57 protein-coding genes (1 of these 57 cut by a window edge) are annotated in these 55,771 nt (G+C 60.7%); 23 read left to right on the top strand and 34 right to left on the bottom strand.

From position 1 onward, the window contains the following. The 4 genes from ASC83_RS07650 to ASC83_RS07635 all read right to left on the bottom strand — a co-directional run. On the bottom strand, nt 1-24 hold the 5' end (the start) of the coding sequence (locus tag ASC83_RS07650; RefSeq protein WP_056060224.1) for an ABC transporter permease. The gene continues 732 nt to the left of window position 1, outside the view; only the first 24 of its 756 coding nucleotides appear in the window; its start codon is at nt 22-24; its stop codon lies off the left edge, out of view. After that, nucleotides 21-959 carry an ABC transporter ATP-binding protein gene (locus ASC83_RS07645; protein ID WP_015012675.1) on the bottom strand — a complete coding sequence of 313 codons (939 nt, stop codon included), beginning with the start codon at nt 957-959 and terminating at the stop codon, nt 21-23. Before ASC83_RS07645 ends, ASC83_RS07650 begins: the two co-directional genes overlap by 4 nt. A gap of 133 nt (nt 960-1,092) precedes the next feature. Beyond that, entirely contained in the window at nt 1,093-1,365 is a 273-nt protein-coding gene (locus tag ASC83_RS07640) for an STAS domain-containing protein (RefSeq protein WP_056060221.1), read from the bottom strand. A gap of 13 nt (nt 1,366-1,378) precedes the next feature. Then, the gene (locus tag ASC83_RS07635) at nt 1,379-2,026 is read right to left on the bottom strand and encodes a phospholipid-binding protein MlaC (RefSeq protein ID WP_056062022.1); all 648 of its coding nucleotides are present in this window, start codon (nt 2,024-2,026) and stop codon (nt 1,379-1,381) included. A 27-nt stretch (nt 2,027-2,053) separates the two neighbouring features. Here ASC83_RS07635 and ASC83_RS24530 point away from each other — a divergent pair, with 27 nt between their 5' ends. Next, nucleotides 2,054-2,284, top strand: a complete 231-nt coding sequence (locus tag ASC83_RS24530; protein ID WP_369816958.1) for a twin-arginine translocation signal domain-containing protein — start codon at nt 2,054-2,056, stop codon at nt 2,282-2,284. On the opposite strand, the gene ASC83_RS07630 is transcribed toward ASC83_RS24530, so the two are convergent. From ASC83_RS07630 to ASC83_RS07565, 17 genes are all read right to left on the bottom strand, one after another. Further along, nucleotides 2,183-2,929, bottom strand: a complete 747-nt coding sequence (locus ASC83_RS07630; RefSeq protein ID WP_056060218.1) for a VacJ family lipoprotein — start codon at nt 2,927-2,929, stop codon at nt 2,183-2,185. The genes ASC83_RS24530 and ASC83_RS07630 overlap by 102 nt on opposite strands. 50 nt (nt 2,930-2,979) lie before the next feature. Continuing rightward, complete coding sequence (mlaD, locus tag ASC83_RS07625) at nt 2,980-3,468, bottom strand: outer membrane lipid asymmetry maintenance protein MlaD (RefSeq protein WP_056060215.1); 489 nt, start codon at nt 3,466-3,468, stop codon at nt 2,980-2,982. Between the two features lie 35 nt (nt 3,469-3,503). Then, complete coding sequence (mlaE, locus tag ASC83_RS07620) at nt 3,504-4,286, bottom strand: lipid asymmetry maintenance ABC transporter permease subunit MlaE (protein ID WP_056060212.1); 783 nt, start codon at nt 4,284-4,286, stop codon at nt 3,504-3,506. Next, a complete protein-coding gene (locus ASC83_RS07615) occupies nt 4,283-5,101 on the bottom strand; it encodes an ABC transporter ATP-binding protein (RefSeq protein ID WP_056060210.1) in 819 nt (272 codons plus the stop codon). The genes mlaE and ASC83_RS07615 overlap by 4 nt, the downstream gene beginning before the upstream one ends. Before the next feature lie 298 nt (nt 5,102-5,399). Continuing rightward, a complete protein-coding gene (locus ASC83_RS07610; protein WP_056060207.1) occupies nt 5,400-6,878 on the bottom strand; it encodes a glutamate synthase subunit beta in 1,479 nt (492 codons plus the stop codon). A 47-nt stretch (nt 6,879-6,925) separates the two neighbouring features. Beyond that, the gene (locus ASC83_RS07605; RefSeq protein WP_056060204.1) at nt 6,926-11,659 is read right to left on the bottom strand and encodes a glutamate synthase-related protein; all 4,734 of its coding nucleotides are present in this window, start codon (nt 11,657-11,659) and stop codon (nt 6,926-6,928) included. A 161-nt stretch (nt 11,660-11,820) separates the two neighbouring features. Next, the gene (locus ASC83_RS07600) at nt 11,821-12,537 is read right to left on the bottom strand and encodes a transposase (protein ID WP_056060201.1); all 717 of its coding nucleotides are present in this window, start codon (nt 12,535-12,537) and stop codon (nt 11,821-11,823) included. Nucleotides 12,538-12,685: 148 nt separating this feature from the next. After that, nucleotides 12,686-13,621, bottom strand: a complete 936-nt coding sequence (locus ASC83_RS07595; protein ID WP_056060199.1) for an SAM-dependent methyltransferase — start codon at nt 13,619-13,621, stop codon at nt 12,686-12,688. After that, nucleotides 13,618-14,280: a DUF1415 domain-containing protein gene (locus tag ASC83_RS07590; RefSeq protein ID WP_056060196.1), complete on the bottom strand. Its 663-nt coding sequence runs from the start codon at nt 14,278-14,280 to the stop codon at nt 13,618-13,620. Before ASC83_RS07590 ends, ASC83_RS07595 begins: the two co-directional genes overlap by 4 nt. Before the next feature lie 273 nt (nt 14,281-14,553). Beyond that, a complete protein-coding gene (locus tag ASC83_RS07585) occupies nt 14,554-15,711 on the bottom strand; it encodes a deoxyguanosinetriphosphate triphosphohydrolase (RefSeq protein WP_369816965.1) in 1,158 nt (385 codons plus the stop codon). A gap of 84 nt (nt 15,712-15,795) precedes the next feature. After that, the gene (gene aroB / locus ASC83_RS07580) at nt 15,796-16,887 is read right to left on the bottom strand and encodes a 3-dehydroquinate synthase (RefSeq protein ID WP_056060193.1); all 1,092 of its coding nucleotides are present in this window, start codon (nt 16,885-16,887) and stop codon (nt 15,796-15,798) included. An 83-nt stretch (nt 16,888-16,970) separates the two neighbouring features. Next, the gene (locus ASC83_RS23895) at nt 16,971-18,107 is read right to left on the bottom strand and encodes a hypothetical protein (RefSeq protein WP_156379455.1); all 1,137 of its coding nucleotides are present in this window, start codon (nt 18,105-18,107) and stop codon (nt 16,971-16,973) included. Between the two features lie 21 nt (nt 18,108-18,128). Next, nucleotides 18,129-20,264 carry a type IV pilus secretin PilQ gene (gene pilQ, locus ASC83_RS23475; protein ID WP_082522380.1) on the bottom strand — a complete coding sequence of 712 codons (2,136 nt, stop codon included), beginning with the start codon at nt 20,262-20,264 and terminating at the stop codon, nt 18,129-18,131. Continuing rightward, complete coding sequence (locus tag ASC83_RS23470) at nt 20,261-20,803, bottom strand: pilus assembly protein PilP (RefSeq protein ID WP_082522379.1); 543 nt, start codon at nt 20,801-20,803, stop codon at nt 20,261-20,263. The genes pilQ and ASC83_RS23470 overlap by 4 nt, the downstream gene beginning before the upstream one ends. Continuing rightward, on the bottom strand, nt 20,803-21,465 hold the full coding sequence (locus ASC83_RS07575; protein ID WP_056060190.1) for a type 4a pilus biogenesis protein PilO: 663 nt from the start codon (nt 21,463-21,465) through the stop codon (nt 20,803-20,805). Before ASC83_RS07575 ends, ASC83_RS23470 begins: the two co-directional genes overlap by 1 nt. Nucleotide 21,466: 1 nt before the next feature. After that, nucleotides 21,467-22,087, bottom strand: coding sequence for a PilN domain-containing protein (locus tag ASC83_RS07570; RefSeq protein ID WP_056060186.1), 621 nt, complete (start codon nt 22,085-22,087; stop codon nt 21,467-21,469). Continuing rightward, nucleotides 22,084-23,163, bottom strand: a complete 1,080-nt coding sequence (locus ASC83_RS07565) for a pilus assembly protein PilM (protein ID WP_015012658.1) — start codon at nt 23,161-23,163, stop codon at nt 22,084-22,086. Before ASC83_RS07565 ends, ASC83_RS07570 begins: the two co-directional genes overlap by 4 nt. Before the next feature lie 267 nt (nt 23,164-23,430). Here ASC83_RS07565 and ASC83_RS07560 point away from each other — a divergent pair, with 267 nt between their 5' ends. Further along, complete coding sequence (locus tag ASC83_RS07560) at nt 23,431-25,824, top strand: penicillin-binding protein 1A (protein ID WP_056060184.1); 2,394 nt, start codon at nt 23,431-23,433, stop codon at nt 25,822-25,824. A gap of 51 nt (nt 25,825-25,875) precedes the next feature. Here the strand turns inward: ASC83_RS07560 and cyaY are convergent, their stop codons facing one another. Together cyaY and ASC83_RS23465 are read right to left on the bottom strand one after the other, a co-directional pair. Beyond that, nucleotides 25,876-26,205 (bottom strand): iron donor protein CyaY, encoded by a 330-nt coding sequence (cyaY, locus tag ASC83_RS07555; protein WP_056060182.1) that lies wholly within the window; start codon nt 26,203-26,205, stop codon nt 25,876-25,878. Further along, nucleotides 26,205-26,489: a helix-turn-helix domain-containing protein gene (locus tag ASC83_RS23465; protein ID WP_082522378.1), complete on the bottom strand. Its 285-nt coding sequence runs from the start codon at nt 26,487-26,489 to the stop codon at nt 26,205-26,207. The genes cyaY and ASC83_RS23465 overlap by 1 nt, the downstream gene beginning before the upstream one ends. A 90-nt stretch (nt 26,490-26,579) precedes the next feature. Here ASC83_RS23465 and ASC83_RS07550 point away from each other — a divergent pair, with 90 nt between their 5' ends. The 9 genes from ASC83_RS07550 (at nt 26,580) to ASC83_RS07505 (ending at nt 32,944) form a co-directional block, all read left to right on the top strand. Continuing rightward, entirely contained in the window at nt 26,580-26,963 is a 384-nt protein-coding gene (locus tag ASC83_RS07550) for a hypothetical protein (protein ID WP_056060178.1), read from the top strand. Then, on the top strand, nt 26,960-27,175 hold the full coding sequence (locus ASC83_RS07545; protein ID WP_056060173.1) for a hypothetical protein: 216 nt from the start codon (nt 26,960-26,962) through the stop codon (nt 27,173-27,175). The genes ASC83_RS07550 and ASC83_RS07545 overlap by 4 nt, the downstream gene beginning before the upstream one ends. A 420-nt stretch (nt 27,176-27,595) precedes the next feature. Beyond that, a complete protein-coding gene (locus tag ASC83_RS07540) occupies nt 27,596-28,681 on the top strand; it encodes a replication initiation factor domain-containing protein (protein ID WP_056060170.1) in 1,086 nt (361 codons plus the stop codon). 30 nt (nt 28,682-28,711) lie between these two features. Continuing rightward, on the top strand, nt 28,712-29,020 hold the full coding sequence (locus ASC83_RS07535; protein ID WP_056060166.1) for a hypothetical protein: 309 nt from the start codon (nt 28,712-28,714) through the stop codon (nt 29,018-29,020). A 255-nt stretch (nt 29,021-29,275) separates the two neighbouring features. After that, nucleotides 29,276-29,482: a hypothetical protein gene (locus tag ASC83_RS07525; protein ID WP_056060161.1), complete on the top strand. Its 207-nt coding sequence runs from the start codon at nt 29,276-29,278 to the stop codon at nt 29,480-29,482. A gap of 206 nt (nt 29,483-29,688) precedes the next feature. After that, nucleotides 29,689-29,889: a major capsid protein gene (locus ASC83_RS07520; RefSeq protein WP_056060159.1), complete on the top strand. Its 201-nt coding sequence runs from the start codon at nt 29,689-29,691 to the stop codon at nt 29,887-29,889. 770 nt (nt 29,890-30,659) lie between these two features. Beyond that, nucleotides 30,660-31,463 (top strand): virulence factor TspB C-terminal domain-related protein, encoded by an 804-nt coding sequence (locus tag ASC83_RS23890; RefSeq protein WP_156379454.1) that lies wholly within the window; start codon nt 30,660-30,662, stop codon nt 31,461-31,463. A 3-nt stretch (nt 31,464-31,466) separates the two neighbouring features. Next, nucleotides 31,467-31,766 carry a DUF2523 domain-containing protein gene (locus ASC83_RS07510; RefSeq protein WP_056060153.1) on the top strand — a complete coding sequence of 100 codons (300 nt, stop codon included), beginning with the start codon at nt 31,467-31,469 and terminating at the stop codon, nt 31,764-31,766. Continuing rightward, nucleotides 31,763-32,944 carry a zonular occludens toxin domain-containing protein gene (locus ASC83_RS07505; protein ID WP_056060151.1) on the top strand — a complete coding sequence of 394 codons (1,182 nt, stop codon included), beginning with the start codon at nt 31,763-31,765 and terminating at the stop codon, nt 32,942-32,944. Before ASC83_RS07510 ends, ASC83_RS07505 begins: the two co-directional genes overlap by 4 nt. Before the next feature lies 1 nt (nt 32,945). Here the strand turns inward: ASC83_RS07505 and ASC83_RS07500 are convergent, their stop codons facing one another. Further along, nucleotides 32,946-33,158 (bottom strand): hypothetical protein, encoded by a 213-nt coding sequence (locus tag ASC83_RS07500; protein ID WP_056060148.1) that lies wholly within the window; start codon nt 33,156-33,158, stop codon nt 32,946-32,948. 104 nt (nt 33,159-33,262) lie between these two features. Between ASC83_RS07500 and ASC83_RS23460 the strand changes: the two genes are divergently transcribed. The 3 genes from ASC83_RS23460 (at nt 33,263) to ASC83_RS07495 (ending at nt 35,065) form a co-directional block, all read left to right on the top strand. After that, complete coding sequence (locus ASC83_RS23460; protein WP_082522377.1) at nt 33,263-33,874, top strand: recombinase family protein; 612 nt, start codon at nt 33,263-33,265, stop codon at nt 33,872-33,874. 41 nt (nt 33,875-33,915) lie between these two features. Then, nucleotides 33,916-34,122, top strand: a complete 207-nt coding sequence (locus ASC83_RS23455; protein ID WP_082522420.1) for a lipoprotein — start codon at nt 33,916-33,918, stop codon at nt 34,120-34,122. Nucleotides 34,123-34,237: 115 nt separating this feature from the next. Next, nucleotides 34,238-35,065 carry an MBL fold metallo-hydrolase gene (locus tag ASC83_RS07495; RefSeq protein WP_056062016.1) on the top strand — a complete coding sequence of 276 codons (828 nt, stop codon included), beginning with the start codon at nt 34,238-34,240 and terminating at the stop codon, nt 35,063-35,065. Between the two features lie 71 nt (nt 35,066-35,136). Here the strand turns inward: ASC83_RS07495 and ASC83_RS07490 are convergent, their stop codons facing one another. From ASC83_RS07490 to ASC83_RS07470, 5 genes are all read right to left on the bottom strand, one after another. Further along, nucleotides 35,137-35,787, bottom strand: coding sequence for a sulfite oxidase heme-binding subunit YedZ (locus ASC83_RS07490; protein WP_056060145.1), 651 nt, complete (start codon nt 35,785-35,787; stop codon nt 35,137-35,139). A 61-nt stretch (nt 35,788-35,848) separates the two neighbouring features. Continuing rightward, on the bottom strand, nt 35,849-36,853 hold the full coding sequence (gene msrP / locus ASC83_RS07485) for a protein-methionine-sulfoxide reductase catalytic subunit MsrP (protein ID WP_056062014.1): 1,005 nt from the start codon (nt 36,851-36,853) through the stop codon (nt 35,849-35,851). 182 nt (nt 36,854-37,035) lie between these two features. Next, nucleotides 37,036-38,385: a c-type cytochrome biogenesis protein CcsB gene (gene ccsB / locus ASC83_RS07480; RefSeq protein ID WP_056060142.1), complete on the bottom strand. Its 1,350-nt coding sequence runs from the start codon at nt 38,383-38,385 to the stop codon at nt 37,036-37,038. Next, nucleotides 38,382-40,535: a cytochrome c biogenesis protein ResB gene (locus ASC83_RS07475; RefSeq protein ID WP_056060139.1), complete on the bottom strand. Its 2,154-nt coding sequence runs from the start codon at nt 40,533-40,535 to the stop codon at nt 38,382-38,384. The genes ccsB and ASC83_RS07475 overlap by 4 nt, the downstream gene beginning before the upstream one ends. 146 nt (nt 40,536-40,681) lie before the next feature. Next, complete coding sequence (locus ASC83_RS07470) at nt 40,682-41,311, bottom strand: cytochrome c (RefSeq protein ID WP_015012649.1); 630 nt, start codon at nt 41,309-41,311, stop codon at nt 40,682-40,684. Nucleotides 41,312-41,383: 72 nt separating this feature from the next. Between ASC83_RS07470 and yihA the strand changes: the two genes are divergently transcribed. After that, nucleotides 41,384-42,145: a ribosome biogenesis GTP-binding protein YihA/YsxC gene (yihA, locus tag ASC83_RS07465; RefSeq protein WP_056060138.1), complete on the top strand. Its 762-nt coding sequence runs from the start codon at nt 41,384-41,386 to the stop codon at nt 42,143-42,145. Nucleotides 42,146-42,195: 50 nt separating this feature from the next. Further along, on the top strand, nt 42,196-43,104 hold the full coding sequence (locus tag ASC83_RS07460) for an alpha/beta fold hydrolase (protein WP_056060135.1): 909 nt from the start codon (nt 42,196-42,198) through the stop codon (nt 43,102-43,104). A gap of 48 nt (nt 43,105-43,152) precedes the next feature. On the opposite strand, the gene ASC83_RS07455 is transcribed toward ASC83_RS07460, so the two are convergent. Both ASC83_RS07455 and ASC83_RS07450 read right to left on the bottom strand, forming a co-directional pair. Beyond that, a complete protein-coding gene (locus ASC83_RS07455) occupies nt 43,153-44,034 on the bottom strand; it encodes a lysophospholipid acyltransferase family protein (RefSeq protein ID WP_056060133.1) in 882 nt (293 codons plus the stop codon). Continuing rightward, nucleotides 44,031-44,894: a lysophospholipid acyltransferase family protein gene (locus ASC83_RS07450; protein ID WP_056060129.1), complete on the bottom strand. Its 864-nt coding sequence runs from the start codon at nt 44,892-44,894 to the stop codon at nt 44,031-44,033. Before ASC83_RS07450 ends, ASC83_RS07455 begins: the two co-directional genes overlap by 4 nt. Before the next feature lie 132 nt (nt 44,895-45,026). Here ASC83_RS07450 and metK point away from each other — a divergent pair, with 132 nt between their 5' ends. The 3 genes from metK to ASC83_RS07435 all read left to right on the top strand — a co-directional run bounded on the left by metK (nt 45,027) and on the right by ASC83_RS07435 (nt 47,168). Continuing rightward, nucleotides 45,027-46,208 (top strand): methionine adenosyltransferase, encoded by a 1,182-nt coding sequence (gene metK, locus ASC83_RS07445; protein ID WP_056060126.1) that lies wholly within the window; start codon nt 45,027-45,029, stop codon nt 46,206-46,208. A 273-nt stretch (nt 46,209-46,481) separates the two neighbouring features. Further along, nucleotides 46,482-46,667 (top strand): DUF1328 family protein, encoded by a 186-nt coding sequence (locus ASC83_RS07440; RefSeq protein ID WP_056060124.1) that lies wholly within the window; start codon nt 46,482-46,484, stop codon nt 46,665-46,667. A 42-nt stretch (nt 46,668-46,709) separates the two neighbouring features. Beyond that, nucleotides 46,710-47,168 (top strand): hemerythrin domain-containing protein, encoded by a 459-nt coding sequence (locus ASC83_RS07435; protein WP_056060119.1) that lies wholly within the window; start codon nt 46,710-46,712, stop codon nt 47,166-47,168. 19 nt (nt 47,169-47,187) lie between these two features. On the opposite strand, the gene ASC83_RS07430 is transcribed toward ASC83_RS07435, so the two are convergent. Together ASC83_RS07430 and ASC83_RS07425 are read right to left on the bottom strand one after the other, a co-directional pair. Next, nucleotides 47,188-48,429, bottom strand: a complete 1,242-nt coding sequence (locus ASC83_RS07430; RefSeq protein ID WP_056060116.1) for a diguanylate cyclase — start codon at nt 48,427-48,429, stop codon at nt 47,188-47,190. A 162-nt stretch (nt 48,430-48,591) separates the two neighbouring features. Next, nucleotides 48,592-49,263, bottom strand: coding sequence for an NUDIX domain-containing protein (locus ASC83_RS07425; protein ID WP_056060115.1), 672 nt, complete (start codon nt 49,261-49,263; stop codon nt 48,592-48,594). A gap of 142 nt (nt 49,264-49,405) precedes the next feature. On the opposite strand from ASC83_RS07425, the gene ASC83_RS07420 reads away from it, so the two are divergent. The 4 genes from ASC83_RS07420 to ASC83_RS07405 all read left to right on the top strand — a co-directional run bounded on the left by ASC83_RS07420 (nt 49,406) and on the right by ASC83_RS07405 (nt 54,354). Then, entirely contained in the window at nt 49,406-50,263 is an 858-nt protein-coding gene (locus ASC83_RS07420) for a hypothetical protein (protein WP_056060112.1), read from the top strand. Between the two features lie 46 nt (nt 50,264-50,309). After that, nucleotides 50,310-51,503: a nicotinate phosphoribosyltransferase gene (gene pncB / locus ASC83_RS07415; protein ID WP_056060108.1), complete on the top strand. Its 1,194-nt coding sequence runs from the start codon at nt 50,310-50,312 to the stop codon at nt 51,501-51,503. A 4-nt stretch (nt 51,504-51,507) separates the two neighbouring features. Then, nucleotides 51,508-53,208, top strand: a complete 1,701-nt coding sequence (locus ASC83_RS07410) for an NAD+ synthase (RefSeq protein WP_056060105.1) — start codon at nt 51,508-51,510, stop codon at nt 53,206-53,208. 108 nt (nt 53,209-53,316) lie between these two features. Continuing rightward, entirely contained in the window at nt 53,317-54,354 is a 1,038-nt protein-coding gene (locus ASC83_RS07405) for a bifunctional nicotinamide-nucleotide adenylyltransferase/Nudix hydroxylase (RefSeq protein WP_056060102.1), read from the top strand. 207 nt (nt 54,355-54,561) lie between these two features. On the opposite strand, the gene ASC83_RS07400 is transcribed toward ASC83_RS07405, so the two are convergent. Then, nucleotides 54,562-55,771 (bottom strand): Zn-dependent hydrolase (locus ASC83_RS07400; RefSeq protein WP_369816964.1); only part of this gene is annotated, 1,210 nt, incomplete at both ends.

The following is a 55,771-nucleotide window of genomic DNA, read 5'->3' as shown; positions in this document are numbered from 1 at the left end:
GAACAGGGTCTGCCAGCCGGTCATAGCGCAACGCCCTCCAGCGGGATGTTGGAAGCCGACGTGCCGGACATCACCTGCAGGAACACATCCTCCAGATCGGGTCGGCGAATCTCCATGTCCTGCACCTCGACCCCGGCCACGCGCAACGCAGCCAGGTGGTTTTCGATCTCTGCCGCGTCATGCGCGGGTAATTGCACGATGCGACCGGTGACCCGCGCCACGGCGGCCAGTGCGGGCGGCAGGGCCGTGTCGGTCTTGAACTGCAGCACGCTGCCCGAGGCGGCCTTGAGCAACTCGCTGGTGCGGTTGAGCGCCACCACCTGCCCCGCCTTGAGCATGGCGATGCGGCCGCACAGGGCCTCGGCTTCTTCGAGGTAGTGGGTGGTGAGCAGCACGGTGTGCCCCTCCTTGTTCAGGCGGGCGATGAAGTGCCACAGGGTCTGGCGCAGTTCCACATCGACACCGGCCGTGGGCTCATCCAGAACGATGATGGGCGGCTTGTGCACCAGCGCCTGTGCGACCAGTACGCGGCGCTTCATGCCGCCCGAGAGCTGGCGCATGTTGGCGTTGGCCTTGTCGGCCAGGCCCAGGTTTTCGAGCAGCTCGTCGATCCAGGCATCGTTGTTCTTCACGCCGAAGTAGCCCGACTGGATGCGCAGCGCCTCGCGCACGTTGAAAAAGGGGTCGAACACCAGCTCTTGCGGCACGATGCCCAGCTTGCGGCGGGCATCGGCGTACTGGGCCTGCACATCGCTGCCCTGCACCAGCACGCGGCCGCTGGTGGCACGCGCCAGGCCTGCGAGGATGCTGATCAGGGTGGTCTTGCCGGCACCATTGGGGCCCAGGAGCCCGAAGAACTCGCCCTCCTCAATGTCCAGATTGACCTGGTTCAGTGCCTGAAAAGGGCCTTTGGGCGTGGCAAAGGTCTTGGAGATGGCTTGGAAGGAGACTGCGGGCATGAAGCCTTCGATTTTAAGGCCTCAGCCCTCGGCGGGCGGGGCGGCCGCTTCAATGGCCCCTGGCGGGCGCTGTGGGCCCTCAGCTTCATGGCTTGGGGGCAGAGCCACCCGGGACCGTGAAAGCTATTTCATATCAAGGTGCGGCGACCAGCAGCGCATCCACCCCATACAACCCTGCCATGCCCGCCAGACCAGCGGGCATGCTTTGCACGGCAAACTGCTTGCCTTCGGACAGGGCTTCACGCCGGCATTCGAGCAGCACGGCGAGGGCCGATGTGTCGAACACCGTCAGCCCATGGGCATCCACCACCACCGCGCTGTCGCGGTGCACCCGCAACCCCTGCTTGAGCATGTGCAGGCAGGCAGTAGCCTGGCGGTGGGTGAGTTCGGGGGGCAGCACCAGCATGGCGAGGGGGCTGTCAGCCCTTGGCAGTGCCCGCATTGGTCTTGTTGCGGGCGGCCAGTGTCTCGATCAGGCCGTCGATGCCCTTGGCATTGATCTCCTGCGCGAACTGGCCTCGGTAGGTTTCCACCAGCCAGACGCCCAGCACATTCAGGTTGTAGATCTTCCAGCCTGCGCCATCACCAGGAGTCTTTTCGAGGCGGTAGTCGAGCTGGATGGGGTCGCCCCGGCCCACGATTTCGGTGCGCACCAGCACGTCCTTGTCTTCGGCCGCCGCGCGCAGGGGCTTGACCTGGATGCTCTGGTCATTGACCTGGGCCAGCGCGCCGGCATAGGTGCGCACCAGCAGGATCTTGAACTCGTCCTGCAGGCGTTTTTGCTGCTCGGGCGTGGCCTGGCGCCAGCCGGGGCCGACGGCTGCGGCCGTCATGCGGCGGAAGTTGACGTTGGGCATCACCGTTTTATCGACCAGGGCGATCACCTTGCTCAGGTCCCCGGCCTGGATGGCCTTGTCGGACTTCACCGTGTTGAGCACATCGGCGGACAGCCGCTTGATCAGCGCGTCGGGCGCCTCGTCGGCTGCGAGGGCAGACAACGGCAGGCTCAGCACGGCACTGGCTGCAATGCAAAGGGCGGCACCGCCCAGGGAACGTCGGTTCATCATCTTCTCGGCTTTCATCGGTGCGGGCTTGTGCCCGTCAAATCATTGTGGAGGTGCGGGCCCACTGGCATGCGTCGCAGCGGTTGCGAATTGCAAGCGAGTGCAACAGGGCCAGACCCAGGGCGGCGAATCGGAACATGTGCCCCGCCCGGCATGCCATCAGCGCGCAGGAGGTTCCTCGGGCAGCACGCCATTGCTGGCGCCGCCGTCGTCCTTGCCGTCCGCATTCTGTACCTCACCTGCATGGCTGCGTACTTGTAGGTAGACATCACGCGTAAAGCTGTATTTGTCGAGCGCGGCGCTGTCGAGCACCGAGCTGGCGCGCAACAGGTTGGCCCGCGTGTCCACCACGCGCAGGGCATACAACGAGTTGCGGGCGGAGACCGGGTCCACGTAGCTCACCACGTTGCCCTTCATGTCCACCGGCAGCGCGAATGTGTCGCGCACGGTGGAAGGCCCCAGGATGGGCAGCACCAGATAGGGGCCAGTACCCACGCCCCAGCGCCCCAGGGTCAGGCCGAAGTCCTGCTTGTAGCGGTCGATGCCCAGCTCGCTGGCGATGTCCAGCAAACCGCCCAGGCCCATGAACGTGTTCACATTGACCCGCATGAAGCTGGACGCAGCGGCTTCACCGCGCAGCTGCAGCACGTTGTTCACAAACGACCAGACGTCGCCCAGGTTCCCGAAGAAATTGCTGACCCCCGTGCGTACCGGTGCGGGCGTGACCTCCTTGTAGGCCGTCGCCACGGGCTTGAGCACCATGGCATCGACCTGTTCATTGAAGTTGGTCATGCTGCGGTTGTAAGACTCCAGCGGGTCGCGGGGATCAGGGTTGGCCACCGTGGCGCACCCGGTGAGCAGCACAGCCCCCAGCAACAAGGCCAGGCTGGCTGCAAGGCGGGACATCGACAACCTGCCGTCATCAATGCGGGCACGGAGTGTATGGAGTGAATGCATCATTTTTTTCCACCTGTCCCTGCAGGTTTTGCGCCGTCTTCGGCTTTGCTGTAAAGAAATTGTCCGATAAGGTTCTCAAGCACCACCGCCGACTGGGTAGACGTGATCGTGTCTCCCGCCGCCAGATTTTTTTCGTCGGCACCCGCCTCAATTCCGATGTACTGCTCGCCGAGCAGGCCGCTGGTCAGGATCTTGAGGGAGCTGTCCTTGGGGAAGGCGTAGCGGTCTTCCATGGCCAGCGTGACCCGCGCCTGGAAGGTCTTGTCGTCAAAGGTGATGGACTCCACGCGCCCCACCACCACCCCAGCGCTGCGCACCGCCGCCTGGGGCTTGAGACCGCCGATGTTGTCGAACTTGGCGGTGACACGGTAGCCCGAATGGAATTGAAGGCTCAGCAGGTTGGCCGACTGCAGCGCCAGAAACACCAGTGCCACCGCGCCCAGCATCACGAAGAGCCCTACCCACAGATCGTTTTTGGAGCGTTGCATATGTTTGATTCCTAGAACTGCCAGCACCGCCAGCGTCAGATACTGAACATCAGTGCGGTGAGCACGAAGTCCAGTGCCAGCACCGCCAAAGACGCCATGACCACGGTGCGCGTGGTGGCGCGCGACACACCCTCAGGGGTGGGTTTGGCTGCATAGCCCTGCAGCAGCGCCACAAAAGTTACCGTGAAGCCAAAGACCACACTCTTGAGCACGCCGTTGCCCAGGTCTTTCCAGACATCCACCCCGCCCTGCATCTGGCTCCAGAACGCCCCGGGGTCAATGCCGATCATGACCACCCCGACGATCCAGCCGCCGATGATGCCCACCGCACTGAACACCGCCGCCAGTAGGGGCATGGTGATCACCCCTGCCCAGAAGCGAGGCGCCAGGATGCGCTGCACCGGGTCCACCGCCATCATCTCCATGGCGCTGAGCTGCTCCCCCGCGCGCATGAGGCCAATTTCTGCTGTGAGCGACGTGCCTGCGCGGCCCGCAAACAGCAGCGCCGTGACCACGGGGCCCAGCTCGCGCACAAGACTCAGTGCCACCAGCAAGCCCAGGGCCTCTGACGAGCCATAGCGCTGCAGCGTGTAGTAGCCCTGCAAGCCCAGCACAAACCCCACGAACAGGCCCGACACGGCAATGATGGCCAGCGAATAGTTGCCCAGGAAATGCACCTGGTCGCGCACCAGCGAGGGCCGCGTCAAGGTCGCACCCAGGAGCCGCACCAGCCGCCCAAACAACCGCGCGCCCATGCCAATGTCAGCCAGCTTGTGGCGCACAGCAAAACCGACGTCGGAGGGCTTGTACCAACTCACAGCGCACGTCCTCCTGCAGGTCCGAAATCCTCGGCAACGGCCGGGCCGGGGTAATGGAACGGCACCGGGCCAGTCGGTAGAGCGTTGACAAACTGGTGCACCAGCGGGTCACGGCTGGCGAGGACCTCCTCAGGCGTGCCCTGCGCCGCCACAACGCCTTCGCCCAGGATGATCACATGGTCCGCAAGGCGGAAAGTCTCCTCCAGGTCATGCGACACCACGATGCTGGTGAGGCCCATGGCGTCGTTGAGCTGACGGATCAACTGCGCAGCCGTGCCCAACGAGATGGGGTCCAGGCCCGCAAAGGGTTCGTCGTACATGACCAGTTCCGGGTCCAGCACGATCGCTCGAGCCAGCGCCACGCGGCGCGCCATGCCACCCGAGATCTGGCTGGGCATCAGGTCGCGTGCACCACGCAGGCCCACCGCATGCAGCTTCATCAGCACCACATCGCGGATCAGTTCCTCGGACAAATCGGTGTGCTCACGCAGCGGAAAGGCCACGTTCTCAAACACGCTCAGGTCGGTGAACAGCGCGCCGAACTGGAACAACATGCCCATGCGCCGGCGCGCAGCGTACAAAGCCTGTACGTCCATGCGCCCTACGTCCTGACCGTTGACCAACACCTGGCCACTCTGGGCCCTGTGCTGCCCCCCAAGCAGGCGCAGCACCGTCGTCTTGCCCCCGCCCGATGCGCCCATCAGCGCCGTGACCTTGCCGCGCGGCACCGCCAGGGTCACGTCGCGCAGGATCACGCGGTCACCGTACGAAAACGTGACGTTGCGCAACTCGGCAAGAAATGTGGACTCGGCCATGCAAGAAATGGATGTCTGATCTGAGGCCTGCCAAAACGACATCCGCCCCGGAAAATGGAGCGCAGATGGTAGCCGAAGACACAAACATACATTCATGCATGTTTGTAAAGAAAAAGCACAACCGCCAGCGATCCCGACCGAGCGAGACCGAGGCAAGCCCGGATTGACAGAACCCCTGATTGTGCCAACAAAGCGTCCAGAAGGCTGACGCCCGGCCATTGCCCCACCGTCAAAGGCACCGTAAACACAAACGGCGCCCGAAGGCGCCGTTGCTTGGAGGGTGCGAGAAACCGCAGGATCAGCGGGGCAGGTCCGAATATCCCATCAGGAACTCGTCCACCGCACGCGCGGCCTGGCGGCCTTCACGGATGGCCCAAACCACCAGTGACTGGCCCCGGCGGATATCGCCCGCCGCAAACACCTTGGGCACGTTGGTGGCATAACCGCCGTCAAAGTCCGTGGTGGCGCGGGCATTGCCTCGGGCATCCTTCTCGACGCCGAAAGCCTCCAGCACCGGCGCGACCGGGCTCACAAAACCCATGGCCAGCAACACCAGATCGGCCTGGTAGTGTTTTTCGGTGCCGGGAATCTCGACCAGCTTGCCGTCCTTGAACTCGACCTGCACCGTAGTCAGGCTCTTGACCTTGCCCTTTTCGCCCGTGAACTCCTTGGTGGAGATCGCGAACTCGCGCACGCAACCTTCTTCATGGCTGGAGCTGGTGCGCAGCTTGAGTGGCCAGTAAGGCCACGTCAGGGGGCGGTTTTCCACTTCAGGGGGCTGGGGCATCACCTCGAACTGGGTGACGCTGGCTGCACCATGGCGATTGCTGGTACCCACGCAGTCGCTGCCGGTGTCGCCGCCGCCGATCACGATCACATGCTTGCCCGTCGCCATGATCTGGCCCTTGAGCTTGTCGCCCGCGTTGACCTTGTTCTGCTGGGGCAGGAATTCCATGGCGAAGTGAATGCCGTCAAGTTCACGGCCTGGCACAGGCAGGTCGCGCGACTGCTCGGCGCCACCGGTGAGCAGCACGGCGTCAAACTCCTTGTTCAGCTGTTCGGGCGTGACGGTTTCCTTGGCCCAGTTGGTAACTTTGGAATCCTTGCCCAGGCCGTCCTTCGCGGCGCCCACGAATACGCCGGTGCGAATCACCACACCTTCGGCTTCGAGCTGCTTCACGCGGCGGTCGATGTGCGACTTCTCCATCTTGAAGTCGGGGATGCCGTAGCGCAGCAGGCCGCCCACACGGTCGTTTTTCTCAAACAGCGTGACGCTGTGGCCAGCGCGGGCCAGTTGCTGCGCAGCCGCCAGACCTGCGGGGCCGGAGCCCACCACAGCCACCTTCTTGCCCGTCTGGTGCTTGGCGGGGCGCGGCTGCACCCAGCCTTCGGCCCAGGCGCGGTCGATGATCGCGTGCTCAATGCTCTTGATGCCCACAGCATCGTCGTTCACGTTGAGCACACAGGCAGCCTCGCAAGGTGCGGGGCAGATGCGGCCGGTGAACTCAGGGAAGTTGTTGGTGCTGTGCAGCACCTCGATCGCGCTCTTCCAGTCCGCGTGGTACACGAGGTCGTTGAAGTCGGGAATGATGTTGTTCACCGGGCAGCCGTTGTTGCAGAACGGCGTGCCGCAGTCCATGCAGCGCGCGCCTTGCACCTTGGCCTGGCTCTCATCGAGCCCGACGACAAATTCCTTGTAATGCTTCAGGCGCTCGGGCACGGGCTTGTAGCCCTCTTCGATGCGCTCGTATTCCATGAAGCCGGTAGTTTTTCCCATGACGATGTCCTTGTCTATGAATGCTGTGCGAAGGGTGTGGCGACGCCTTACTTGGCGGGGGCCACTTCTTTTTTGGTAGCAGCTACCGCTGGTGTAGCGGACTCCTCCAGCACTTTTCGTTCATAAATTTCAGCCAACGCACGCTTGTACTCGGTCGGGAAGACCTTGACGAACTTGCTGCGCGATGCGGCCCAGTTGTCCAGCAGCTCGCGCGCGCGCTTGCTGCCCGTCCAGCGGTTGTGGTCTTCCAGCAGCTTCTTGAGCTGGGCCTCATCCGTCTGGCCGTTGTGCCAGATCGAGCGGGGGACCGTGGCTTCCTGCTCAGTGGCGGGCAGGATGCGCTCCAGCGTCACCATCGACAGGTTGCAGCGCGTGTCGAACTGTCCGTCTTCGTCGTAAACATACGCTACGCCGCCGCTCATGCCTGCTGCAAAGTTGCGGCCGGTCTTGCCGAGCACCACCACCGTACCGCCAGTCATGTACTCGCAGCCATGGTCGCCCGTACCTTCGACGACGGCCGTGGCACCCGACAGACGCACCGCAAAGCGTTCACCGGCCACGCCGCTGAAGAAAGCCTCACCGGTGGTGGCGCCGTACATCACGGTGTTACCCACAATGGTGTTGCGCACCGCCTCACCCCGGAAGTCGATGCTGGGGCGCACGATGACACGGCCACCCGACAGGCCCTTGCCCGTGTAGTCGTTGGCGTCGCCGATCAGGTACAGCGTGATGCCGCGCGTCAGAAACGCGCCGAACGACTGGCCGCCCGTGCCTTCCAGCTGGATGCGGATGGTGTCGTCAGGCAAGCCTTCGGGGTGCACACGGGTGACAGCGCCGGACAGCATCGCGCCGACCGAGCGGTTCACGTTGCGCGCCACCTCGATGAACTGCACGCGCTCACCCTTTTCGATGGCAGGCTTGCTGCGCTCGATGAGCTTGCGGTCCAGTGTGTGCTCGATGTTGTGATCCTGCACGTCCACGTGGAAGCGAGGCACATCGGCGGGCACGTTCGGCTGGGCAAACAGGCGGCTGAAGTCCAGGCCGCGTGCCTTCCAGTGTTCCAGGCCCTGGCGCATGTCGAGCAGGTCGGTGCGGCCGATCAGGTCGTCAAACTTGCGAATGCCCAGCTGGGCCATGATCTGGCGCACTTCTTCGGCGATGAAGAAGAAGTAGTTCACCACATGCTCTGGCTTGCCAGAGAACTTCTTGCGCAGCTCGGGGTCCTGCGTGGCCACGCCCACGGGGCAGGTGTTCAGGTGGCATTTGCGCATCATGATGCAGCCTTCCACCACCAGTGGTGCCGTGGCAAAGCCGAACTCGTCAGCACCCAGCAGTGCGCCGATGGCGACGTCGCGGCCGGTCTTCATCTGGCCGTCGGCCTGCACACGGATGCGGCCGCGCAGGCGGTTCAGCACCAGCGTCTGCTGGGTTTCGGCCAGGCCGATTTCCCATGGGCCGCCCGCGTGCTTGATGGACGACCAGGGCGAAGCGCCCGTGCCGCCGTCGTGCCCAGCGATCACCACGTGGTCGCTCTTGCACTTGGCCACGCCTGCCGCGATAGTGCCCACGCCCACTTCAGACACCAGCTTGACACTGATGCCAGCATGCGGCGCAACGTTCTTCAGATCGTGGATCAGCTGGGCCAGATCTTCGATCGAATAGATGTCGTGGTGCGGCGGTGGCGAAATCAGGCCCACACCCGGCACGCTGTGGCGCAGCTTGCCGATGTAGTTGGACACCTTGCCGCCAGGCAGCTGACCGCCCTCGCCGGGCTTGGCCCCCTGGGCCATCTTGATCTGGATCTGATCGGCGGACGACAGGTACTCCGCCGTCACGCCGAAGCGGCCCGACGCCACCTGCTTGATGCGGCTGCGCAGCGAATCGCCGTCCTGCAGGGGCAGATCGACCTCGACGTTCTCGGCGCCGATCACGCTCTTCAGGGTGTCGCCCTTCTTGATCGGGATGCCCTTGAGCTCGTTGCGGTAGCGTGCCGCGTCCTCGCCACCTTCACCGGTGTTGCTCTTACCGCCAATGCGGTTCATGGCCAAGGCCAGTGTGGCGTGCGCCTCGGTGGAGATGGAGCCCAGCGACATGGCGCCCGTGGCGAAGCGCTTGACGATTTCCTTGGCAGGTTCGACCTCATCGATCGAGATCGCCTTGGACGGATCGATCTTGAACTCGAACAGGCCGCGCAGCGTCATGTGGCGCTTGCTCTGGTCGTTGATGATCTGGGCGTATTCCTTGTACGTGTTCCAGTTGTTGGCGCGCGTGCTGTGCTGCAGCTTGGCAATCGCGTCAGGTGTCCACATGTGGTCTTCACCACGGGCGCGCCAAGCGTACTCGCCACCGGCGTCCAGCATGGTTTCGAGCACGGGGTCGTCGCCAAACGCGGCCTTGTGCATGCGGATGGCTTCTTCGGCGATCTCGAACACGCCGATGCCTTCCACACGGCTGGCGGTGCCGGTGAAGTACTTGCCCACGGTTTCCGTGTTCAGGCCGATGGCCTCGAACAGCTGGGCGCCGCAGTAGCTCATGTAGGTGCTCACGCCCATCTTGGACATGATCTTGGACAGACCCTTGCCGATGGCCTTGACGTAGTTGTAGATGGCCTTGTCGGCCGACAAGTCGCCGCCCAGGTCCTTGTGCATTTCGGCCAGGGTTTCCATGGCCAGGTAGGGGTGCACAGCCTCGGCGCCGTAGCCAGCCAGCACGGCGAAGTGGTGCACCTCGCGCGCGGTACCCGTTTCGACCACCAGGCCGGCCGTGGTGCGCAGGCCTGCGCCCACCAGGTGCTGATGGATGGCCGACAGCGCCAGCAGCGCGGGAATGGCCACTTGCGTCGCGCTAACGGCACGGTCGCTGATGATGAGAATGTTGGCACCGCCCTTGATGGCATCAACGGCCTGCGCGCACAGCGAGGCCAGCTTGGCTTCCACGCCCTCACGGCCCCAGCTCAGCGGGTAGGTGATGTCGATAGTGGCGCTCTTGAACTTGCCTTGCGTGTACTTCTCGATGTCGCGCAGCTTGGCCATGTCGGCAAAGTCGAGCACGGGCTGGCTCACTTCGAGCCGCATCGGTGGGTTAACCTGGTTGATGTCCAGCAGGTTGGGCTTGGGGCCGATGAAGCTGTTCAGCGACATCACGATGGCCTCGCGGATCGGGTCGATCGGCGGGTTGGTCACCTGGGCGAACAGCTGCTTGAAGTAGTTGTACAGCGGCTTGTTCTTGCCCGACAGCACGGCCAGCGGACTGTCGTTGCCCATGGAGCCGATGCCTTCTTCGCCGTTTTTGGCCATGGGCGCCATCAGGAACTTGATGTCTTCCTGGGTGTAGCCAAAGGCCTGCTGGCGATCCAGCAACGGCAGGCCGGCAGCTGCAGGGACCGCGGCGGTTTCACCCGTCTCGATGCTGTCCAGCTTGATCCGCAGGTTTTCAATCCACTGCTTGTAGGGCTTGGTGTTGACGATGTTGGCTTTCAGCTCGTCGTCGTCGATCATGCGGCCTTGTTCCAGGTCGATCAGGAACATCTTGCCGGGCTGCAGGCGCCACTTGCGCACGATCTTGTTCTCGGGCACGGGCAGCACGCCCGACTCGGAGCCCATGATGACCAGATCGTCGTCGGTGATGCAGTAGCGCGAGGGGCGCAGGCCGTTGCGGTCCAGCGTGGCGCCGATCTGGCGGCCGTCGGTGAACACGATGGAAGCGGGACCGTCCCAAGGCTCCAGCATGGCGGCGTGGTATTCATAGAAGGCGCGGCGGCGCTCGTCCATGGTCGTGTGCTGCTCCCAGGGCTCTGGGATCATCATCATCACGGCCTGGCTGATGGGGTAGCCGGCCATGGTCAGCAGTTCGAGGCAGTTGTCGAACGTGGCGGTATCGGACTGGTCGGCAAAGCTGATGGGGTAGAGCTTTTGCAGGTCAGCAGCCAGCACGGGCGATGCCATCACGCCTTCGCGGGCCTTCATCCAGTTGTAGTTGCCCTTGACGGTGTTGATTTCGCCGTTGTGCGCCACATAACGGTACGGGTGGGCCAGCGGCCACTCGGGGAAGGTGTTGGTGGAGAAGCGCTGGTGCACCAACCCAATGGCCGAGACGCAGCGCTCGTCGGACAGGTCCTTGTAGTACACACCCACCTGGTCGGCCAGCAGCAGGCCCTTGTAGACCACGGTGCGGCTGGACATGGACGGAACGTAGTATTCCTTGCTGTGCTTGAGCTTGAGCGCCTGAATGTTGGCGCTGGCCGTCTTGCGGATCACGTACAGCTTGCGCTCCAGCGCGTCCTGCACGATCACGTCGTTGCCACGGCCAATGAACACCTGGCGCAGGATGGGCTCCTTCTTGCGCACTGTGGGGGACATGGGCATATCCACATTCACCGGAACATCGCGCCAGCCCAGCAGTACCTGGCCTTCGGCCTTGATGGCGCGCTCCATCTCCTGCTCGCAAGCCAGGCGCGAGGCATGCTCCTTGGGCAGGAAGATCATGCCCACGCCGTATTCGCCGGCCGCAGGCAAGGTCACGCCTTGCTTGGCCATCTCTTCGCGGTACAGCGCGTCAGGGATCTGGATCAGGATGCCGGCGCCGTCGCCCATCAGCGGGTCGGCACCCACCGCGCCACGGTGGTCGATGTTTTCCAGAATCTTCAGAGCCTGCGTCACGATGTCGTGGCGCTTGATGCCCTTGATGTGGGCCACAAAACCGAGGCCGCAGGCGTCGTGTTCGTTACCCGATGAATACAAACCGTGTTGTTGCAGATGCTGGATCTCGGCAGCCGTGGTCATGGCGCACTCCTATATTTTTCGCAGGGGAGCCGAGGTTAGTGCATTGCAGCATATTTTGGCAAGCAATTTAATTGGGGTCAGATTCTCATTAAACAAACCAGAACTCACACAAGCATATTATTGGGGACATATTAAAATTAATAGCAATGAGGCCAGTAATTTCATGCGCCTCCGTCGGTTTTCGCATGATTTTTTTCCATTCGAGGCCTGCCAGGCATTCCTCGAGTCACGCGGCGCAGGGTCTGCTGTTGCAGGCCCGCAAGAAACTCGGTATCGCCCAAAGCCCAACCGCTGAGCGCCGAGTCGGTCAAAGCCGTTTGCACCGACGCCCCCAGGCCCGCCTGAACCAGTGCGGCATAGGCGGCCTCGCGCGCAAACGGGGTGTTGCCCAAAGCCCAATACAGGGCATGGGGCGTCAACCACCGGTCGTTGCGCAAGCCCAACCAATGTGCATGGCTGGACCAGGCGTAGTCAGCGGGCTGCTGCACCAATCCGGCCCGCACAGGGTTGAGGTCCAGGTACACCATGCACGCCAGCAAATACCGTTCCGGCTGCAATACCGTGGAACGGTAGCGCCCCTCCCACAAAGTACCAGTGCGGGCATGTCGGCGGTTGAAGTACTGCACATACCGGCGCCCCACTGCCTGCATCATCTGGGGCAGTCCGTCTTGTGAGGCTGGCGTAACCAGCAGGTGAAAGTGGTTGTCCATCAGCACATAGGCATGGACGGCCACGGCATATTTCTGCGCGTTGTCCATCAACAGCGCCAGCAGCGCATCGAAATCTTCCACTCCGTGGAAGATCGGCTGGCGGTTGTTGCCCCGCAGGATGACGTGGTGCAAATGACCCGGCAGGGTCAGGCGTGACAAACGGGCCATGGGTCTTGATCAGGAATATGGGAGTCACGATCATAGACCTGTCCCCTATTTTTCATCGATGCAAGCTGGCAACGCCCATCATCCGCCACGAAGATAGCGAGGCGCATACTTGATTCTGGCCTGCCCTTGCGCGCCTTTTGGGCACGCGTCAATGCGTGGCCAAGTTCTCCACTGGGTCTGCCACCACACCGATGCCAAACCGCGCCCCCATGGCGTGTTCCAGGCCAAATTCGCCGAGAAGCGCCCGCAACCGCTCGGCCGCGCTGCGTTTTTTCTGTCCGGTGTAGCGCGCGATGATGAGTTCGTTCTTCATGCTGTGCTCCCATCCCACCAGCTCGGTCACAGTGACCTGGTAGCCATTGGCCTCTAGGTACAGGCAGCGCAGCACATTGGTCACCTGGCTGCCGAGTTCGCGGGTGTGCAAGGGGTGACGCCACAGTTCCGCCAGGGGCGTGCGCGCCAACTGCAAGGCCTTGCCTTGGCGCAGGCAGGCTGCCATCTCCGCTTGGCAACAGGGCACCAGAACCATGGCCCGGGCCTTTTTTTGCAGCCCGAAGGCAATCGCGTCGTCAGTGGCGGTGTCGCAAGCATGCAAGGCGGTGACCACATCGATCTGGTCGGGCAACTCACGGGCATCCGCAGACTCGGCCACGGATAGATTGAGAAACGACATCCGCTCAAAATGAAGCCGCTGCGCGAGCGCCCGCGACTTCTGTACCAGTTCCGCCCGGGTCTCCACCCCGTAGATATGCCCGCGGCCCAGCGCCTTGAAATACAGGTCGTACAGGATGAAACCCAGATAGGACTTGCCCGCGCCGTGGTCCGCCAACGTGGGCCCACTGCCTTGGGAGGACAGCTCCGTGAGCAGGGGCTCGATGAAGTTGAACAGGTGGTACACCTGCTTGAGCTTGCGGCGTGAGTCCTGATTGAGACGGCCATCCCGGGTAAGGATGTGCAGCTCCTTGAGCAGCTCTACCGATTGGCCAGAGCGCAGTTCCTGCAGCTCAGCACTCTCGTTCTTGGATTTTCCCGCACCGCGAATTCGCAGGTCGGTCGTCGCTGCAGATGGGTTCTTTTTATTCATAAACCGGGGCCTTGTGCTGGCGGATTGTCCTCGCTGGCGGCAGTGGCGGCCATGTTCGCACCGCCTTTGTCATGGGGGCCCACGTCCAGCGCCAGCCAACCGGCCATGCCCATCTCTTCAAGTACTTCCATGTTGCGCTCAAAGATGGTTTCCGCCTCGGGAAAGACCGACACCGCCCGATCGATGCTGGCCTCGCGCAACAAATGCAGCGTGGGGTATGGAGCGCGATTGGTGCAATTGGTCACGTCGTCCGCATCGGTGCCGGCGAACTGAAACTGCGGGTGAAAGCTTGCGACCTGCAGCGTGCCCTCCAACCCGAGAACGTGCACCATGTCCTCCACTTCACCAAGAAAGTCATTGAAATCCAGGAAATCCTGCTGGCAATGCGGCATCACCAGCAAGGTGGTGTCCCTGACTTCTGCGGGTGTGTTTGCGAGCGCTTGAAGTTCTTCGCGCAACACCACCAGCACATCCTTCCCGGTCGTGGCCAAGCTCACCACGTAGTGAATTTGCCCTTTGACATGCACCGACTTAGCAAACGGACAGAGATTGAATCCTATGACGGCCCGCTCCAACCACCGGATAGTGTCCTGGACGTAGGTATCAGTGGATACAAAATGGGGGAGCGCCTTAGCGGCGTTGGTGGAGGAAGATGTCATGGGTGCGCGCAGAAGCGCAAGGATAGAGGTGGGATTTTATCGGTGTGAGTTGTTGGCAGATCGCGCGATAGCGGCGGTCCCACCCGGAAGCCTCATGGACTCCTCAGTGCACGCTCACATCGGCGGGAGGGCAGCGGAGAAAAAGAAGAGATGCGCAAGCCCACACAGCAAATACGCTTCAGGCGGCCACATCTAACGGAGCCTGAAGTCGCGCGACACCAGCGACGCCCCCCCAAAAAATCAACGCATCTCGCTCCACCTCGGAACCGGGCGCTATTCCTGCAGGAGTCGGCGCCCTGTCAGGCGCTCATGCTCCCGCGCCGCAAAGCGGTCCGTCATCCCGGCAATGAAATCGGCCACCGCCCGCGCTCGTCCATACCTGTCGCCCTCCAGGGCGCGCGCGGTAAAGGCAGCTTTCATTTCGTGGGGCTGGACCATATAGGCATCGAACAACTCACGCACGATTTCTTGGGCATGGCCCGTAGTTTCCATGACCCGGGGATGCCGGTACAGATGCTTGAAGAGGAACCGCTTGAGTACGGTAGAGCGCTCGCGCATCTCACCACTGAAGCTCACCAGAACTGGGAGCTTCCGCACCTCATCGGGATGGGCTGGTGCATGCTCGTGCAGCGCGGCTTTTGTGGTGTCAATGACGTCGTACACCTGCGCACTCAGCATCCTCCGTATCGCCTCGTACAACAAGCGGCGCTGCATGGATGGGGTGGAGAGGTCGGGATGCTCCATCTGGGCTGCCGAACGGTACGCATCAAACAAGGGGACTTCTTGCAGCTGCGTCAGAGTAATCAACCCAGAGCGCACGCCGTCATCGATATCGTGTGCGTTGTAAGCAATCTCGTCGGCCAAATTGCACAACTGCGCCTCCAGGCTCGGCCGCTCATTGCGCAGGAAGCGGGCACCAACACCATTGGGCTCCTCACTCTCCAACTGCAAAGCATGAGTGCGCGAGCAGTGTTTGAGAATCCCTTCTCGGGTCTCGAATGTGAGATTGAGTCCGTCATACAACGGGTATCTTTCTTCCAGCTTGTCCACCACTCGCAAGCTCTGCAAGTTGTGTTCAAAGCCTCCAAAGTCGGCCATGCAGCCATTCAAGGCGTCCTGCCCCGCATGCCCGAACGGGGTATGCCCCAAGTCGTGGGCTAACGAGATGGCCTCAACCAAGTCTTCGTTAATCTGTAGCGACCGTGCGATGGATCGCCCGAGTTGCGCGACTTCTAACGAATGAGTTAGCCGGGTACGAAATAGATCCCCCTCGTGGTTGAGGAAGACTTGTGTCTTGTAGACAAGCCGTCGGAATGCCGTGGAATGGACGATTCGGTCGCGGTCGCGCTGGTATTCAGTTCGAGTGGGCGGCGGACACTCTGAATGACGCCGACCGCGGGTCTGCGCGGGGACAGATGCGAAGGGCAACAGATCTACGAGCCCAATCACCTTAGTAGCCCCTCATCAAACGGCACCTACGCTTCTCGAAAAAGCAATCCAAGCAACCACAAATATTCACTCGCAGCAGGCATCAATAACTTCACGGACTAAGGAGTCTGGCGCCGAGCGCACAAGTGCTCTACCGGGGCCATCGATCACAACAAACCGAATCTCGCCTGCTTCGGCTTTTTTATCAATCCGCATCAACTCCAAATATCGACCGGCGTTGTCGTTAGCATCTAATACTGGCCCTTTGGTGGGTAAACCAGCAAGCTGGATCAAAGAGATCAGCCGCCGAACAAAGTCAGCGTCTACCAACCCCAAGCGTCGGGAGAGTTCAGCGGCCATGACCATCCCGGCCGAAACGCCCTCTCCATGTAACCAAACACCGTAGCCCATCCCTGCTTCGATGGCATGACCAAAAGTGTGACCAAAGTTCAATATAGCGCGCAAGCCTGACTCCTTCTCATCCTTGCTTACGACCCAAGCTTTGATCTCACAACTACGCTGAACCACATGAGCAAGTGCCGCGGCCTCCTTGGCCATAACTGCGTTCAAGTTTTGCTCCAGCCATTCCATGAAGGCGATATCTGCAATCGGCCCATATTTAATAACCTCAGCTAAACCAGCGCGAAGCTCACGATCAGGCAGAGTACTCAATGTACAAAAATCGCAGATGACCAGTTGAGGCTGGTAAAAAGCCCCTATCATATTTTTCCCCAACGGATGATTAATCGCAGTTTTCCCACCTACCGATGAGTCAACTTGAGCGAGCAATGTCGTAGGCAACTGTACAAATGGTATACCACGCATATAGGTGGCAGCCGCGAAGCCTGTTAGATCACCAACCACACCGCCACCAAGCGCGAACAGAGTCGTCTTTCGATCACATTGCCAACTCAAAAGTGAGTTAAATATATTGTTTAAAGAATCCCAACTCTTATGAGACTCACCATCTGGCAGCTCGATAACACGAACGTCCTCGAATATTCGAGCTAGAGAGCTTCTTACTCGATCTAAATGATACCCAGCAACAATAAAATTTGTGACAATTACAGCAACCCGAAAATCGGAAACAATACCGTTGAGAGACTGAACTAAGTCGATGTTTTCACCCACTAGTATTTCATAAGTTCTATCACCCAAATCAATATTGATCACATTCATATTTTATCACCCATATCAAATTACAGTCACCAAAACAAAAAAGGCCAATATAAAATTGGCCTTTTATTCAGACTACAGCATCATCACGGGCAAACCACAGCGCCGCCATCTTTAATCGTCACTGAAACAGTTTGCTTAACGAGTTTTGAGTCGTAAACGTCGATTGGAATCACCTTATCAGCAGTTACACATCTCGGACCCGTGGTGGAATCAGGAAGGATCGCTGTCAGCGTGTTGGCAGCTACGGAGAGTGTGGTGAAAAAGGCTTTGTCAGCCGGACTCACCAGGGGAGTATAAGGCGCAGTGCCTCCTGCGATCAAATAAGTAAGCGTTGTGGAGGTCGCACTCTTTTCATCCACTGTTTGACTAGCAGGTGAAACCTGCAAAACATTAGTGGTCACAGTAACAGAAACCACCACTGAGGTACCAGCTGCATCCGTAATCTTGATGTCAGATGCACCTTGAGAGACCAGTGATACCGACACAGATGAGCCGGAGATAGTCGCTGTAGCAACAGCGGTGTTAGTTGAACTCACGGTGTACGGAGCCACGCCACCGTTGACAGTCACGGAATTACTGGTACCAGCGGGCCCAGTGATAGAGGCAGGCGAAACCGACATCGTGCCCACCTGCACTGTGGCCGTGACACTCAACGTAGCACCTGCCGCATCAGTGATCAAAATAGTCGCAGTTCCTGCTTTCGGAAGTCCGAGAAGCGTCACCGTAGATCCAGAGATAGATGCGCTGACAGTGCTTGCATCTGAACTGTTAACAGAATATGGACCAACACCACCCCGCACATTGAACTGAAGGGACTGATTTGGCCGCAATGTAACCGCAGTTCCGGCACTGCTGACCAATGGAACCGCTTTGGCGGTCACAGTAATTTTCACTTGCTGAACAGGGAGACTCTCGTCGTACACCGTTAACGTTGAAGTCCCGTCACTATTTCCAGAAATAAATAGTATCCCTTCAGCTGAAAGGAACGCACTAACGGAAGCATCGGAGCTGATTACACCGTAAGGTGCTTTACCGCCACGCACTTCAATATCTGTGGACCCGCTAGCGCCCACAGGCAAACTAATTGCACTTACAGGGGGGTAGACTCTCAAGGTTGCGGATGGACCATTAGGGGTACCACCTCCGCCCCCCCCGCCTCCACAAGCGACAACCAACACACCGGTAGTGATGGCGAGTAATATTTTAAATAACTTTTTCATAATCAATTAATCCGTAAATAATTATTTTCTAGGACCACTATCAGAAATAACTTTAGGCGTAATAAATACTAACATTTCACGCTTGGTAGATTCTTTTGTTCTATTTTTGAAGAGATTACCCACCACAGGAACATCGCCAAGCAACGGGATTTTATTCTCTTGATTGGTTTCTTCCATTTCAAAGATTCCACCAATTACAACGGTTCCACCGTTTTCAATCAAAATTTGCGTTTTGACATGCTTGGTGTCAATAGCGACACCTTGAGTAGTTGTCTCTCCTCGGCTGTCTTTGTTCACGTCTAAATCAAGAATAATATTCCCCTCAGGAGTTATCTGGGGCGTCACTTCAAGCTTGAGTACTGCTTTTTTGAAGGCTAGAGTCGTAGCACCGTTAGGGGCCGTCACAGCGTACGGATACTCTGTACCTTGCTCAATCAGCGCCTTAGTTTGATCCGCCGTAATAATGCGAGGGCTGGAAACTATCCGCCCCTTACCGTCGGCCTCCATTGCCGAAAGCTCTAATGTAAGAAAGCGATTTGCGGCAGAATTGAATATCGATAGCGCAAAACTCCCCACACTGCTCACATTAGATAGACTTGCGGGCAGGTTCACAAAATTTCCACTCGTATTAGTCGCACCACCTGCACCACTGGATGCAACGGCATCGCTGTATGAGGTACCGAAGGCTACTCGGTTATTTCCTCCGACTCCATATCCACCATCCCCCCCCCTATTAGCACGCAAGTCAGTTGCACCCAAACGTACGCCCAAAGATCGGCCAAAAGTATCTCGCGCCTCGACAATGCGCGCCTCAATCAAAACTTGACGAACTGCAACATCCAAGCTCGCCAGTAGTAAACGAACTTCTTCGAGCTTGCTTGGGGTATCAGTCACAAATAACTGATTTGTCCTCGGCTCGGATATTGCACTACCACGCTCCGACAAAAATCGCGTTGATGCGGCCCCGCTGGACGCACCCGCCGTAGTGGTGAGCTGAGCAACAATGTCTGCTGACTTCGCATAGTTAAGCTGAAAAGCCTGCGTCTTAAGTGGCTCCAATTTTTGGATTGCCTGAGCAGCCTCGAAGTCTTTCTTTGTACGAGCATCTATCTCATCTTTAGGGGCGATCCATAGAACGGATCCTGTCTTACGCATACCAAGACCTTTGGCGTCCATGATAATTTGGAGCGCTTGGTCCCAGGGGACATCCTTGAGCCGCAGGGTTAGAGCACCCGTGACAGTGTCAGATGTGACTATATTGAAATTCGTAAAATCAGCAATAACCTGCAGCAAAGATCTCACTTCGATATTCTGGAAATTCAAGGATAATTTTTCTCCTGAGTACCCAGGACCCTGCGTCAATTTACTCAGATCGATTTTCTTCTGCCGAATTTCAACAACAAACTGATTGTCACTTTGGTATGCGCTGTGCTCCCATTCACCATTTGATTCAATAAGCATACGGACGCGCTCACCCGTCTGTGTTGTAGTTACAGTCTGCACAGGAGTGCCAAAATCCGTAACATCTAATTTTCGACGCAACCCCTCAGGCAACGATGATCGCATAAATTCAACCACAATACCTTTGGTTTGCTGCTGCAGATCAACACCTACCTGATTGCTAAGAAGATTCACGATTACCCTTCCAGCACCGTCCGAACCACGTCGAAAGTCTATGTCTTTCAACGGTAGCACATCGTTGTTCTGACTTTCCGAAAATGCGGTGGTTTGAGCAGAAGGCCTCGTTCCGACAAGCGAAGACTCAAGCGACAAAAACAAGGATTTCCCTTGAATTTCCGTTTTGTAAGAGGTCGGATTTTTTAGATTCAGAACAATACGCGAACGCTCCCCTGCATTCACAATATTCACCGATTTCAAATTTCCAAGGTTAATATCATACAGCGATTTACCACTATCATTCCCCACCCCCTGAAAGTCCAGCGCGATGCGTGCAGGAGACTGTGTCGAGAATCCTGTAGGCGAAGAAGAAATCGACTCAGAAAAATCAACTCTCAATATCTCAACACCCGCCTGGATGCTAGCGGAAACAGCACTAATCCCCCCAGCGGCAAATGCCCCAAGAGAAAGAAAAAGCATTGAAACGCCTACAGCAGCGCCACGGCAATAACTGAACAATATGCCACTATTTTGTTTCATTTTTTACCCTCTTGCAGATCAAGCGATGCTGAACGCTCTATCCAATCCCCTGTTGCATCTTGTGCTATTTCACGCAGCTGAATTGAATTTTCAGTAATCCGAGTGACTTTTCCATAATTTTGACCAAGGTAATTTCCAACCTTGACCTGATAGATCAAGCTATCAACTTTAATCAACGCTATCGGTGCGCCTGATTTATTCAGACTACCCACCATAGCCATAGAATCCAATGGGAACGCCTCCAATGGCTCCTTACGACGGGCCATTTCTGGAGCGATCAACGTAACGTTCGAGGCCACTTGACTAGAGTCCCGTTTCAACGCTTGTGTTAATTTAAGTTGATTGAACGGTTCTATCGCACCATCCTGGCTATATGCTTCAGGGACAAACTTCTTTGGTTCAGTTAACGGCTGAACGCTCGGTTTTGTGTTGGCTCGCTGCTCCGCCATCCAAACTCTCAATTCATCTTCCCCTGACGGAGCACAGCCAACAAGCATTAACAAACCACTCACAAGAAATGACGCAGTGAAAATTTTCATCACTTAGCCCCCCCCGCCTTCTTTTGCGCCTGGATCTCCTCAGGATCCAGATATCTAAATGTGCGCGCAGTCGCATCCATAGTTAAGCCTTCACGAGCCCCGGGAGTAATCGATATGTTGTTAAGCGTAACAATGCGAGACAGGTGCGCAATATCAGAGGCAAAAGCTCCGATATCATGATACTTACCAGTAACACGAATAGAAATGGGAAGCTCAGCATAGTAGTCTTTGGCAACGACTTGACCGGGCCGAAACAACTCAAACTGCAGACTTCTCCCTAAACCAGATTGATTGATATCAGAAAGCAACGCAGCCATTTCAGCTTTACTAGGAAGTTGCTTTTCTAGCTGAATAACATATTGCTGAATCTGCTCACGCTGCTTCTTCAGTGCATCCAGGCTAACTGCTTTGATGAGCTTCTTCTGGTAGTCACCCCTCAAAGCTAATTCCTTGTTGCGTTCCTCACCCAACTGCACTTCATAGTCTTGCAAAAATGCGAACCACGACACCGCAGCGACAGCGCCCGCAATGAAGACGCAGAGAATTACCTTTGGCAAAACTGGCCAAGCTGAAGGATCTCTGGAATCCAAGCTTCTGAACTGCCGCTGGACAGACTCTATCCATTCAGCGAAATTTATCTTTTTTTCTTTTGCTTTCGCCATGTCACCTACCTCCAGGCGAAGAGGCAGCAACATTCGCTGCCGCTATAGATTTTTGTGCGTCGCTGGCGCGCACCAATTGGAACCTCAAGTTGAAGGAAGAAACTCGGCGTTGATCTCGCGAGGTCAGCGCTACAGTACTTGCAGTGATTTCCACCAATTCTGGCTTCGCCAACCACGGCGTGTTGCTTGCCAAATTACGCAACAACTCGGAAACCCGTTCGTTGGACTGCGCCATCCCCTGCATCGTGATCGTTTGCCCGGCTTGCCGGATTGCCGTGACATATACCCCGTCAGGGAGTTGTTTGACCAATTCGGTAAGCAAGTGAACAGGAAGGTTTCTGTCAGACTGTAGATCTTCTACCGCCTTCTGGCGCGCACGCAAAGAAGCAATTTCATCTTCGATGGATGCAATTTCTTTGATCTGTCCCTCCAATACCTTTATCTCCTGCTGGAGAAAGGCGTTCTTATTCTGCTGATCCGTGATCATGATCTGAAACCACCAGTAGATGGCTCCGGCAATAGCAAGGCCCAAAAGCAAAGATGCAAACATCGTCGCCTGAAAAGCTTCCTTGCGGCGTTTGCGTGCCTCCTCTCGGTGAGGCAAAAGATTGATCAGAATCACTGCAGAAACCTCCGCATAGCAAGACCGCACGAGGTCAGGTACGACGGTGCTTCGCGCACCATTTTTTTCAGTCGCACGGAACTTCCGATTTCCATACCATCAAAAGGATTGACAGCACTGCACGCAAAACCGGTTTGCTGGGTGACAGCCTCAGTTAGCCCCGGCAGTGGGGCCGAGCCACCAGCCAGCATGATGTGGTCCACACGGTTGTGGGGCGTGCTGGTGAAGAAGAATTGGAGGGCTCGGCCAATCTCTTGGGCCATGCTGTCGACAAAAGGACGAAGGACCGCTGATTGATAGTCTTCCGGCAAATCACCGCTGCGCTTTTTGCTCTCGGCTTCTTCCACAGAGAAACCATATTGCCGAACAATCAGCTGGGTCAGTTGGGCGCCGCCGAAGGCTTGGTCGCGGTCGTACAGAACCTCTTCGTTCCGAATCACCTGCATACTGGTCGTCAATGCTCCCACCTCGAAAAGCGCCACCATCGCATCAACGCCTTTATTCGGCAGCGCTTCAATGAGACGCCCTGCAGCCAGTCGTGATGCATGGGATTCAATATCAACTACCACAGGCTTTAACCCGGCGGCCTCCGCCAAGCCTTGTCGGTCCTGGACTTTTTCGCGCCGAGACGCAGCAATCAGAACGTCAACGTCCCCCGGCGCGTTTTTACTCGGACCGATAACGCAGAAATCCAAGCTCACCTCGTCGAGCGAAAACGGGATGTACTGGTTGGCTTCGGATTCGACCTGAACCTCAAGCTCCTGCTCCGTCATTCCACCCGGCAGCGTAATCTTCTTGGTGATCACAGCGGAGGGGGGCAATGCCAGTGCCACGTTTTTGGTTCGGGTGCCGCTCTTTTTGACTAGGCGACGCAATGCGTCCGCCACTTCGTCAAATTTTTCGATGTTGCCATCAGTGATCCAGCCTCGCTCCAGCGGCTCGATCGCGCAACGCTCTAGGACCAGACTACCTGCCTTATCGCGCCCCAACTCCACCAGCTTGACACTGGAGGAGCTGATGTCGATTCCCAGCAGCGGAGCAGACTGGCGATTGAACAAAGACCCCATTGAGATCAAGATTGGTCCCCTGTAACTTGCCAAAATGAGGCAACAAAACTTAACACTTCACATGAATGCTATCAGTAAGATAGTTCTCCGGCAAAGATTTTCCCCCCTGTAACGCCCGAAGAGCGTTGCCAAAAGCAGACGAAATTTCAGAGCACTGCAATACCGCTTGGCCACTACGGGAAGCCTTTCAGCGACACCTTGCCAAGTACGAAACCGGATTTCCGACCCCAGCGGTGGACATTTTTATAATGGGTGGTCTTACCCCATCGGAGCGATATGCCGCCCTCCCCCTCGAAGTCCTCCGACAAGTCGGACTCCTCTCCTGCTCGCACCCGTTCCAGTTGGCTTCGCTGGTTGGTTCGCATCGCTCTGTGGATCACTGGACTGGCGGCGGCTGCGGCCGTGGGCCTGTCGCTCACAGTCGCTGTGGCTCTGTCTGTGGCTTACCCCAACCTGCCGGACATCTCTGACTTGGCGGACTACCGCCCCAAATTGCCGCTGCGGGTGTATTCCGCGGAAGGGGCCTTGTTGGGCGAGTTTGGAGAAGAGCGTCGCAACCTCACGCCCATCGACGAGATTCCGCAGGTCATGAAAGACGCAGTGCTGGCGATCGAAGACTCTCGCTTCTTCCAGCACGGTGGTGTGGACTACAAAGGCGTGCTGCGTGCGGGCCTCGCCAATCTGGGCCGTGTGAAAAGCCAGGGCGCCTCGACGATCACCATGCAGGTTGCGCGAAATGTTTATCTGTCCTCAGAAAAAACATTTACTCGCAAAATTTACGAAATCTTACTGACTTTCAAATTAGAGCATTTGCTGACCAAGGATCAGATTCTTGAGATTTACATGAATCAGATTTTCCTTGGCAATCGTGCGTATGGATTTGCGGCAGCCTCCGAGGCTTATTTTGGGAAACCGCTGAAATCCGTTTCCATTGCTGAAGCAGCAATGCTTGCGGGCTTACCCAAGGCACCATCTGCCTACAACCCCATCAGCAATCCCAAACGTGCCCGCGCTCGACAGCAGTACATCATCGAACGGATGGAAGAGAACGGCTTCATCACTGCGCAACAAGCAGAGCAAGCCAAGAAGGAAGAGTTGAAAATCCGTACGGGGCCCGACAACACGCGCATCCACGCGGAATACGTTGCCGAAATGACCCGCCAGCTAATCTTCGCCCAGTACGGCAACGAGGCCTACACACGCGGCCTTAACGTGTACACCACCCTCAATGCGGCGGAGCAAGAGGCCGCCTATGTGGCCCTGCGGCGCGGGATCATGGACTACGAGCGGCGCCAGCAGTATCGGGGACCAGAGAAGTTCGTCGCGTTGCCCACAGCAGCCCAGGAAGTGGAGGACGCCATTGATGACGCCCTTGCCAACCACCCAGACAACGGAGACGTACTCTCCGCTGTGGTGCTGGAAGCATCCACCAAACGCATCCTGGCCGCACGAGCCAATGGGGACTCACTGGAGATCACCGGCGATGGACTCAAACCAGCGCAGTCGGGGCTCAGCGACAAGGCGCCGCCCAATATCAAGATCCGGCGCGGCGCCGTCATCCGAGTGGTCAAGACACCAAAGGGCGCATGGGAGATTACACAGCTGCCCGAAGTGGAAGGGGCTTTTGTAGCTCTTGACCCCCGCAATGGCTCCATCCGGGCATTGGTAGGTGGATTCGACTTTGACAAGAACAAGTTCAACCATGCAGCGCAGGCATGGCGCCAGCCTGGTTCGAGCTTCAAGCCGTTCATCTATTCCGCAGCGCTTGAAAAGGGCTTCACGCCTGCCACCGTGATCAACGATGCTCCGCTGTTCTTTGATGCGGGTATCACCGGCGGTCAGCCTTGGGAACCCAAGAACTACGACGGCAAGTACGACGGCCCCATGAGTATGCGCACGGGCTTGGCGAAGTCCAAAAACATGATCTCCATCCGGATCCTGCAAGCCGTAGGACCCAAAACCGCGCAGGAATGGGTGGGACGATTTGGATTCGACCCAGAAAAGCACCCGGCCTACCTGACCATGGCGCTGGGTGCGGGCTCGGTTACCCCCCTGCAAATGGCATCCGCTTATTCCGTGTTTGCCAATGGGGGCTACCGCGTCAATCCTTGGCTGATTGCCAAGGTGACTGACCACAAGGGGCGAGTGATTTCAGAAATTACGCCACCAGCGCTCAACGAGCAGCCCCGGGCCATCGACGCACGCAATGCCTTTGTGATGAGCAGTCTGTTGCAGGAGGTGACCCGCACCGGCACTGCAGCGCGGGCCCAGGCCACTCTCAAGCGCCCCGATCTCTATGGCAAAACCGGTACTACCAACGATTCGGTGGACGCGTGGTTCGCAGGGTTCCAGCCCACCATCGCGGCTGTCACCTGGATTGGATATGACACGCCACGCAATCTGGGCAGCCGGGAAACCGGTGGCGGGCTCAGCCTGCCCGTATGGATCAGCTTCATGGAGCGTGCGCTGAAGGGCGTGCCAGTGATGGAGCCTACAGTGCCACCCGGTGTCGTGAATGTGGGCGGTGAGTGGTTCTACGAGGAGTACGCACGCAATGCGGGTGTTTCGAGCGTGGGTGTGGACGACCGGTCCGCGTCTCCCGCAGTAGCGCCCCAAGCACCTCCGCCTTCTGAAGAGCGCAGCCGCATCCTGGACTTGTTCCGAAACTGAGCGCCGCATACTCCGCCGCGCCCCTCCTCAGCTGGGCGGGCGCGGAGTAAGTTACGGAGCAAACTGCAGCGACATCCCGGACTGTTGCGAGGCATCGCGGGTGAGGCATGCAAAAAATTCTCCGGCGCCCTTGGTGTCCTGCCAATGGCTGCCATCAAAACGATAGTGATAGCCGCCAGACCGGGCGGCCATCCACACCTCGTGCAGCGGTTTTTGCAGGTTGATCACGATCTGGCTGCGGTTGGGAAAGGTCAAGGTCACCATGCCCCCCGAACGCTGGCTGTCCACATCGGCATCCGAGGTGTCATTGATGCGATCACAACTGCGTTCGACGGCAAGCAGCAGTTGTTCGGCGTGGTCCATGAATTCGAGGTCGGTCATTACAGTTTTCGAATGTTCTCTAAAGCGCGCTGAAGTGCTTCTTTAGCGCGTTGTCCTTTTGGCGTTTCGAGGTTGATGCCTTCTAGCACTGCCTCGATTGCCGCTTCTGCTGCGTTTTCTCCAGCCACGTCCGCTAGTGCCGCTCTGTCCGGTGCGGAGCATGGGCGTTTCCCAGTTTTCCACGCCGCAATCGTTGGCTGTTGCATGCCTAGCAACTGGGCCAGCTTGTATTCGCTGCCAGCTATCGAAGCCGCTTTTTCGATTAGGGAATTCAATTGGGTCATGGTTAGCAACTCTGCTAATATGTAGGTTAATTAGCAACTTTGCTAAGTAGGCAAACTTGCTAACGCCACTTTACCACCATGGAGCCACCCATGCCAGCCCTGCAGATTCTTCTCCCCGAAATCTCCGCTCCCGAAGCGGCTAACGATTGCAGCCCCGCCGTCGTGCCATTGGCTGCCGTGGTGGTGGCTCACCCGGTGATGGATGGTGAGGGCTGCACCGGGAACGAAAAGCGCAAGGGTCGTCGCCCAGTCCATGCCAGTGCAGCGGCTCGCAAAGCAGCCTACCGCGCTGAAAAGGCCCGCGTCGATTTCACCGACAAGCCCGAAATCATTGCCAAGCTCCGCGAGACCGCCGCCCAGCTCGATTGCAGCGTGAACGAGCTGCTCCAGTCCATGGTGCGTTTTGCTGAGTGCAACCGCAATTGGAAACAGGTTGGCCTGTACGGCGCTCGCCGCGATGGGGTCTTGCAATGAGTCCCGAAGAAAAGCGCGACCTGCAGTACCGGGCAAGGCGGGCCATTGCGGCCCCGGTCCCGAAATCTGTTCTCCAGGGCAACGCCCGACAGGCTGCCGACTACAAAGCCTGCGCTGCAGCGGTCGGCGCCTTCCTGCGCACCGGCCACCAGATCGAGCGCGCCCGCCTCCATGTTCTGCGCCTCGAAGGCATGCAAGGGCTGCTGTCATGAAGCACGTCCTTCACCACTTCTCGCAAGCCGCCGAGCGCTCCCTGTCTTTGGAGACAACCGGGGACCCGCGCAGCGCGAATAGCGCGGCCCCGAAGGGGTGCGTGGGGCAGGGTATGGGCAGCATGCCCATGTCGCCCTGCGTCCAACCCGTACCCGTTGAAAACGCCCCCGTCCTTTGCACCACCGCGCAAGGGATCGTTACCCGAATGGGCCAAGACCCGAAGGGGCTTGGTGGCGCAGCCATAGAGCCCGGTCCCGCAGGGATGCGCCCTGCATCTGCTGCCTGCTCATGCGCTCGCGGTGCATTTGATTGCGCTGCGGCCGCGCCATCGGCACGCAAGCGCAGCGCGGCAGAGGGCGCGGCCGCAGCGATTCATACCCCCCCGAGTAACACGGGGGTAAACAAAACAAGGAGTGGTCATGGGGGCTGATGAAAAGTTGGTACTTGAAGGCGGTCGTTTGAAGTTCCTTTGTGAAAAGCGCCAGCTTGATGCAAAGGCACAAGGCGGCATAGTCCCCGACTACTTCCGGTTCACCATCAAGCGTGAAAACATCCCTTCATCGCGTCGCATTCCTGGCGACACGAACGACGAGGATTTAGCCCGTTGGTTCGCTCATCTGTTTGCCCAGTTGCTCGGCTTCGTGGTCGGCGTAGACCGTCCTGGCCGCGACTACTACGAGTTCACCACCACCATCGATAACGAGTGGGGCCACGAGGTCGCCAGCGTATCGGCAGGCGGCGAAAGCCAGCGCGGCAGCATCTGTTTCACCGTCAAAGGCGAAGGCTGCACCCACGCCCGCAAAGGGTGGGAAAAGCGCGTTCACGACTACTTCGAAGAGTTCAAGCCCACGATCACCCGCATTGATCTGGCAAAGGATTTCTTCGACGGTGAGGTGTGCATTGCTGAGTTGGTAGGCCTCTACAAAGCTCACGAGTTCAGCTACCGCCGCCGCATGCCTAAGCACAGTTGCCACGGCTCATGGCTCGATGTTGAAGGCGTCATGGGCCACTCGCGGACCTTTCAGGTCGGCAAGCGTGAATCCGGCAAGCTCTTTCGCGGGTACGAAAAGGGCCACCAGTTCGCAATGATGGAAAGCCGTTGGCTGCGTTGTGAAGTCGAGTTGCGCAACGTGAACCGCGTCATCCCATGGGATGCCATCGTTTCCCCCGCTGAATACTTCGCGGGCAGCTACCCCGCAATGCACCTCATTAGCAATCGCGAGATTGCAACGCCAGTTCCCACGGCCACCAAAGTGGCAGAGGCCAGCGCACAACGTTGCATCAACTGGGTGAAGCGCGTCGTGGCTCCCACGCTCCTGCAGATCACAAAGATCATGCCCGACCACGATTGGCTCGAAGGCATGGTTCTCGATCAATCGCACCGCCGCGTTCCTCGATCACTTCGCGGCCTCAGTGCCGCAGCAATGCAGCACGGCATTCAAGAAGCCCTGCGCGCCTACACAGCATCTACCAATCCCTGCGAACCGGCCGCATGGGCTCATTGACTACGCCGGAAACCATCCAAGGAAATCACCATGAAGTTCACGCAAAAGATCAACGTCGTAGGCATGAAGTCCAGCAAGGGCACGCTTGAAAATGGCACCGGCTACGACAGCACCAAGGTTTACGCCTTGGTCGATTTGGACGCCAGCAAAGGCACTGCAAAGGGCATGGCCAGCAGCGAATTCACGTTGGGTAGCAGCGAAGAATTCCAAGCCTTCAAACACCTGCCATTTCCATTCGAAGCCGAAGCCGACATGGAAATCGTCACCAACGGCAAGACGCAAAAGACCGTCATGCACGCGCTCAAGCCAGTACGCGTTGCAGCGGCTCCGAAGGTCTAACCAAGCAAGGGCACCGGGCGCGCAAAACTGAAAAACGTTCCCGGCCACGCATATGCATATCGAACCCCGCTACTACGTCCAAAGCACAGAGGACCACACGTTCCTCCGTGCTGACGGTGAGGGCGGCATTGACTATGTGCCCCTCATCACAAGCGCTATGCCATTCACATCGGCAGAGGCTGCGGCAGACGCTGTAGTCGATCACTGCGGCGGTGAGGGCGTTGTGTTTCGCTGCTACCAATTGGAGCGTGACTAATGGAAATCGACCTCTCTCTGTTCGCCCAGCGCATTGCCATGCTTGCCATCCTCGGTGGCTTCGTCGGCGGCGTCTTGGCCATCCTCGCGCATGGCGCAGTAGTCGCCCTCTCGGACCGCCTGCGCTCACGCGCCAGCACTGCCGAACGCATCGCCCAGGCACGCATTCGCCAACAGGCGATTTTCCGGGCCATGCCACGTGGCTGACCCCACCGTTATCGACTGTCCCAGCACCTGCACGGTGACTGTGGTGCACGAATTGAGCCTCCCCCCTCTGCAGCTCACAGCAGAGGAAGGAGCAGCAATCGCGGGCGCCGTCCTCGCGGTCTGGGCCGTTGGTTATGCCTTCCGCATGGCCATACGTGCCTTGAATATCGACGGCAATTCATCCACTCAATCTGAGGAAAACTGAAATGACTCAAGCAATCAAGCGCGGCCTCGTTGCCGCTGGTGTCCTGACCCTCGTGGGCGCTGCCAATGCTGCTGCTATCGATGTGACCGCTGTGGTTACTGACATTGGCGCCCAATCCACCCCAATCGCCGCTATCGGCGCTGCTGTGCTGCTGCTCGTTGTTGGCATCAAGGCCTTCAAGTGGGTTCGCCGCGCCCTGTAATCGGTCGCTGCATGTGTCCCTGACCGGCCGGCAGGGGCCTTGCAAAAGCTCACGTGGTGGGCTTCTCCAAGGTGCAAACAAATGGGCCTCTTCGTCATCCTCGCAATCCTCGGTGCAGCATGGTTCATCTTCACCGCCTGATACTTGCCTTTGTTCTTGCGTTCGTCTCGTTGCAGGCATCCGCAGTCATCACGCCCGTTGTCCAGTATCGCGACAGCTTGGGTCGTGTCGATACTGTCAGTGGCTTGGTCGCATGGTGGCAAGCCTATGACCCTAAATTTGCATGCGGCGGCGGCTCTTTGGATAAGGCTGCGACATGGCAGGCTCGAAACGTCACTGCGCAGCAATTTGACCTCTACAAAGTTGGCTCTTATTGCAACGATCAGGGTACGTACAACACTTATGTCCAGAGCCCTACGGCTGCTGGTTCGGCTTGCCCGCTGGGGGCCGCGCTATCCGGTGGGACCTGCCAGTGTCTATCACCCTTGGTCGAGGTTGGCGGTGAGTGCAAGGTCCCTGCTTGCCCTGTTGGCCAGCATGAGGAGGGCGGCGCGTGTGTTCCTGATGCATGCAAGCCCAACGAAACCCGCGTCAATGGTGTGTGTGTTCCCGAGCCTCCTTGCCCTACTGGTCAAACCCGTGTGAACGGCAAGTGCGTGCCCAGCAAGTGTCCATCTAAAGGCACAGTGTCTGACCAGTGGTATGAGGTCACATCCCCTTCCACCAGTGCCACCTGTCTCTACAACAGTCAGGACGGTAGTTACTGCACTATGAGCGTTACGCCCAGCGTCATTGCAACCTCTGGCGGTCGCACTACGTATATGGGTGGTTACGGCGTCTATACGGGCGGCACCTGTGGTCCTTCTGAGCCCGGGAAACCGACTCCAGTCGACCCCGACAAGCCCGAAGGGGACCCCGACAAGGGCACTAAGCGGCCCGGTCCAAATGACCCTAAGCCCGGTGACAAACCCGGTGGTCAGCCGGGTGGACCCGGCAACAATCCAACGCCTCCCGGTCCTGATGGAAAGTGCCCTGATGGCACCTACAAATCAAACGGTGGCTGCTATCCGAAGGACCCGCCAAAGCAGCCACCGGACAATGACGGCAAGTGTCCTAACGGTTATGTCAAGGTTGGCTCTGAGTGCGTCCCATTGATGCCGCCCGAGGACAAGGACCCCGACGATAAGGACCCCTCCACGTTTGGTGGTCAATGTGATGCAGTGACCTGTGACGGCGACGCTATCCAGTGCGCTATAGCCCGCGATCAGTACCGCCGTTCCTGCCAGCTCATGGACAAGGAAAGTGCTGAATCGCAGCTCTACGCTGCCAACAAGGGCAAGGAGGGCAACCGCACTACTGATTTGCCCGGTAACGAAACCATAAGCCTCTCGGGCCGCATTGACACATCAGACGCCCTCGGCGGTGGTTCGTGCTTCGGTGACCTGAACATCACCGTTTGGAATCAGGCAGTGACGCTGCCGTTGTCCAGCCTCTGTCAATACCTCGCCATGCTCGGCAACATCCTTGTCGCTGTTTCGATGCTCATGGCGGCCCGCATCGTCACAAGGGGGTAAGCCATGCCAATGTTTGTTGCTGCCATCGGCGGCATGCTCATCAACCTCGTAGGCACGCTGGCTGGTCGCATCCTGATCGCCCTGGGCATCGGTGTTGTGACCTACACCGGCGTGTCTACGTCCTTGGACTGGTTGAAGTCCGGTGCAGTCTCCGCCCTCGGCGGCCTGCCTGCCGACATGCTCTCGCTGATCGCCTTCATGAAGGTCGGCGTCTGCATCAGCATCATCACCAGCGCCATAGCTGCCCGCGCCATCATCAACGGCATCAGCGGCGACAGTTTCAAGAAGTGGGTTCTCAAATGATCTACCTCACGACAGGCGCCAACGGTGCAGGCAAAACGCTTCTGACCCTCAAGGACGTGCGCGCACAGCAGCTCAAAGAGAACCGCCCGGTCTATTACCACGGCTTCGAAATGGACGAGGCCAAAGCAGCTGAATTCGGCTGGCAGAAGTTCGACCCCAAGGACTGGCAAAGCCTGCCTGATGGGTCCATCTGCATCATGGACGAGTGCCAGAACGAATTCCCATTGCGGCGCTCTGGCTCCGATGTTCCGGACTACATCCAAGCTATTGCGCAGTTCCGGCGCAAGCGCGGTTTTGACTTCTGGATGATCTGCCCGCACCCTTCACTTATCGATGTGTTCGTGCGGCGTTTGATCGATAAACCTTCATGGCATCGCCACCTGAAACGCACCTTCGGCGCTGATATGGTCAGCGTTCTGCGTTTCGCTTCGCCAGACATGAAATGCGAAGAGCCCGGCGCAGGTGCTCGCGGCGAAGTCTCGATGGTGGCCTATCCCAAGGAGGTCTACAGCTGGTACCGCTCCGCTAGCCTTCACACCGGGAAAAGGAAAATTCCTCGCGCCGTGTACGTTCTGGCAGCGTGCGTCATTGCCGTTCCCTCTGCCATGTACTTTGCAATCACTGGTGTTTACGGCAACGTCACAAAGCAGGCCAAAAGCGCTACAGAAAATGTAGCAAACCAGCCAGGCGGAAATGCTCCGGGTTCGCTAGGTCAGAACGGGCGGCAGGTCGCCCAGGTGATGACCGCTGCAGAGTACGTAGACAGCCGCACACCGCGCCTCAAAGACTTTGCGCACACCGCTCCGGCCTACGATGACGTCACCAAGCCAACCGAAGCGCCATACCCTGCCGCATGCGTCCAGATGGGCAAAACCTGCAAGTGCTACACCCAGCAGGCAACGCTGCTGCAGGTGTCCGGCGCTGTCTGTCTCCAGATCGTGCAACAGGGCTTCTTCATGGATTGGAAAACGGCCCAGCGCGGCGAATTCAGCCCGAGGGATAGGGGCGACTATCGACAGGCCCGGGAAGTGCCCCAGCAAGCCCAGCAAGTCGCCCAGGTGGACCCTGTGCGCACTGTTCCGGCCCCAATGCCTGCCGCGCGCCCTGAGCCTCCGCAAAGCCAGTACCTGCAGGGCCTTGCGGCTCGTAACGCCCAGGTGCGATCAAGCCTGCAGTGATTCAGCCGCGCCTCGATTGCTCGCGTGCGTCTGCTTCTTCCTCAAGCATTAGCACCCACCGGTAACCCTCTGGCGCTTCGGGCCGGCTGAATGGTGATGGCCCGCCGTTCTTTTCTTCTTTGTCGGCAAAGAACAGCAGATAGGCCGCCTGGATAAGGCCCATGCCGGACAGTGCGAGCAGCGCGTAATAGGTGAAGTAAGGGATTTGTTTCATGTCGCTAGAAATCGCGCAGGGGCGTCTTTTCAACGGATTGCGGCCAGTGTATTGCCGTTAAGTTTTGGCGTTTCGTTCCCGGTCCACAACACATAGGGGGTTTAATGCTTGTTGGGTATGCGCGAGTGAGTACACAAGATCAGGACACTGCTTTGCAGCGGGATGCCCTTGCGGCGCATGGTGTGCATCGCCTTTTTACTGAGTCTGGCTCTGGCGTTGGTCCTCGGCCTCAGTTGCAAAAGGCCTTGGCCTCGCTCGGTCGTGGCGATACGCTAGTTGTCTGGAAGCTCGATAGGGTGGCTCGTAGCTTGCCTGATCTCTTGGCCATTCAAGGGCGTTTGAAGGCTGCTGGTTCGTGTATTCGTAGTCTCACTGAGCCGCTAGATACGACCAGCCCGTTCGGTGAGTTCACCTTTCAAGTATTGGGAGCTGTTGCGCAGCTTGAGCGCTCAATGATTCGTGAGCGCGTTATGGCTGGTCAGGCAGCAGCGCGTGCGCGTGGTAAGCGTTGGGGTCGCCGTCGTGCGCTCTCTTCTGAGGATGAGGCGCAGGTGGTTTCTATGTATTTGTCCGGCGCTTGCACTATGGAGGAGTTGGCCGATATGTGGGGCGTTGGTCTTGGCACGGTCAAGTGCGCGATCTATCGAGTGATACGGCCAGACGCTCCGTATCTCACGAGGGTTAGGGCTGCGGGGTCAAGGGGTGGAACCCCTTGATTTTGCGTAGCGCTGAGGCTGTCGAAAAGTACAATTTGCGCATGTTGAAAGCTCCCCAAATTCTAGTCAGGACGCTTGTCCTTGCTGCCAGTGCGGCAGCCCTTGTCGGCTGCGGTCAGCGGGGGCCGTTGTATCTGCCCACCGGCCCTGCGGCAAGCCAGCGTGCCACGCTACCGCAAACACTCACCCCGGGCAACGACGCCAGCAGTGCGCCAAAGCCCGCTGCCACCGCCTCCCAGCCACGCTGACGCACCCAGCCGCCAGCGCAGGATCGCCAGGCAATGCGGTTTCGCTTGATTTCCATCAAGCACAAACTCTAGGGGTACTCGTACAGTCTGCGCTTTATTGCACCGCAGGATGGCCATGGCCCTGGAACTCTACCGCGACAAAAATCATGCTTGCCTGATGTTCACCGACCTCATTGAGGAAGATGGGCAGGCCGTGCAGGCCAATCAGTTCCTGATCGTGGACGACGACACCGGCGCCATCATCGACCCGGGCGGCAACCTCGCGTTCAACGAGCTGTTCATGGGGATGACCAAACATTTCCCGCCGCACAAGCTGTCGTACCTGATCGCTTCGCATGCAGACCCAGACATCATCGCCTCGCTGGACCGCTGGATGACCAGCACCAAGGCCAACCTGGTGATCTCGCGCGTCTGGGAGCGCTTTGCGCCGCACTTCACCAAGGTGGGCAAGACAGAAAACCGGGTGATCGGTGTGCCGGACGGCGGCGGCCACCTGCCCCTGGGACGCCATGAGCTGGTGCTGCTACCCGCGCACTTCATGCACTCCGAAGGCAACTTCCACTTCTACGATCCGGTCAGCCGCATTCTGTTCACGGGCGACCTGGGGGTGTCCATGATGTCGGGGGCCGAGGCACGTGTTCCGGTGACCGACCTCAAGGCGCACATCCCGCGCATGGAGGGCTTCCACCGCCGCTACATGGTGTCCAACAAGATCCTGCGCCTGTGGGCACGCATGGCCCGGCAGCTCGACATTGCCATGCTGGTGCCGCAGCACGGCGCCCCCATCATGGGCAAGGAAGCCATCAACGACTTCTTTGAATGGATCGAGAACCTGATGTGTGGCATTGACCTGTTCGATGACCGCGCCTACCAGATTCCCACCGGGTACATCGACCCAGTGACCCGGCAAATGCGCCCAGCGCTGCGGGCAGTCAACGGGTAAAAATCAGCCAAATCGGGTGCTAGCGCATTGAAAATATGCGCTGACAGCTATCAATTTGGCAGCAATCAACCTCAAGACGGTCCTGCGGCTGTCCGTCTTGCCGCAGCACCTGCCGGTGCGGTCGACCGCTTGCGCAGTCGTTGCCAGAACCGCCAGCCCAGCAGCGCGCCGAGGATGCCGGCGTAGACCGCCACTTCGCCAAAGTTGTTCTTGCCAGCACGCATCCAGAAAAAGTGCAGCACCGCCAATCCGGCCACCGCATACACGGTGCGGTGCAGCGCCTGCCAGCGTTTGCCACCCAGTGCCTTGATCGCACGATTGAATGACGTGGCGGCCAGCAGGGCCAGCAGCACCAGGGCCAATGTACCCACCAGAATGAATGGCCGCTTGGCGATGTCGTGCAGGATGTCCGGGATGTCAAAACCCATGTCGAACCAGCTGTAGCTCAGCAGGTGCAGCACGCCATAGAAAAACACGAACAGCCCCAACATGCGCCGAAACCGAGCCAGCTGAGGAGTGGAGGTGATGACGCGCAGTGGAGTGATGGCTAGCACCAGGCAGAGCGCCCGCAGCGTCCAGTCACCGGTTGCCCGGATCAATGCCTCCGCAGGGTTGGCTCCCAGCTGGTTCGCCACAGCCGCATAGACCAGCCATGCCAGCGGCAACAGACACAACACAAACACCACCGGCTTGGAGACGGGGTGGAGCAGCAGTTTTCGCATCGCGATCAAGAGAAGACCACAGCCTCATACACCGCCAACGATGGCGGCGAGACCAGGGCCATCAGTAGAACTTCTTGAGGTCCATGCCGGCGTAAAGCTGGCCAACCTGGGCTTCGTAGCCGTTGAACATCAGCGTCTTGCGCTTCTTGGCAAACAAGCCGTCTTCGCCAATGCGTCGCTCGGTCGCCTGGCTCCAGCGGGGGTGGTCCACATTGGGGTTCACGTTGGAATAGAACCCGTACTCCTGCTGGGCCGCCTTGTTCCAAGCGGTGCCGGGTTCCTTTTCGACAAAGCGGATCTTCACAATGCTCTTGGCGCTCTTGAAGCCGTACTTCCATGGCACCACCAGACGCACCGGTGCACCGTTCTGGTTGGGCAGCACCTCGCCGTACATGCCAAAGGCCAGCAAGGTCAGAGGGTGCATGGCTTCGTCCATGCGCAGGCCTTCCACATAAGGCCAGTCCAACACGCGCGAGCCGACGAATGGCATGGTGGCCTTGTCGGCCAGGGTCACGAACTCGACGTACTTGGCGCTGCCCTGGGGCTCCACCCGCTTGATCAGCTCGGCCAGCGAGTACCCCACCCACGGGATGACCATGGACCAGCCTTCCACGCACCGCAAGCGGTAGATGCGTTCTTCCTGCGCGCTGAGCTTGATCAGGTCTTCAATGCCGTATTTGCCGGGCTTCTTGACCAGGCCCTCGACCTCCACCGTCCACGGACTGGTCTTGAGGGTGTGCGCATTGCGGGCGGGGTCGGCCTTGTCGGTGCCAAATTCGTAGAAGTTGTTGTAGGTGCTCGCGTCCTTGTAGTCCGTGAGCTTCTCCATGGAAACCGCACCTGCCACCGCCGACTTGGCGCCCGCCAGAGGCGCCAGCTTGCCGGGACGCGTGACCGCCACCTGCTGCGCCAGGGCCTCACGGCCCGCCCAGGCCGCCATTGCCGCACCTGCGGCGCCACCCGCCATCAGCTTGAGCATCTGGCGGCGGTCTTCATAGACCGAGCGGGGGGTGATTTCAGAGGAGTGTGGGTGGTGAAAACCCGAATCGCGCGAGGGGATCAGCATGGTGGCTCCGGTCATGTGGGGTGAGACAGCTGCAGCGGTAGAGCAGAACAACTGTTAGTTCGTTCCCTGGACCGCTCAGGTTACACCGAAGACGCAATAGTTGTTGCGCGCCACCGAATGCCCGACATGCCTGCCGCGCCTGCCAACAATCTCGCGGGGAGTCGTTAGCAGGCCTTGAATCATCACAGCGTGCCGTAGCTGTGCAGGCCGCTCAGGAACATATTGACGCCCAGGAACGCGAACGTTGTCACCGCCAGGCCAACCAGCGCCCACCAGGCGGACACGGTACCGCGCAAGCCCTTCATGAGCCGCATGTGCAGCCACGCGGCGTAGTTGAGCCAGACGATCAGGGCCCAGGTTTCCTTGGGGTCCCAGCTCCAGTAGCCGCCCCAGGCCTCGGCGGCCCACAGCGCACCCAGCACCGTAGCGATGGTGAAGAACGCAAAGCCCACCGCAATGGACTTGTACATCACGTCATCCAGAATCTCGAACGAAGGCAGACGCGCCGCGATGCGCTTGCGCCCCAGCAGGATGCCCGCAACGATCAGCGCAGAAATGCCGAAGTACACCATCCAGTAGCTGCCGCCATTCTCCGTCGCCCCCTGGCGGAACACGATGGGCTCGAAACACAGCACCACGCCCAGCAGCCACAGCGGCGCCAGCTTGTACCAACGGGTTTCGGTAGCCTGCTGCTTGATCAGGTAGGCAAACGCCACCATGGCCGACAGCGCAAACGTGCCGTAACCGATGAAGTTGGCGGGCACATGCAGCTTCATCCACCAGCTCTTGAGCGCAGGGACCAGCGGCTGGATCTCATGCGCTTCGCGCACCACGGTGTACCAGAGCAGGAAGCCCACCGCCGCGCTCACCACCAGCATCACGAAGCCGCCCAGGGCGCGCGTGTCGTACTGCTGCTCGTAGTACAGATAGAACGCGGCCGTCATCCAGCAGAACAGCACGAACACTTCGTAGAGGTTACTCACCGGGATGTGGCCGATGTCCGGGCCGATCAGGTAACTTTCGTACCAGCGCACCAGGGTGCCAATGAGCGCCATGGCCACCGCCACCCACGCAATGCGCGAGCCCAGCATGCTCATGGTCTTGCCTTCGCCACGTGCAAACATCCCCACCCAGTAAAACGCCGTGCTGATGAAAAACAGCATGCTCATCCACAGGATGGCCGACTGGCTGGACAGGAAATACTTGAGGCCGAACACCGTGTCGGCCCGCGCCAGGCTGCCTGCCCCATCTTGCTGGTACAGGCCAATGGCCATGAGCGCCACGGCCGCCACCACCAGCATCAGAACGCGCAGCGGGCGCCAGAACCAGCCCAGCCAGATGGTGCTCGGAATGGCGCCCAGCAAAATGCCTTTTTCGTAGACATCCATGAAGGCCCCGTAGCGCTGCAGCGCATACAACGCCCCCACGGCCACGATGGCGGCAAACAGCCAGTCAAACCAGTTGCGGCGAGCGAAGAACCCCTCGTTCAGGGTGATCGTGGTGACGGTCGAGGAAGAAGTCGCGGTGTTCATGCGGTGCCTTCGCGGGGCGATGCCCCGATCAGTTTCTGTGCGAGCTGGACAAACTCCTGGTCGCCATCCATGGTCTTGCGGTTGGTGGACAGGGCCATGGTGGCGTGGGTGCGGCCATCCTGCGGCGCCACCCAGACCCACACGCGCCGCTCGCGCACGTAGAGCATGGCAAAAACGCCCAGGATCAGCAAGGCGCAGCCCAGATAGACAACATTCTTGCCAGGGGCTCGCGCCACCTGGAACACGCTGGCCTGGACCTGGGTGAAGTCCTTGAGTTCAAACGCCAAGGGTGCAGGGTAGATCTGCGCATCGCTGAGCGAGAGCACGGCCTGTGTCATGAAACCCCGGGTCTGCTCGTCCTGCGGCAATGGCGGAAGCCCCTCGCGCTGGCGCGACAGCTGGGCCAGCTCGAACAACGTGCCATTCAGAATGCGCACCAGGACCTCGCCTGCGCGCGCGCGCTCGGCCTCGGGCACATTGGCTTCCATGAAGTCCGACACGGCCTGCAGCCCGCCCGTGGGCTTGCCATCGACCATGCCCCGCCCCGCAAAAAGCGCCAGCGCACGCACGGCCGACTGCTGCAATTGCTCGGCCAGCTCCGGGCGCGAGGCATCCATGGCCTGAGACACATAGCGGCGCACCGCCTGCTCCCGGGCTTGCGGATCGGCCAGGGCAGCTTTCATGCGCATGAAGCCATCCATGCTGCCCTTGTCGTCGGCTGGCACACGCAGGTAGCGGAAGGGCTCTGCAGGAGACTCGCGCACACCGAGCAGGAACACCGGCACGCCGTCGCCCGTGTCCACCGGCAGCATGTAGTTATGGAACTCGCGGGCCTGGCCAGCCGCATCACGCAGCTTGTAGCTCACGCTGGGGCCCACATTGCGCAGTTCTTTTTTGGTGACGGTCTTGTTGGCTGCCCCCAGGCGCGACTCCACCGATTCGCGCAGGTCCACCTTGCGCACGTCTGCACCGCTGGCGCCAGGGCCAGCCCCACCAAAATTCTCGACGTTGATGGTGCGCAGCGCCGTGAACTCCAGCGTCAGCGTGTCGCTACCGGAGCCGCCGCCCTTGTTGGTGAGCTGGGTGGAGTTGCCCACCACACCCTCGACGTCGAATGCCTTGGCGCCCGCCACCATGGGCACGGCACGCAGCTTGAGGTGCGAGCCGCCGTCGTCAAAACTCGACTGGTAAATCTCGATGCCCTTGTAGCTGGCCGGGTGGTTCACCTCGACGCGCGCGGGTGTCTTCTCGCCCGTGGCCTTGTCGTGGATGATGATCTCGCTGGCGAACAGCTTGGGCATGCCGGTGGAGTAGTGCTCCACGATGAACTTCTTGAGCTCGATCGCAAACGGCAGGTCCTGCAGCAACACGCCGTCGGACTGGCTCAGGATGGCGGTGCTCGACTGTGTGCCCTCGGCCACGAGCAGGTTGCCCCGGAAGGTGGGGTTGCGCTCGGACAGTCGGTGCTCGGGCTTCACATCGGCGATCAGCCCGCCCCCGGTGTAGACCGACTTGCCGCCCAGCAGCATCTGCGCACGCACGATGAGGTCGCCATCCAGCAGGCCGCCCACACACACCAGCACGATGGCGCTGTGCGCTGCGATGTAGCCAATCTTGTTGGCGGCGCCAGCCTTGGCCGCCACCATCCAGCCGGTGCCTGGACCTGCGGCTGTGTCGCGCTGCTGCAGGCGCACCTTCCACCCGCCACCTGCCAGAAGTGTGCCAATGCGGCGTGCCTCGGCCTCGGCCGATTCGGGCAGATCGGCCTGTGCCTTGTGGTGGAACGCCTTGAGGCTCTGCTCGCGGATGTTTTCCTTGTAGGCCTTGAGGTCCACCAGGATCTTGGGCGTGTTGCGGGCAATGCACAGCGAGGTGCTGATCACCAGGAACGCCAGGATCAGCAGAAACCACCAGGCGCTGTACACCGCGTTGAGCTGGATGGCGCCGAACAACTCGGCCCAGAACGGACCGAACTGGTTGACGTAGTTGGCCGCCGGTTCGTGCTGCTTGAGCACCGTGCCGATGACCGAGGCGATGCAGATCACCGTCAGCAGCGAGATGGCAAAGCGCATGGAAGACAGCAGCTCGACCCCGGCGCGCAGGGCCTGGGAGCCGGACTTCATGCGAAGGCCCTGGGTGTTGTCGGACATGGGTGGGAGCGGTGTCTGCGAAGCGCGAAAGAAAAAGGGCGGGACCATCGCTGCGATGGACCCGCCCTTTTTGGGGTTGTTATTGGCGGTAGGTTCCGTGCCGCCCGGTCAATCAGGCCGGGTCATGACAAATATCAAGCAATCAATCAGCGCAGGCCGGCGATGTAGTCGGCCACGGCCTTGATTTCCTTGTCATTGAGCTTGGCAGCCACCTGGGTCATCTGGATGCTGTTGGCACGCGAGCCGTCGCGGAACATGTTCAGCTGCGACACCGTGTAGTCGGCGTGCTGGCCCGACAGGCGGGGGTATTGCGCAGGGATGCCAGCGCCATTGGGGCTGTGGCAGCCAGCGCAAGCAGCGATCTGGCGGTCGGCAATGCCGCCACGGTAGATGCGCTCACCCATAGCCACCAGATCCTTGTCCTTGGCAAAGCCGGCCTTGGCGGGCTTGGACGTGAGCCAGTAGGCGATGTTGCGCATGTCGTCATCCGACAGGGCCGTGGCAAAGCCCTTCATGATGGCGTTGTTGCGCTTGCCGGACTTGAATTCCTGCAGTTGCTTGACCAGGTATTCGGGGTGTTGCTGCGACAGCTTGGGGTTGGCCGCGATGGCCGAGTTGCCGTCTGCGCCGTGGCAGGCCGCACACACCGCAGTGAAGCTGGCCTCGCCCTTGACGAGATCCGGCTTGGCCGCTTTGGGTGCATCACCCGCTGCAAAGGCCGAAAAAACAGGTGCTGCCAGTGCGGCAGCCGTCAGCAATGAGGCGAGCAACTTCATATCGAGGGTGTGTGTTTATGTGCGCAAAACCTCGCGATTCTACAATGATGGTTCTTTCTCTCCCAACTCCCCATGACGACACCCCCCTCTGCGCCAGTTGCTGGCTCTCTCCCGCCCGCACCTGACGCCAAAATCGCCATGGGCTGGATGCACACCGCCAGGTTCCTCACCACGGCGGCGCAGCTGCACCACCTGCCGCCCATCGACGTGCCCGAAATCGCTTTCGTGGGCCGTTCCAACGCGGGCAAATCCACCTGCATCAACACCCTCACCCAGCAAAAGCAGCTGGCATTTGCCTCCAAGAAGCCGGGGCGTACCCAGCACATCAACCTGTTCTCGCTGGGCAAACAAGGGGTGATGGACGCCGTGCTGGCCGACTTGCCTGGCTACGGCTACGCCGCCGTTTCCCGCTCGGACAAGGTGCGCTGGCAGCAGGTGATGGTGAACTACCTGGTCAGCCGCCCCGGCCTCACCGGCATCGTGCTGTTGTGCGACCCCCGCCTGGGCCTGACCGAGCTGGACGAGGCGCTGCTCGAAGTGGTGCGCCCCCGGGTCGAGGAAGGCCTCAAGTTCCTCATCGTGCTGACCAAGGCCGACAAGCTCACGCGAGCCGAACAGGCCAAGGTGCTGTCGATTACGCGACTGCACGCGGGCGGCGGCGAGGTGAAGATGTTCTCGGCCCTCAAAAAGCAAGGGGTGGATGAAGTGGCCCAGCTGCTGTGGCAGTGGGCGCACCCTGTGAAGCCCCTCGTCGAAGAGCCCCCTGCGGCTGCGGCTGCGGACAGCAGCAGCCCCGCACAGCCTTCGCCCACCAGCGAATCCGAGCCCAACTAGCCGCAAGCGCAATTGCATCATGCGCTGGCAGCTACAGAATGCATAGCGCCATGATCCAAGATTGCCCTGTTGACCTCCCCCACGGAATCACCCTGCACTGCCGCGTGAGCGGCATCCCCGGGCGCCCGGTGCTGCTGTTCCTGCACGGGTTCCCTGAGGGGGCCTTCATCTGGGACGAACTCCTGCTGCACTTTGCCCGCCCCGAAAACGGCGGCTACCGCTGCGTGGCGCCCTACCTGCGGGGGTTTGGCCCGTCCAGCAGCCCTCAGGCGGTGGACGCGTACCGCGCCAAGCACCTGGTGCAGGACTTGGTGGCACTGATCGCCCACGAATGCCCCGGCAGCGCGCTGGAATGCCTGATTGCGCATGACTGGGGCGGAGCCGTGGCGTGGAACCTGGCCAACCAGCAGCCCCAGCTGATGAAGCGCCTGGCCATCATCAACTCGCCCCACCCCGGCGCATTTGTGCGCGAGCTGTCGCACAACGCTGCGCAGCAGGCGGGCAGCCAGTACATGCATTTCTTATGCAGGCCTGATGCCGAGGCCCTGCTGGCCGAAGACGACTTCCGCCGCCTGTTTGCCTTTTTCAACGCCCCGGACGGCGGCGCCCCCGCATGGCTGACCGACGAGGTGCGCGCCCAGTACCGGGCCTTGTGGCGGCAGGGCCTGCAGGGTGCCTGCAACTACTACCGGGCCAGCCCCATCCGCCCGCCGCGCGAGGGCGACCCCGGCGCCCAGGCCATCACCCTGCCCGAGTCGATGTTGACGGTGGACGTGCCCACGCTGGTGCTCTGGGGCATGGACGACCCGGCCCTGCTGCCTGGCCTGCTCGACGGCCTGCCCGGCTGGATTCCCCGGCTGCAGGTGCAGCAGGTGGAGCAGGCATCGCACTGGGTCGTGCACGAGCACCCCGAGCGCGTGGCCATGGAACTGCAGCGTTTTTTGCTATCTAAAAAATAGCTATCAGCGCATGATGCACTAGCGCTTCAAGCCATTTTTGCTGATATTTCAGCGTGAATACACCGAGGGCTCGCCCTCCGGGCGGGTCTTGAAGCGCTTGTGCACCCAGTAGTACTGCTCGGGCATGGTGTCGATCACGGCCTGCAGCTCGCGGTTCATACGGGCCGTGTCGGCCTCAGCGTCGTCGGTGGGGTAGTTGGCCCAAGCGGGCGAAACCTCGGCCACGTACCCGGTGGGCGTCATGCGCGAATACACCCCCACCACCTTGGCGCGACCCAGTCGCGCAAACCGCGACAGCGACGGAATGGTGGCTGCCGTCACGCCATAGAACGGCACAAACACCGAATCATTGCGGCCGTAGTCCATGTCGGGCAGCAGGTACAGCAAGCCACCCTTGCGCAGGTTGGCGATGATGGGTTTGACGCCGTCCGAACGGTTGAGCATGCGCACATCGCCAAAACGCTGGCGCCCGGCCATGAACCAGGCATCCACCGCCGGATCAGGGTGGGTGGCAAAGATGGACGTGAACGCACGGCCACTGCGCAGAGGCAAGGCCAGGCCACCCGCGTCCATGCCGTAGAAATGCGGCGCAAACAAGATGGTGGGCGTGTCGCCCTCCAGCTCGTGCACCGCTCCGGTCAAACGCACACGCTGCTCCACCACCGAACGCGGCGCGGCCCACAGCCAACTGCGGTCCAGCCAGGTCTGGCAGAACGCGACAAAGCTGGCCCGCGCCACGGCGCGGCGGCGCGCTTCGGTCCAGTCAGGAAAACACAGCGCCAGATTGCGCAACGCCACCCTGCGGCGGGGCGCCACCAGCACAAAGGCCGCCTGCCCCAGCAGCCAGCCCATGCCGCGCAACACCGGCAGCGGCAGCAGCGCCAGCACCCGCATGAACCACACACCCAAACGCCCCGTGAGGCCCTTCATGCGGCGCCTCCCGCGGCAGGTTCTGCCGGAGCCGCCTCGCCACGCGGCTGCTTGTAGCGGCCATAGCCCCACAGATATTGCTCGGGGCATTGGCGAATGAGGTGTTCCATGGCTTGGTTGATTTGCAGCACGGCCTGGTCCATCTGGTCGGACAGCGGCTGGGGCAAGGGTTCGAAATGCGTGACATATCCACGGCCCCATGGCAGACGCTCGCAACGCGCCAGCACCACGGTCGCGCCGGTCTGTTGCGCCAGGCGCACGGCCAGGGTCATGGTGTAAGCGTCGCGCCCAAAAAAAGGTGCCCACTGGCCCTGCCCCTCGGGCGGCACCTGGTCAGGCAGCAGGCCCACGGCCTCGCCCCGGCGCAGGGCCTTGATCATCTGGCGAACACCCGCCAGCGTGGTGGGCACGGCCAGCATGCCGGGGCGGTTGCGTGCGGTCTCCATCACCTTGGCCAGCCAGGCCTGGCGTGCCGGGCGGTACAACACCGTGATGGGGCCACGCTCCGCGCTCCAGCGGCGTGCAGCGGCCTGTGCCGACAGTTCAAAACACCCCTGGTGCGGGGTCAGAAAAACAATACCGCGACCGGCTGCGTAGGCCTGCTCCACACAGGCTTCGCCCGTGAGTGCGCAGGGCATGGTCGCGCCCATCCAAAGGCGTGGCAGCTCGGCCACCATGCGGCCCGCATGGGCCACGGCGGCGCGCACATCGCCAAACGCATAGCCCGCCAGCGCCGAGTTGGAGAGAAACCGGCGCCGGTAGGTGGGAGACGCCACAAACGCCACCCAGCCCATGGCCGCGCCCATGATGTGCAGCAACCACAGCGGAAATACGGAAAAGAATCGAAAGACGACTGGCATTAAAATAATGGGGTCGCTGAGTTAAATGAGCAACTTGCAGGGCGACGTTAAAAAAATCTGCTAAAGCGTTCGCCAGATCTCCTTCGGGGTGAGGGCAACGCCCCAAATGCCGGAACACAGGAGTTTATTCAAATGGCGAACGACTTTCTCTTCACCTCGGAATCCGTCTCCGAAGGCCACCCCGACAAGGTGGCCGACCAGATCTCGGACGCGATTCTCGATGCCATCTTCAAGCAAGACCCCCGCAGCCGCGTCGCCGCTGAAACGCTGACCAACACCGGCCTCGTGGTGCTGGCGGGCGAGATCACCACCAACGCGCATGTGGACTACATCCAGGTGGCGCGCGACACCATCAAGCGCATCGGCTACGACAACACCGATTACGGCATCGACTACAAGGGTTGCGCCGTGCTCGTGGCGTACGACAAGCAGTCCAACGACATCGCCCAGGGCGTGGACCACGCGTCCGACGACCACCTGAACACCGGCGCTGGCGACCAAGGCCTGATGTTCGGCTACGCTTGCGACGAAACGCCCGAGCTGATGCCCGCGCCCATCTATTACGCGCACCGCCTCGTCGAGCGCCAGGCCCAGCTGCGCAAGGACGGCCGCCTGCCCTTCCTGCGCCCTGACGCCAAGTCCCAAGTGACGATGCGCTATGTGGACGGCAAGCCCCACAGCATTGACACCGTGGTGCTCTCCACCCAGCACCACCCCGACCAGAGCGAAACGCAAACCAAGATGAAGGCCTCGTTCACCGAAGCCATCATTGAAGAGATCATCAAGCCTGTGCTGCCCAAGGAATGGCTGCAGAACACCCGCTACCTGATCAACCCCACCGGCCGCTTTGTCATCGGCGGCCCGCAGGGCGACTGTGGCCTCACCGGCCGCAAGATCATCGTGGACACCTACGGTGGTGCCTGCCCCCACGGCGGCGGCGCATTCAGCGGCAAGGATCCAACGAAGGTGGACCGCTCGGCCGCCTACGCCGCCCGCTACGTGGCAAAGAACATCGTGGCTGCCGGCCTGGCGCGTCAGTGCCAGATCCAGGTGGCCTACGCCATTGGTGTGGCCGAGCCGATGAACATCACCGTCTACACCGAAGGCACCGGCGTGGTGTCGGACGAGCGCTTGGCCGCCCTGGTCCGCGAGCACTTCGACCTGCGCCCCAAGGGCATCATCCAGATGCTGGACCTGCTGCGCCCCATCTACGAAAAGACGGCAGCCTACGGCCACTTCGGCCGCGAAGAACCCGAGTTCAGCTGGGAGAAGACCGATAAAGCTGCTGCGCTTCGCGCTGCAGCGGGGCTGTAAAGCCCGCCGCGCGGCTTTCCGTACGTGGACGAAGCTCATATCGCGCCAGCGATGTGAGCACAGGCCAAAAGACCATCAGGGCCGCCCCCCCAAGCCGCAACGCCCCGCGTTGCGGCTTTTCTTTTGGCGCTTCACCACCGCCCACCAGCGGCGCTCTCCTACACCCGCCGCCCGCTTGCACTGACGGCGCACGCCACAGCCGGCCGGTATCGTTCCTGCACACCCTTCCGCAGCCCCGCGCTGCCTCAACATCCACCGCAAGGAGCGACCACCATGCTGAAGTACGCCATCATTTTTGCCCTGATCTCCCTCGTGGCAGGGGCCCTGGGTTTCAGCGGTGTGGCCGCAGGTGCAGCGGGCATTGCCAAGGTGCTGTTTGTGCTGTTCCTGGTGGTTGCCGTGGTGTTTGTGGTGCTGGCGGCCATCGGGGTGGGCGCCGCGCGCAAGGTGCTCAAGTAGTCCTGCACACCTTCGTCACTGCAACACAACACACAGCCCACCATGACCGATACGACCACCATTTTTGAAGCCCTGCGCGAGAGCCACGAGCGCCAGCGCGTGCTGTACGGCGCACTCACCGACACCAGCGGCGACACGCCCGAGCGGCGTGACCTGTTCGATCAACTCAAGAAGGAACTCGCCGCCCACGCCCAAGCCGAGGACCGCCACTTCTATGTGCCGCTGATGGCACACGACGCAGGCATTGATCTGTCGCGCCACGCCATTTCAGAACACCACCAGATCGACGAACTGGTGGAATCACTGGAAGAGACCGAGCCATCGAGCCCTGCCTGGTTGCCGCTGGCCAAGAAGCTGGCCGAGAAGGTGGAACACCACCTGAAGGAAGAGGAACACCGCTTCTTCCAGATGGCAGGCAAACTGCTGACGGAGAAGCAGAAAACCGCGCTGGCGGCAGACTACCGGGCGGACTACGAGGACGCCAAGGCCGCTATGGCCTGAAACCACCCACCAACGCGAATCAGGCGGCGTCTTCGGCCTGGATCACGCAGTTGCGGCCGCTGGACTTGGCCACATACAAGGCCGTGTCCGCGCGCTTGATCAGGGCGTGGCTGTCTTCCTTGTGGTCCCAGGTGGCCACGCCAAAACTGGCGCTGACATGGCCCACCGCGTCGAAAGGCACGCCTGCAATGCGTGCGCGCACCGCCTCGGCCATCGCCATGGCGGCGTCCACCGGGGTTTCCTTGAGCAAGATGATGAACTCCTCGCCCCCGAAACGCGCAGCGCAGTCGGACGACCGCAGCAGTTCGCGCACGCGCAGCGCCGTGCTCTTGAGCACCACATCCCCCGAGTCATGCCCAAAGGTATCGTTGATGCGTTTGAAAAAGTCGATGTCAAACATCACCACCGACAGACTGCCCTTCTTGATGCGGGTGTCGGCCATCTCGGTCTCCAGCCTCTCAAAGAAGCGGCGGCGGTTGACCAGATCCGTCAGGAAGTCCTTGGTGGCCAGGTCTTCCAGCTTGCGGTTGAGCCGCGCCATGGGCTCGATCACCAGCGACGACAGCGACAGGTTGAGCCCGACGAACAGCAGCACAAAGCTGCCCACCAGCGCCGCCATCACCGTGTTGAAGGTCTGACGCGCCTTCTCCAGCGGGAAGTACATCGGCACCTTCACCACCTGGATGCCCACCGTCTCGTTCATGCCCCAGCCAAAGCCGTTCTTGTCGCCATAGACCTTGAGCATGGTGGGCGGCGCCACGGCCGGTGTGCTGTGGCAGGCCATGCACTGGGCCTGCTTGATGGTGATGGGGCGGGCCACATACATGGCGCGGTGCATGCCCTCGCCCACTTCGCCGGTCGCCTCCTTCTTGAGATCGGCCCGGCCTTCGCGGAAGTCGCTGATGATGCGCTCCTCCCACTCGCTGGCGCGGTCGCGCAGGTTGGTGGGGTTGAGCACCGCTTCCTTGTACTCGTAGCCCGGAAACCGGCTCTGCAGGCGGCGCAGCGTCTCGGTCGCAGCGTAGGCAGGCACGGTCTGCGGCAGGAATTTTTCGGCCAGCGTCACGTCCAGGTGCGGCTTGACGAGTTCGGTGGTGTAGTCCCGGATCGCCATGGCCGCGTGCATCATGATCTGCGAGTTGTGCTGCACCTCCTCGATGGCGGACTGCTGCAAAAAGCGGTGCACGTAGATCCCCGCACCCGCCGCTGCCACCAGCAGCACCGCCGCCAGCACCAGGTTGAATTTGAGCCGCAAAGACATGGACTTCCCTCAGGCGCCAGCGTCGGGCTGGCTTGTTGTTGGCGGTGCAGCTGCGGCCACTCCGGCCCGCCTGGCGCGCACCCATCATTCGTGGGACACAAAGTTTGCGTTTGTGCCAGATTTCCAGGCAGCGGTCCAATAGTTTGTGTGCTGTGCCAACAGCTACAGGCCCCGCGCGCTCAGCGAAAGGTTGCGCCGGTAGGCCGGGCGCACCCGGTACAGCTGCGCGGGCCGGTGAGCGCCGCCGGTCTGCAGCGCGCCCGGCACCGGCTCCAGCATGGCCAACTCGTCCATCTTGCGGCGAAAACTCACCTTGTTGACCGGCTCGCCCAGCACCGCCTCGTACACAGCCTGCAACTGCGGCAGCGTGAACGGCTCGGCACACAGGTGCACGGGCATGGACGAGTACTGGCTTTTGCTGCGCACGCGGGCCACGGCGGCGTCGACCATGGCGCAGTGGTCGAACGGCAGCGCGGGCAGCTCGGCCACCGGCACCAGCGTGAGGGGCGCCGATGCCAGCAACTCGGGCGGTACAAGGGCGCAGTAGGCCACGGCCAGCGACCAGCCACGTGGGTCGCGCACCAGGCCGGAAAACGTGGCCAACTGCTCCAGATAGGGGCTTTGCAAACCGGCTTTCTCGCGCAGCACACGGGCGGCGCTGGCCTGGGCATCTGCATCCTCCTGGGCGTGGATATAGCCCCCCGGCAACGCCAGCCCCCCCGCAAACGGAGGTCGCTCGCGCCGCTGCAGCGCGACCTGCAGCACGTCCCGCTGCAGGGTGAGCAAGACCACGTCCACGGTACAGATCACGGCGGGGGTGCTGGTTTCGGTCATGGGGCTGAGTTTGTCACAAGGATGACCGAACAGGATATCAACCAACAATCTCTTCCAAAGCAGAAACATGCTTTTGCAACTTAGTTAGTTTATTTTTTTTACTAACAAGATTACACTGGCGTCACCAACAAAGGAGAAGACCATGGCCCGCAACGTCCAGCTTCTGGTGATCGACCCCCAAAACGATTTCTGCGACCTGCCTGTAGCCTGGCAACCCACCGATGTGCTGACCGGCCAGCGCACCACGCCCGCCCTGCCCGTGGCCGGTGCCCATGCCGATATGCAGCGCCTGGCGCAGTTCATCGGCAGCCAGGGCGACCAGTTGGACACCATCACCGTCACGCTGGATTCGCACCAGCGTTTTGACATTGCCCATCCCGGCTTCTGGCAAACCGACACGGGCGCCGAAGTCGCACCCTTCACCCCCATCACCGCTGTCCAGGTGCGCGCAGGCGACTTCACGCCGCGAAACCCCGCCACCCTGCCCCGCACCCTGCAGTACCTGGACGCACTCGAAGCCCAGGGCCGCTACACGCTGATGGTGTGGCCCGTGCACTGCGAGGTGGGCAGCTGGGGCCATGGCATACACGCCGATGTGCTGGCCGCCTTTGGGGTCTGGCAGCTCCGGCGCCAGCGCGCGGTGCGCAATGTGTTCAAGGGCACCAACCCCTGGACGGAACACTACAGCGCCATCGAGGCCGAGGTGCCCGACGCGGACGACGAAAGCACCGCGCTGAACACCGCCCTGCTGCAGTCGCTGGGCCAGGCCGATGTGCTGCTGATTGCGGGCGAGGCCAGCAGCCACTGCGTGCGCTCGACCACCGAACACATCGTGCGGCACCTGCCCCGCCTGTTGCCCGGCTGGCAAGCCGGCCGCATCGTGCTGCTGACCGACGGGATGAGCCCCGTGGGCGGCTTCGAGGCGCAACACCGGGCGTTTCTGGACGCCATGCGCGCAGCCGGTGCACAGCTCGCCAATATGAATGAAATCAGGCTCTAGCGCTTATTCATAAAGCGCTATTAGCTACAAATTTTGGAGCAACATCATGAACCCCGTCATCACCAGCCTGCTCGACACCGACCTCTACAAGTTCACGATGTGGCAGGCGCTGCTGCACCGCCACCCGCAAACCCAAAGCGAATATCGCTTTGTATGTCGCAACACCCCGGCCTACCCGCTGGCCGAGCTGCTGCCCGAGGTGAACGCCGCGCTGGACCACCTGTGTACCCTGCGCTTCACGCAGGGCGAGCTGGCCTACGTGGGCGGGCTGCGCTACATCAAGAGCGACTTCGTGGACTTTCTGCGCATCTTCCAGTTCCAGCGCAGCTTCATCAGCGCCTGGGCCGACGGCGAGCAACTGCACATCGTGGCGCGTGGCCCGCAGGTGCATGTGATGGGCTTCGAGATCTTTGTGCTGGCCATCGTCAACGAGCTGTACTTCCGCCGTTTTGGCGCGGCCCAGGCCCTCGCCAGCGGCCGCGCACGGCTGGCCGCCAAGGTGTTGCAGCTGCAGGCACTGGCGCAACAGGCCACGCTGCGCCACCCTTTCGAGCTGTTCGACTTTGGCCTGCGCCGCCGCTACAGCGGCGCCTGGCAGCGCGAGGTGGTGCAGACCTTTGCGACAGAGGCGCCGCAGTGGTTCAAGGGCACCAGCAACGTGCTGCTGGCGCGCGATTTGAACCTGGTGCCCATCGGCACCATGGCGCACGAGTATTTGCAGACCTACCAGGCCCTGGGCGTGCGGCTGCGCGACTTCCAAAAGGCCGCACTCGAAGACTGGGTGCAGGAATACCGGGGCGACCTGGGCATTGCGCTGACCGACACCGTGGGCATGGACGCCTTTCTCGCTGACTTTGACCTGTACTTCGCCAAGCTGTTCGACGGCCTGCGGCACGACTCAGGCGACCCGGTGGCCTGGGGCGAAAAAGCCCTCGCCCACTACATCCGGCTGCGCGTCGACGCACACACCAAGCGGCTGGTGTTCTCCGACGGGCTCGACCTGGAACGCGCCCTCATGCTGTACCGCCACTTTGGCGACCGCACGCAGCTCGGGTTTGGCATCGGCACAAACCTCACCAACGACATGGGCGCGGACCACAAGCCGCTGAACATCGTGATGAAACTGGTGCGCGCCAACGGGCAGCCCGTGGCCAAGCTGTCGGACACGCCCGGCAAGACGCTGTGCGACGATGAAACCTACCTGGCCTATCTGCGTCAGGTGTTCAACGTGAAGGACTGACACCATGCTCCGCATCACCCTGGCCCAGCTCAACTTCACCGTCGGTGACATCGAAGGCAACGTGGCCCGCATGGTGGCCGCCGGGCAGCAGGCGGCGCGCGAACAGGCCGACCTCATCGTGTTCAGCGAGCTGTCGCTGTGCGGCTACTACCCCGGCGACATGCTGGAGGAAACCGGCTTTCAGCAACGCATCGAGGCTGGCATGGCCATGCTGCAGCAAGCCTCCGCCGAGCTTCCGCAACTGCACTGGGTGGTGGGCGCGCCCACACCCGCGCGCGGCCCCGGCAAGCGCCTGCACAACAGCCTGCTGGTGCTGCAAGGCGGGGCTGTGCGCCTGCAGTACGCCAAGCAGCTGCTACCCACCTACAACATCTTCGACGAGCGCCGCCACTTCGAGCCCGGCCCGGACGTGGCCAAGGTGCTGCGTGTGGGCAACGCGCAGGTGGGCCTGCTGATCTGCGAAGACGGCTGGAACGACCACGGCGCCGACTACGCCACCAACCCCTTCGAGCGCATGCGCGATGCCGCGCCCGACCTGGTGGTGAGCATCAACGCCAGTCCCAGCCACACTGGAAAACGCGAGCAGCGCCACCAGATCTTTGCCGACGCCGCGCGCCGCCACGGCCTGCCGATCCTGTACGTGAATCAGATCGGTGGGCACGATCAGGTGGTGTACGACGGCGCATCGTTCGCGGCCGAGCCCGATGCGGGTGTCGTCTTTGAAGCGCAGCGGTTTGTGGAAGACGTGTGCACGCTGCAGTTCGACAACGGGCATTTTCTGAGCGCGGAAGGCGCACGCCCCGCCCCCGTACCCGCACAGGGTCTGCCCACCATGGACTTCTACCGCCAGCAGATCGTGCTGGGCCTGCGTGACTACGCACGGCGCTGCGGCTTTACGCAGGTGGTGGTGGGCAGCTCGGGCGGCATCGACAGCGCGCTGACGCTCGCCTTGGCCGTGGAAGCGCTGGGTGCGGACAACGTGGTCGGCATCACCATGCCCTCGCGCTACTCCAGCAGCGGCTCGGTCGATGACTCGGTGGCGTTGTGCGACAACCTGGGCGTGCAGCTCTTCACACACCCGATTGCCGAGCTGGTGGCGGGCTACGCGCAGCAATTCGAGGCCAGCTTTGGCAAACCGTTGGTGGGCCTGCCGCTCGAGAATCTGCAGGCGCGCATTCGCGGAACGGTGCTGATGGAATACTCCAACACCTTCGGCCACCTGCTGCTCACCACGGGCAACAAGAGTGAAATCTCGGTAGGCTATTGCACGCTGTATGGCGACACCAATGGCGGCCTGGGCCTGATTGGCGACCTCTACAAGACGGAGGTGTTTGCCCTGTCGCGCCACGTCAACGAACACGCCGGGCGCGCGCTGATTCCGCAGGCCATCATCGACAAGGAACCCTCTGCCGAGCTGGCACCCGGCCAGCGCGATGTGGACAGCCTGCCGCCCTACCCCGTGCTCGACGAAGTGCTCAAGCTGCTGATCGAAGGCGACCGCCTTTCTGCCGCGGAGCACCAGGCGGCGCAGAATTTTGTGGCCCAGCTGCAAGCCGACGACGCGGGCCGCGCCCTTGTGCAGCGCGTGCGCATGATGGTGGCGCGCAACGAATACAAGCGCCGTCAGGCCCCGCCCATCGTGCGCGTGCGGGCGCGGGCTTTTGGCAGCGGGCGGCAGATGCCGATTGCAGCGCGGTATGTGTGAAACTGGTCCACGGTAAAATCACTACCAAAAAGATAGCTGCTAGCGCTTTATGGATAAGCGCTAGAAGCCAAAAAAACTAAAAAATTACCCGACAACGACTGGAGACACATGGTCGATACCGCCATCTACATCGGGCGTTTTGAGCCCGTGCACAACGGTCACATGGCGCTGCTGCAGCGCGCGCTCGACAGCGCGCAGCAGGTCATCGTGGTGGTGGGCTCGGCCTGGCAGGCACGCTCGCCCAAGAACCCCTTCACCTGGCAAGAACGCGAGGCCATGCTGCGCAATGCGCTGCCCGAGGCCGACCGCAGCCGTATGGTGGTGCTGCCCATGCGCGACTATTACAACGAGGCGGTCTGGGTGCAGGCCGTGCGCCAGGGCGTGGCGCGGCTGACGACACCCGGTGCGCGGATCGGTCTGGTGGGCCACTTCAAGGACGCCACCAGCGGCTACCTGAGCGCGTTCCCGGGCTGGGAACTGATCCACGTGGAGCGCCAGGGCCCCATCGACGCCACCGCCATCCGCGACGCCTGGTTTGGCGCCACACCCGACACGGTGCAGTCTGCTCTCGCCCCCCTGGCCGACCAGATGCCTGCCAGCACCCTGGCCACGCTGACCGAGTTTGCGCAGACCCCGCACTACCTGGCGCTGCAGCAGGAGTGGCAGATGCTGCGCGGCTACCGCCAGGCCTGGGCCGCCGCGCCCTACCCACCCGTCTTCGTGACGGTAGACGCGGTGCTGCGCTGCCAGGACCATGTGCTGCTGATCCGCCGCGCACACGCACCCGGCAAGGGCCAGCTGGCCGTGCCCGGTGGCTTCATCGAACAGCGCGAAACGGTGTGGCTGTCCTGCCTGCGCGAACTGGTGGAAGAAACCCACTGCCACCTGCCCGAGGCCACCATGCGCGCCGCGCTGCAGTCCGTGGCCGTGTTCGACCACCCCGACCGCAGCCAGCGCGGTCGCACCATCACGCATGCGCACTACTTCGACCTGGGGGACGCGCCGTTTCCGCTGGTACAGGCCGATGACGACGCGATGCTGGTGCAGTGGACACGCATCGACCAGCTGGCGGGGATGGAAGAGGAATTCTTTGAAGACCACTTCCACATGCTAGACCACTTCCTGGGGTTGACGGAGCTGCACTGACAACGTGCAGCCAGACTTCAAGCAAGAACAGCCTCTAGCGCTTATCCAATAAGCGCATAAAGCTATTATTTGAATAGCATCAAGTCCCTGCACGCTCCAGCATGGCATGCAGCAGCACGTTGCACCCGGCCTCGATGTGCTCGGGTTTCGCATCCTCGATCTCGTTGTGGCTGATGCCGTCCTTGCACGGGATGAAGATCATGCCGNTGCAGCAGCACGTTGCACCCGGCCTCGATGTGCTCGGGTTTCGCATCCTCGATCTCGTTGTGGCTGATGCCGTCCTTGCACGGGATGAAGATCATGCCGCTGGGTGCGAGCTTGGCCATGTACACGGCATCGTGCCCCGCGCCAGAGACGGCGGGCATGTGGCTGTAGCCCAGCTTGGCGGCGGCGCGGCCCACGGCCTGCACGCATTCGGGCTGGAAGAGCTGTGCGGGGTAGCTGGACACCATTTCGATGTGGACTTGCACGCCATGCTCCTTGGCCACCTGGTCGGCAAAGGCCTTGACCTCGGCGGCCATGGCGTCCACCAGCGCGTCGGTGCTGTTGCGCAGGTCGATGCTGAACTTGACCCGGCCGGGGATGACGTTGCGGCTGTTGGGGAAGACTTGCACCATGCCCACGGTGCCGCGCCCGTGCGGCGGGTGGCGGTGGGCGGCGGCGACTACGTCTTGCATGATGCGTGTGGCGGCCAGCAGGGCGTCCTTGCGCAGGGCCATGGGGGTGGGGCCTGCGTGGGCTTCCATGCCGGTGACGGTGCAGTCAAACCAGCGGATGCCCAGCACGCCGCTGACCACGCCGATGGTCTTGTCGTTGTCTTCCAGCACGGGGCCTTGTTCGATGTGGGTTTCAAAATAGGCGCCGATGGGGTGGTCGCCGGGCTCCTGGTCTCCGATGTAGCCGATGCGCTCCAGCTCACCCTTCACCGTTTTGCCTTCGGTGTCGGTGGCAGCGTAGGCGTGCTCCAGCGTGAAGGCTTTGGCGAACACGCCCGAGCCCATCATCACGGGCACAAAGCGCGATCCTTCTTCGTTGGTCCAGAAGGCGACTTCGATGGGGGCTTCGGTTTCGATGCCGTGGTCGTTGAGCGTGCGCACCACCTCGATGCCGGCCAGCACGCCGTAGTTGCCGTCGAACTTGCCGCCGGTTGGCTGGGTGTCGATGTGGCTGCCGGTCATGATGGGTGGCAGGTTGTTGTTGCGGCCGGGGCGGCGCATGAAGCCGTTGCCGATCTTGTCGATGGTGACGGTCATGCCTGCCTCGCGCGCCCAGCGGGTCACCAAGTCACGGCCCTGCTTGTCCAGGTCGGTGAGGGTGAGGCGGCACACGCCGCCCTTGGGGGTGGCGCCGATCTGCGCCAGYTCCATCAGCGATGCCCACAGGCGATCGCCGTTGATGCGCAGGTTCTCGATGTCGG

Origin of the sequence: Acidovorax sp. Root402 (assembly GCF_001425125.1) — a bacterium.
Lineage (GTDB): Bacteria > Pseudomonadota > Gammaproteobacteria > Burkholderiales > Burkholderiaceae_C > Acidovorax > Acidovorax delafieldii.
This window is presented reverse-complemented; position numbering and strand designations above follow the sequence as displayed.

What these genes read in the sequence shown, in the direction of transcription:
- ASC83_RS07645 (WP_015012675.1), bottom strand. Translation starts at nt 959, where the DNA reads ATGCCCGCAGTCTCCTTCCAAGCCATCTCCAAGACCTTTGCCACGCCC.
- ASC83_RS07640 (WP_056060221.1), bottom strand. Translation starts at nt 1,365, where the DNA reads ATGCTGGTGCTGCCCCCCGAACTCACCCACCGCCAGGCTACTGCCTGC.
- ASC83_RS07635 (WP_056062022.1), bottom strand. Translation starts at nt 2,026, where the DNA reads ATGATGAACCGACGTTCCCTGGGCGGTGCCGCCCTTTGCATTGCAGCC.
- ASC83_RS07630 (WP_056060218.1), bottom strand. Translation starts at nt 2,929, where the DNA reads ATGTCCCGCCTTGCAGCCAGCCTGGCCTTGTTGCTGGGGGCTGTGCTG.
- mlaD (WP_056060215.1), bottom strand. Translation starts at nt 3,468, where the DNA reads ATGCAACGCTCCAAAAACGATCTGTGGGTAGGGCTCTTCGTGATGCTG.
- ASC83_RS07615 (WP_056060210.1), bottom strand. Translation starts at nt 5,101, where the DNA reads ATGGCCGAGTCCACATTTCTTGCCGAGTTGCGCAACGTCACGTTTTCG.
- ASC83_RS07610 (WP_056060207.1), bottom strand. Translation starts at nt 6,878, where the DNA reads ATGGGAAAAACTACCGGCTTCATGGAATACGAGCGCATCGAAGAGGGC.
- ASC83_RS07605 (WP_056060204.1), bottom strand. Translation starts at nt 11,659, where the DNA reads ATGACCACGGCTGCCGAGATCCAGCATCTGCAACAACACGGTTTGTAT.
- ASC83_RS07600 (WP_056060201.1), bottom strand. Translation starts at nt 12,537, where the DNA reads ATGGCCCGTTTGTCACGCCTGACCCTGCCGGGTCATTTGCACCACGTC.
- ASC83_RS07595 (WP_056060199.1), bottom strand. Translation starts at nt 13,621, where the DNA reads ATGAATAAAAAGAACCCATCTGCAGCGACGACCGACCTGCGAATTCGC.
- ASC83_RS07590 (WP_056060196.1), bottom strand. Translation starts at nt 14,280, where the DNA reads ATGACATCTTCCTCCACCAACGCCGCTAAGGCGCTCCCCCATTTTGTA.
- aroB (WP_056060193.1), bottom strand. Translation starts at nt 16,887, where the DNA reads ATGAATGTGATCAATATTGATTTGGGTGATAGAACTTATGAAATACTA.
- ASC83_RS23895 (WP_156379455.1), bottom strand. Translation starts at nt 18,107, where the DNA reads ATGAAAAAGTTATTTAAAATATTACTCGCCATCACTACCGGTGTGTTG.
- pilQ (WP_082522380.1), bottom strand. Translation starts at nt 20,264, where the DNA reads ATGAAACAAAATAGTGGCATATTGTTCAGTTATTGCCGTGGCGCTGCT.
- ASC83_RS23470 (WP_082522379.1), bottom strand. Translation starts at nt 20,803, where the DNA reads ATGAAAATTTTCACTGCGTCATTTCTTGTGAGTGGTTTGTTAATGCTT.
- ASC83_RS07575 (WP_056060190.1), bottom strand. Translation starts at nt 21,465, where the DNA reads ATGGCGAAAGCAAAAGAAAAAAAGATAAATTTCGCTGAATGGATAGAG.
- ASC83_RS07560 (WP_056060184.1), top strand. Translation starts at nt 23,431, where the DNA reads ATGCCGCCCTCCCCCTCGAAGTCCTCCGACAAGTCGGACTCCTCTCCT.
- cyaY (WP_056060182.1), bottom strand. Translation starts at nt 26,205, where the DNA reads ATGACCGACCTCGAATTCATGGACCACGCCGAACAACTGCTGCTTGCC.
- ASC83_RS23465 (WP_082522378.1), bottom strand. Translation starts at nt 26,489, where the DNA reads ATGACCCAATTGAATTCCCTAATCGAAAAAGCGGCTTCGATAGCTGGC.
- ASC83_RS07550 (WP_056060178.1), top strand. Translation starts at nt 26,580, where the DNA reads ATGCCAGCCCTGCAGATTCTTCTCCCCGAAATCTCCGCTCCCGAAGCG.
- ASC83_RS07545 (WP_056060173.1), top strand. Translation starts at nt 26,960, where the DNA reads ATGAGTCCCGAAGAAAAGCGCGACCTGCAGTACCGGGCAAGGCGGGCC.
- ASC83_RS07540 (WP_056060170.1), top strand. Translation starts at nt 27,596, where the DNA reads ATGGGGGCTGATGAAAAGTTGGTACTTGAAGGCGGTCGTTTGAAGTTC.
- ASC83_RS07535 (WP_056060166.1), top strand. Translation starts at nt 28,712, where the DNA reads ATGAAGTTCACGCAAAAGATCAACGTCGTAGGCATGAAGTCCAGCAAG.
- ASC83_RS07525 (WP_056060161.1), top strand. Translation starts at nt 29,276, where the DNA reads ATGGAAATCGACCTCTCTCTGTTCGCCCAGCGCATTGCCATGCTTGCC.
- ASC83_RS07520 (WP_056060159.1), top strand. Translation starts at nt 29,689, where the DNA reads ATGACTCAAGCAATCAAGCGCGGCCTCGTTGCCGCTGGTGTCCTGACC.
- ASC83_RS23890 (WP_156379454.1), top strand. Translation starts at nt 30,660, where the DNA reads ATGAGCGTTACGCCCAGCGTCATTGCAACCTCTGGCGGTCGCACTACG.
- ASC83_RS07510 (WP_056060153.1), top strand. Translation starts at nt 31,467, where the DNA reads ATGCCAATGTTTGTTGCTGCCATCGGCGGCATGCTCATCAACCTCGTA.
- ASC83_RS07505 (WP_056060151.1), top strand. Translation starts at nt 31,763, where the DNA reads ATGATCTACCTCACGACAGGCGCCAACGGTGCAGGCAAAACGCTTCTG.
- ASC83_RS07500 (WP_056060148.1), bottom strand. Translation starts at nt 33,158, where the DNA reads ATGAAACAAATCCCTTACTTCACCTATTACGCGCTGCTCGCACTGTCC.
- ASC83_RS23460 (WP_082522377.1), top strand. Translation starts at nt 33,263, where the DNA reads ATGCTTGTTGGGTATGCGCGAGTGAGTACACAAGATCAGGACACTGCT.
- ASC83_RS23455 (WP_082522420.1), top strand. Translation starts at nt 33,916, where the DNA reads ATGTTGAAAGCTCCCCAAATTCTAGTCAGGACGCTTGTCCTTGCTGCC.
- ASC83_RS07495 (WP_056062016.1), top strand. Translation starts at nt 34,238, where the DNA reads ATGGCCCTGGAACTCTACCGCGACAAAAATCATGCTTGCCTGATGTTC.
- ASC83_RS07490 (WP_056060145.1), bottom strand. Translation starts at nt 35,787, where the DNA reads ATGCGAAAACTGCTGCTCCACCCCGTCTCCAAGCCGGTGGTGTTTGTG.
- msrP (WP_056062014.1), bottom strand. Translation starts at nt 36,853, where the DNA reads ATGCTGATCCCCTCGCGCGATTCGGGTTTTCACCACCCACACTCCTCT.
- ccsB (WP_056060142.1), bottom strand. Translation starts at nt 38,385, where the DNA reads ATGAACACCGCGACTTCTTCCTCGACCGTCACCACGATCACCCTGAAC.
- ASC83_RS07475 (WP_056060139.1), bottom strand. Translation starts at nt 40,535, where the DNA reads ATGTCCGACAACACCCAGGGCCTTCGCATGAAGTCCGGCTCCCAGGCC.
- ASC83_RS07470 (WP_015012649.1), bottom strand. Translation starts at nt 41,311, where the DNA reads ATGAAGTTGCTCGCCTCATTGCTGACGGCTGCCGCACTGGCAGCACCT.
- yihA (WP_056060138.1), top strand. Translation starts at nt 41,384, where the DNA reads ATGACGACACCCCCCTCTGCGCCAGTTGCTGGCTCTCTCCCGCCCGCA.
- ASC83_RS07460 (WP_056060135.1), top strand. Translation starts at nt 42,196, where the DNA reads ATGATCCAAGATTGCCCTGTTGACCTCCCCCACGGAATCACCCTGCAC.
- ASC83_RS07455 (WP_056060133.1), bottom strand. Translation starts at nt 44,034, where the DNA reads ATGAAGGGCCTCACGGGGCGTTTGGGTGTGTGGTTCATGCGGGTGCTG.
- ASC83_RS07450 (WP_056060129.1), bottom strand. Translation starts at nt 44,894, where the DNA reads ATGCCAGTCGTCTTTCGATTCTTTTCCGTATTTCCGCTGTGGTTGCTG.
- metK (WP_056060126.1), top strand. Translation starts at nt 45,027, where the DNA reads ATGGCGAACGACTTTCTCTTCACCTCGGAATCCGTCTCCGAAGGCCAC.
- ASC83_RS07440 (WP_056060124.1), top strand. Translation starts at nt 46,482, where the DNA reads ATGCTGAAGTACGCCATCATTTTTGCCCTGATCTCCCTCGTGGCAGGG.
- ASC83_RS07435 (WP_056060119.1), top strand. Translation starts at nt 46,710, where the DNA reads ATGACCGATACGACCACCATTTTTGAAGCCCTGCGCGAGAGCCACGAG.
- ASC83_RS07430 (WP_056060116.1), bottom strand. Translation starts at nt 48,429, where the DNA reads ATGTCTTTGCGGCTCAAATTCAACCTGGTGCTGGCGGCGGTGCTGCTG.
- ASC83_RS07425 (WP_056060115.1), bottom strand. Translation starts at nt 49,263, where the DNA reads ATGACCGAAACCAGCACCCCCGCCGTGATCTGTACCGTGGACGTGGTC.
- ASC83_RS07420 (WP_056060112.1), top strand. Translation starts at nt 49,406, where the DNA reads ATGGCCCGCAACGTCCAGCTTCTGGTGATCGACCCCCAAAACGATTTC.
- pncB (WP_056060108.1), top strand. Translation starts at nt 50,310, where the DNA reads ATGAACCCCGTCATCACCAGCCTGCTCGACACCGACCTCTACAAGTTC.
- ASC83_RS07410 (WP_056060105.1), top strand. Translation starts at nt 51,508, where the DNA reads ATGCTCCGCATCACCCTGGCCCAGCTCAACTTCACCGTCGGTGACATC.
- ASC83_RS07405 (WP_056060102.1), top strand. Translation starts at nt 53,317, where the DNA reads ATGGTCGATACCGCCATCTACATCGGGCGTTTTGAGCCCGTGCACAAC.